Origin of the sequence: Stenotrophomonas geniculata ATCC 19374 = JCM 13324 (genome assembly GCF_001431625.1) — a bacterium.
In the GTDB taxonomy this organism is placed as follows: domain Bacteria; phylum Pseudomonadota; class Gammaproteobacteria; order Xanthomonadales; family Xanthomonadaceae; genus Stenotrophomonas; species Stenotrophomonas geniculata.
Genome location: NZ_LLXT01000158.1, coordinates 1 through 41,067, shown reverse-complemented (window position 1 = coordinate 41,067; position 41,067 = coordinate 1). Strand labels below are relative to the sequence as shown.

At 66.7% G+C, this 41,067-nt stretch carries 38 protein-coding genes and 1 pseudogene; 28 read left to right on the top strand and 11 right to left on the bottom strand.

Going from position 1 to position 41,067, the window contains the following annotated elements; all coding sequences use genetic code 11:
• Positions 1 to 319 precede the first annotated feature (319 nt).
• Entirely contained in the window at positions 320 to 1,414 is a 1,095-nt protein-coding gene (locus ARC63_RS21400) for a helix-turn-helix domain-containing protein (protein ID WP_231298678.1), read from the top strand.
• A gap of 35 nt (positions 1,415 to 1,449) precedes the next feature.
• On the opposite strand, the gene ARC63_RS21395 is transcribed toward ARC63_RS21400, so the two are convergent.
• Positions 1,450 to 1,932 (bottom strand): YajQ family cyclic di-GMP-binding protein, encoded by a 483-nt coding sequence (locus ARC63_RS21395; RefSeq protein WP_010481366.1) that lies wholly within the window; start codon positions 1,930 to 1,932, stop codon positions 1,450 to 1,452.
• Between the two features lie 90 nt (positions 1,933 to 2,022).
• On the opposite strand from ARC63_RS21395, the gene ARC63_RS21390 reads away from it, so the two are divergent.
• From ARC63_RS21390 to ARC63_RS21380, 3 genes are all read left to right on the top strand, one after another.
• Positions 2,023 to 2,919, top strand: coding sequence for a DMT family transporter (locus ARC63_RS21390; protein ID WP_010481368.1), 897 nt, complete (start codon positions 2,023 to 2,025; stop codon positions 2,917 to 2,919).
• A 185-nt stretch (positions 2,920 to 3,104) separates the two neighbouring features.
• On the top strand, positions 3,105 to 4,112 hold the full coding sequence (locus ARC63_RS21385) for a methionine ABC transporter ATP-binding protein (RefSeq protein WP_010481369.1): 1,008 nt from the start codon (positions 3,105 to 3,107) through the stop codon (positions 4,110 to 4,112).
• Complete coding sequence (locus tag ARC63_RS21380; protein ID WP_005411104.1) at positions 4,109 to 4,798, top strand: methionine ABC transporter permease; 690 nt, start codon at positions 4,109 to 4,111, stop codon at positions 4,796 to 4,798. The genes ARC63_RS21385 and ARC63_RS21380 overlap by 4 nt, the downstream gene beginning before the upstream one ends.
• A gap of 70 nt (positions 4,799 to 4,868) precedes the next feature.
• Here the strand turns inward: ARC63_RS21380 and ARC63_RS21375 are convergent, their stop codons facing one another.
• A complete protein-coding gene (locus ARC63_RS21375) occupies positions 4,869 to 5,471 on the bottom strand; it encodes a lipocalin family protein (protein WP_010481371.1) in 603 nt (200 codons plus the stop codon).
• A 127-nt stretch (positions 5,472 to 5,598) separates the two neighbouring features.
• On the opposite strand from ARC63_RS21375, the gene ARC63_RS21370 reads away from it, so the two are divergent.
• Both ARC63_RS21370 and ARC63_RS21365 read left to right on the top strand, forming a co-directional pair.
• The gene (locus tag ARC63_RS21370) at positions 5,599 to 5,925 is read left to right on the top strand and encodes a hypothetical protein (RefSeq protein WP_010481372.1); all 327 of its coding nucleotides are present in this window, start codon (positions 5,599 to 5,601) and stop codon (positions 5,923 to 5,925) included.
• Between the two features lie 69 nt (positions 5,926 to 5,994).
• A complete protein-coding gene (locus ARC63_RS21365) occupies positions 5,995 to 8,091 on the top strand; it encodes a prolyl oligopeptidase family serine peptidase (RefSeq protein ID WP_010481373.1) in 2,097 nt (698 codons plus the stop codon).
• 110 nt (positions 8,092 to 8,201) lie between these two features.
• Here ARC63_RS21365 and ARC63_RS21360 read toward each other — a convergent pair whose 3' ends face one another.
• Positions 8,202 to 9,389: a pyridoxal phosphate-dependent aminotransferase gene (locus ARC63_RS21360; RefSeq protein WP_057504335.1), complete on the bottom strand. Its 1,188-nt coding sequence runs from the start codon at positions 9,387 to 9,389 to the stop codon at positions 8,202 to 8,204.
• 143 nt (positions 9,390 to 9,532) lie between these two features.
• On the opposite strand from ARC63_RS21360, the gene ARC63_RS21355 reads away from it, so the two are divergent.
• The 9 genes from ARC63_RS21355 (at position 9,533) to hslU (ending at position 17,236) form a co-directional block, all read left to right on the top strand.
• Positions 9,533 to 11,644: a S9 family peptidase gene (locus ARC63_RS21355; RefSeq protein ID WP_057504334.1), complete on the top strand. Its 2,112-nt coding sequence runs from the start codon at positions 9,533 to 9,535 to the stop codon at positions 11,642 to 11,644.
• 54 nt (positions 11,645 to 11,698) lie between these two features.
• The gene (locus ARC63_RS21350) at positions 11,699 to 12,124 is read left to right on the top strand and encodes a YbaN family protein (RefSeq protein WP_043401030.1); all 426 of its coding nucleotides are present in this window, start codon (positions 11,699 to 11,701) and stop codon (positions 12,122 to 12,124) included.
• A gap of 82 nt (positions 12,125 to 12,206) precedes the next feature.
• A complete protein-coding gene (gene lptM / locus ARC63_RS21345; protein ID WP_019337667.1) occupies positions 12,207 to 12,479 on the top strand; it encodes an LPS translocon maturation chaperone LptM in 273 nt (90 codons plus the stop codon).
• Entirely contained in the window at positions 12,472 to 13,323 is an 852-nt protein-coding gene (gene dapF, locus ARC63_RS21340) for a diaminopimelate epimerase (protein ID WP_043401027.1), read from the top strand. The genes lptM and dapF overlap by 8 nt, the downstream gene beginning before the upstream one ends.
• Positions 13,320 to 13,994 carry a DUF484 family protein gene (locus ARC63_RS21335; protein ID WP_057504333.1) on the top strand — a complete coding sequence of 225 codons (675 nt, stop codon included), beginning with the start codon at positions 13,320 to 13,322 and terminating at the stop codon, positions 13,992 to 13,994. The genes dapF and ARC63_RS21335 overlap by 4 nt, the downstream gene beginning before the upstream one ends.
• Before the next feature lie 13 nt (positions 13,995 to 14,007).
• Positions 14,008 to 14,898: a tyrosine recombinase XerC gene (gene xerC / locus ARC63_RS21330; RefSeq protein ID WP_049435918.1), complete on the top strand. Its 891-nt coding sequence runs from the start codon at positions 14,008 to 14,010 to the stop codon at positions 14,896 to 14,898.
• 77 nt (positions 14,899 to 14,975) lie between these two features.
• Complete coding sequence (locus tag ARC63_RS21325) at positions 14,976 to 15,176, top strand: DUF3079 domain-containing protein (protein ID WP_010481389.1); 201 nt, start codon at positions 14,976 to 14,978, stop codon at positions 15,174 to 15,176.
• A 74-nt stretch (positions 15,177 to 15,250) separates the two neighbouring features.
• Positions 15,251 to 15,802: an ATP-dependent protease subunit HslV gene (gene hslV / locus ARC63_RS21320; protein ID WP_005411093.1), complete on the top strand. Its 552-nt coding sequence runs from the start codon at positions 15,251 to 15,253 to the stop codon at positions 15,800 to 15,802.
• 60 nt (positions 15,803 to 15,862) lie between these two features.
• Positions 15,863 to 17,236: an ATP-dependent protease ATPase subunit HslU gene (gene hslU, locus ARC63_RS21315; protein WP_010481393.1), complete on the top strand. Its 1,374-nt coding sequence runs from the start codon at positions 15,863 to 15,865 to the stop codon at positions 17,234 to 17,236.
• A gap of 54 nt (positions 17,237 to 17,290) precedes the next feature.
• Here the strand turns inward: hslU and ARC63_RS21310 are convergent, their stop codons facing one another.
• Positions 17,291 to 18,283: a Gfo/Idh/MocA family protein gene (locus ARC63_RS21310; protein ID WP_019337672.1), complete on the bottom strand. Its 993-nt coding sequence runs from the start codon at positions 18,281 to 18,283 to the stop codon at positions 17,291 to 17,293.
• Positions 18,284 to 18,328: 45 nt separating this feature from the next.
• Positions 18,329 to 18,988, bottom strand: a complete 660-nt coding sequence (gene smeT, locus ARC63_RS21305) for an efflux transporter SmeDEF transcriptional repressor SmeT (RefSeq protein WP_019337673.1) — start codon at positions 18,986 to 18,988, stop codon at positions 18,329 to 18,331.
• A gap of 208 nt (positions 18,989 to 19,196) precedes the next feature.
• On the opposite strand from smeT, the gene smeD reads away from it, so the two are divergent.
• The 3 genes from smeD (at position 19,197) to smeF (ending at position 24,999) form a co-directional block, all read left to right on the top strand.
• Positions 19,197 to 20,381: a multidrug efflux RND transporter periplasmic adaptor subunit SmeD gene (smeD, locus tag ARC63_RS21300; RefSeq protein WP_057504332.1), complete on the top strand. Its 1,185-nt coding sequence runs from the start codon at positions 19,197 to 19,199 to the stop codon at positions 20,379 to 20,381.
• A gap of 12 nt (positions 20,382 to 20,393) precedes the next feature.
• Complete coding sequence (gene smeE / locus ARC63_RS21295) at positions 20,394 to 23,516, top strand: multidrug efflux RND transporter permease subunit SmeE (protein WP_057504331.1); 3,123 nt, start codon at positions 20,394 to 20,396, stop codon at positions 23,514 to 23,516.
• A 97-nt stretch (positions 23,517 to 23,613) separates the two neighbouring features.
• Positions 23,614 to 24,999: a multidrug efflux RND transporter outer membrane subunit SmeF gene (smeF, locus tag ARC63_RS21290; protein WP_057504330.1), complete on the top strand. Its 1,386-nt coding sequence runs from the start codon at positions 23,614 to 23,616 to the stop codon at positions 24,997 to 24,999.
• Between the two features lie 108 nt (positions 25,000 to 25,107).
• On the opposite strand, the pseudogene ARC63_RS23965 reads toward smeF, so the two are convergent.
• From ARC63_RS23965 to ARC63_RS21265, 5 genes and pseudogenes are all read right to left on the bottom strand, one after another.
• Positions 25,108 to 25,559 (bottom strand): annotated as a pseudogene (locus tag ARC63_RS23965) (REP-associated tyrosine transposase).
• A 107-nt stretch (positions 25,560 to 25,666) separates the two neighbouring features.
• A complete protein-coding gene (locus tag ARC63_RS21280) occupies positions 25,667 to 26,089 on the bottom strand; it encodes a low affinity iron permease family protein (protein WP_010481401.1) in 423 nt (140 codons plus the stop codon).
• Between the two features lie 67 nt (positions 26,090 to 26,156).
• The gene (locus ARC63_RS21275) at positions 26,157 to 26,492 is read right to left on the bottom strand and encodes a hypothetical protein (protein WP_005411085.1); all 336 of its coding nucleotides are present in this window, start codon (positions 26,490 to 26,492) and stop codon (positions 26,157 to 26,159) included.
• 75 nt (positions 26,493 to 26,567) lie between these two features.
• Complete coding sequence (locus ARC63_RS21270) at positions 26,568 to 26,828, bottom strand: hypothetical protein (RefSeq protein ID WP_057504329.1); 261 nt, start codon at positions 26,826 to 26,828, stop codon at positions 26,568 to 26,570.
• Positions 26,829 to 27,026: 198 nt separating this feature from the next.
• Positions 27,027 to 27,479, bottom strand: coding sequence for a nucleoside deaminase (locus tag ARC63_RS21265; RefSeq protein WP_005411083.1), 453 nt, complete (start codon positions 27,477 to 27,479; stop codon positions 27,027 to 27,029).
• An 80-nt stretch (positions 27,480 to 27,559) separates the two neighbouring features.
• Between ARC63_RS21265 and ubiE the strand changes: the two genes are divergently transcribed.
• From ubiE to ARC63_RS21245, 4 genes are all read left to right on the top strand, one after another.
• On the top strand, positions 27,560 to 28,321 hold the full coding sequence (ubiE, locus tag ARC63_RS21260; protein ID WP_005411082.1) for a bifunctional demethylmenaquinone methyltransferase/2-methoxy-6-polyprenyl-1,4-benzoquinol methylase UbiE: 762 nt from the start codon (positions 27,560 to 27,562) through the stop codon (positions 28,319 to 28,321).
• Between the two features lie 246 nt (positions 28,322 to 28,567).
• Positions 28,568 to 30,496, top strand: coding sequence for a M1 family metallopeptidase (locus ARC63_RS21255; RefSeq protein WP_010481409.1), 1,929 nt, complete (start codon positions 28,568 to 28,570; stop codon positions 30,494 to 30,496).
• 127 nt (positions 30,497 to 30,623) lie between these two features.
• Positions 30,624 to 31,355 carry a hypothetical protein gene (locus tag ARC63_RS21250; protein ID WP_019337678.1) on the top strand — a complete coding sequence of 244 codons (732 nt, stop codon included), beginning with the start codon at positions 30,624 to 30,626 and terminating at the stop codon, positions 31,353 to 31,355.
• On the top strand, positions 31,355 to 31,978 hold the full coding sequence (locus tag ARC63_RS21245; RefSeq protein WP_010481411.1) for an HAD family hydrolase: 624 nt from the start codon (positions 31,355 to 31,357) through the stop codon (positions 31,976 to 31,978). The genes ARC63_RS21250 and ARC63_RS21245 overlap by 1 nt, the downstream gene beginning before the upstream one ends.
• A 186-nt stretch (positions 31,979 to 32,164) precedes the next feature.
• Here ARC63_RS21245 and ARC63_RS21240 read toward each other — a convergent pair whose 3' ends face one another.
• A complete protein-coding gene (locus ARC63_RS21240; protein WP_010481412.1) occupies positions 32,165 to 33,103 on the bottom strand; it encodes a carbohydrate kinase family protein in 939 nt (312 codons plus the stop codon).
• Between the two features lie 283 nt (positions 33,104 to 33,386).
• Here ARC63_RS21240 and ARC63_RS21235 point away from each other — a divergent pair, with 283 nt between their 5' ends.
• The 6 genes from ARC63_RS21235 (at position 33,387) to rodA (ARC63_RS21210) (ending at position 40,518) form a co-directional block, all read left to right on the top strand.
• Positions 33,387 to 34,433, top strand: a complete 1,047-nt coding sequence (locus ARC63_RS21235) for a rod shape-determining protein (protein ID WP_005419402.1) — start codon at positions 33,387 to 33,389, stop codon at positions 34,431 to 34,433.
• Positions 34,434 to 34,554: 121 nt separating this feature from the next.
• Positions 34,555 to 35,688: a rod shape-determining protein MreC gene (mreC, locus tag ARC63_RS21230; protein ID WP_053443534.1), complete on the top strand. Its 1,134-nt coding sequence runs from the start codon at positions 34,555 to 34,557 to the stop codon at positions 35,686 to 35,688.
• On the top strand, positions 35,685 to 36,170 hold the full coding sequence (gene mreD / locus ARC63_RS21225) for a rod shape-determining protein MreD (RefSeq protein WP_010481414.1): 486 nt from the start codon (positions 35,685 to 35,687) through the stop codon (positions 36,168 to 36,170). Before mreC ends, mreD begins: the two co-directional genes overlap by 4 nt.
• A 3-nt stretch (positions 36,171 to 36,173) precedes the next feature.
• On the top strand, positions 36,174 to 38,252 hold the full coding sequence (gene mrdA / locus ARC63_RS21220) for a penicillin-binding protein 2 (protein WP_010481416.1): 2,079 nt from the start codon (positions 36,174 to 36,176) through the stop codon (positions 38,250 to 38,252).
• The gene (gene rodA, locus ARC63_RS21215) at positions 38,249 to 39,361 is read left to right on the top strand and encodes a rod shape-determining protein RodA (RefSeq protein WP_053443533.1); all 1,113 of its coding nucleotides are present in this window, start codon (positions 38,249 to 38,251) and stop codon (positions 39,359 to 39,361) included. Before mrdA ends, rodA (ARC63_RS21215) begins: the two co-directional genes overlap by 4 nt.
• Before the next feature lie 62 nt (positions 39,362 to 39,423).
• Positions 39,424 to 40,518: a rod shape-determining protein RodA gene (gene rodA / locus ARC63_RS21210; protein ID WP_231298677.1), complete on the top strand. Its 1,095-nt coding sequence runs from the start codon at positions 39,424 to 39,426 to the stop codon at positions 40,516 to 40,518.
• Positions 40,519 to 41,067: the final 549 nt, after the last annotated feature.

The following is a 41,067-nucleotide window of genomic DNA, read 5'->3' as shown; positions in this document are numbered from 1 at the left end:
TTTGGGGGACCGCCGTAAACCCACCATGGGGGGCTGGGTCGCCGCTTCCTGGTGTGCGCAACCCGGCGCACACGGCAAGACGGGGGTGGGGCGCCCGCCCCACCCCCCCCGAGCCATGCCTCGGCCCCATGCGGCTGACACCCCCGCAACCGGACCCACCCCGCCTTCGACAGGTTCCCGCCGCTGTTGGTCGGCACGGGGTCGGATCCGTTTTCCAAAGGAAAACGCCTCTGACCCCGTGTTTGAACCGTTGGCGGAAACATTCCGTTGTCGGAACGTAACGTGGCGTTGCCGCTGGCGGGTGTACGCTGCGTCCATGATGGCCACGACAGTCGGGCAACAGCAGTTGGTGGCGGCACGTGCCGCTTTTGCCGAGGGCGATGCGGGTTCACTGGGCGTGTTGCCGCTCCCACTGCAGCAGTCATGGCTGCGTTCACGCGCGGCAGGCCTGTTGCCCGGGCAGGAGCCGGACTACCGTCCGTTGCTCGGCGATGGCCGGCATCTTTCCGATCCCGGCGACCGCCGGCTGGCGCGCTGCGTGCGGCCGGAGCTGGAACAGTTGTGGGCCGCCTTTGGTGGGCGTGGCTGGACGATGTTCTGCGCCAATCGCGAAGGCGTGGTGATCGCGCAACAGGCCCATGGCCTGGAAGATGCGCCCCTGCTGCGACCGATCCAGGTCGGTCGGCGACTGGGGGAGACGGAGATCGGTACTACCGCCCCGGCGGTGAGCCTGGCTGACGATGTGCCGGCGCTGGTACGCGGCAACGAGCACTACCTGCAGCGCTTTGCGCCGGTGTTCTGCCTCAGCGAGCCGCTGCATGATCTTGAGGGGCAGGTATGCGGGGTGATCGATATCACCGGCCTGGGTGAGCGCGATCCCTCGTTGCTGCAGGGCTACTTCCGGCAGGCCGCGCTGGCCAGCGAGAACCGGTTGTTCCACGCGCTTGCCGACGTGCACCTGCTGGCGCTGCAGCATGATCCGCGCTGGCTGGCGTCGCCATTGCAGGGGCTGCTGGCGGTGCAGGAGGATGGCCAGCTGCGCGCGGCCAACCGTGTTGCGCGGCGCCTGCTGGGCCTGCCGCGTCGGGGGCCATTGCCGTTGTTGAACCTGGAAAGCGTGTTTGCCGGCGCCAGTGCCGCGCAGCGGCGGCGCCTGCTGCAACCCGGGGCGCCGCATCGGGTGCGGGTAGGCGAGGGCAGTGCGGTTTACCTGCAGCACCTGCAGGCGCCGCGCAAGGTCGCTGGCCGCAGCGCGCAAAGCCCTCCAGCGGCGACGATGAATACACCGCTGCTGCGTGATCAGCAGCGTGAAGCGGCGCGCCGTGCGGCGCAGGCGGCGGACGGCAATCTGAGCCTGGCCGCTCGCCAGCTGGGCATCTCGCGCACTACGCTGTACAAGCTGCTGCGCGGTTGACGTTGCAGTCCGCCGGGCCATGCCCGGCGGGCAGATCAATCGCGGAAATTGTTGAACTGCAGCGGCAGCTCGAACTTGCCTGCCTTGAGTACGGCAATGGCGTCCTGCAGGTCGTCGCGCTTCTTGCCCTGCACGCGCAGCTTGTCGCCGTTGATCTGGCTTTCGACCTTCAGCTTGGCTTCCTTCAGCGCGGCAGCGATCTTCTTGGCGATCTTCTGCTCGATGCCCTGCTTGACGGTGATCTTCTGCCGGGCCTGGGCCAGGTTGGTCTCGATGTCGCCGAACTCCAGGCTGAGCACATCGATACCGCGCGCGGCCAGGCGGGCACGCAGGATGTCGTTCATCTGCTTGAGCTGGAACTCGGTCGGCGCAGTCTGGTTGATGACATCGCCATCGCGCTCGAACTTGGCGTCCACGCCCTTGAAGTCGAAGCGGGTGGCCAGTTCGCGGTTGGCCTGGTCGATGGCGTTGGTCAGCTCGTGGGTGTCGACTTCGGACACGACGTCGAAGGAAGGCATGGGCGGGCTCCGCGGAATTCAGTGGCTGCCATTCTATCGCGGCGCCCATGCCCGGCGCCCGGCGGGGCGCGCGGTCGGCGATAATGGGCCATGAACGTGCAACGCTCCCCTTCGCGCGCGGTGGCCTGGATGGTCGCGGCGGTCGCCTGTTTCTCGCTGATGGACGCTGGCATGAAGCAGCTGTCGGCCAGCTATCCCACGCTGGAAGTGACTTTCCTGCGTGGTGCGGCCTCGTTGCCGTTCGTGCTGGTGTGGGTGCTGGTCAGCGCCGGCCCGCGCTCGCTGATCCCGCGCCGCTGGGGCCTGCACCTGCTGCGTGGCGGGCTGGGCATGGCGATGATCGGCTGCTTCGTGTTCGCCCTGCGCGACCTGCCGCTGTCCACCGCCTACACCATCTATTTCGTCGCCCCGTTGTTGATCGCTGCACTCTCGGTGCCGCTGCTCGGTGAACGGGTCGGGCCGCGGCGCTGGGTTGCCATCGGCATCGGCCTGGTGGGCGTGCTGGTGGTGCTGCGGCCGGGCGTGGATGGCTTCATCTCGGTACCGGGGCTGATGGTGCTTGCTGCGGCCACCGCCTATGCCGTGGCAGCGATCACGGTCAGCCTGCTGACCCGCACCGATACCTCGCAGTCGATGGTGGTCTGGTTCCTGGTGATCATGGCCATCGGTGCCGGGCTGCTGTCCATTCCCGGTTGGGTGCCGCTGCAGCTGGCACATGCCCCGCTGATCGCCGGCATGGGACTGGCCGGGGCACTGGGCCAGATCGCCCTGACCAAGGCCTTCCAGCTGGGCGAGGCCTCGATGATCGCGCCGCTGGAGTACAGCGGGCTGGTCTGGGTGATTGGCTGGGACCTGGCCTTCTGGGGCCAGCTGCCTGATGGCTATACCTGGGTGGGCGCGGCGATCATCGTGGCTTCGGGGCTGTACCTGCTGCACCGCGAGCGGGTGAACCGGCAGGAGCCGCCGAAGCCGCTGGATCACCCCTGAGCCGGTTGGGCCAGGATCCGACCCCGGGGTCGGGTCCCCGCAGGGGCCCTAACCCCAGCCAATGCGTCGGCGCGGGCGACTTAGAACCAAAAGGAATAACATTCTGGCCCATGGCGCGGGCGCGCGACCGCCTGCGCTGGTAGGCTGCACGCCCCCTTCCGTCACCCAGCCGGTGAGCCACGCCCGTGATCGAGTTCCAGCGCCTGCACAAATCCTATGCCGTTGCCGGCCGCGAAGTCAGCGCGCTGCAACCGTTGGACCTGACCATCGAGGCCGGTGAGGTCTTCGGCATCATCGGCCATTCCGGCGCCGGCAAGTCGACCCTGATCCGCATGATCAACCGCCTGGAAGAGCCCAGCGGTGGTCGCCTGCTGATCGGTGGCGAGGATGTCACCGCACTGGATGCGGACGGCCTGCGCGCACTGCGCCGGCGCATCGGCATGATCTTCCAGCACTTCAACCTGCTGTCCTCGCGCACGGTGGCCGGCAATGTCGCCTTCCCGCTGGAGCTGGCCGGCACGCCGAAGGCGGAGATCGACGCGCGCGTGGCCGAGTTGCTGCAGACCGTGGGCCTGGAGGCGCACGCGCAGAAGTACCCGGCGCAGCTGTCCGGTGGCCAGAAGCAGCGCGTCGGCATCGCCCGCGCGCTGGCGACCCGCCCGCAGATCCTGCTGTGCGATGAGGCGACCAGTGCGCTCGACCCGCAGACCACGGCCTCGGTGCTGTCGCTGCTGTCGAAGATCAATCGCGAGCTGGGCCTGACCATCGTGCTGATCACCCACGAGATGGATGTGATCCGCCGTGTGTGCGACCGCGTGGCCGTGCTCGACGCCGGCCAGATGGTCGAGACCGGGCCGGTCACCCGCGTGTTCCTGCACCCGCAGCACCCGACCACGCGCCGTTTCGTCAGTGAATCGGAGCATGTGGACGAGGGCGCGCTGCACCGCGATTTCGACGTGGTCGGCGGCCGCATCGTGCGCCTGACCTTCCTCGGCGGCGACACCTACGAACCCCTGCTTGGCAGCGTCGCGCGCCAGACCGGGGTCGACTACAACATCCTGTCCGGCCGTATCGACCGGATCAAGGACACCCCGTATGGCCAGCTGGTGGTCGCCCTGGTGGGCGGCGACCAGTCCGCCGCGCAGGCCGCGTTCGTGGCCGCCGGCGTGCATGTTGAGGAGCTGCGTCGATGATCATCGCTACTGCCGGCGGCTTCTTCCGTCACCTGGATGCGGGCAAGTGGGCCGACATCGGCCAGGCCACCATCGACACCCTGCTGATGCTGCTCGGTTCGCTGCCGCTTACCCTGGCCATCGGCCTGCCCCTGGGCGTGCTGCTGTATCTGTTCGGCGCGCCGCAGATGAAGCGCCGGCCGTTCGCCTATGGCGTGCTGGCGCTGGTGGTGAACCTGCTGCGCTCGGTGCCTTTCATCATCCTGATGATCGTGCTGATTCCGGTCACGCTGTTCCTGATGGGGACGTCGCTGGGTGTACGCGGTGCGATCGTGCCGCTGGTGATCGGTGCTGCACCGTTCTATGCGCGCCTGGTCGAGACCGCGCTGCGTGAAGTCGACCGGGGCGTGATCGAGGCGACCCAGGCGATGGGTGCCACCACCTGGCAGCTGGTCACCCGCGTGCTGCTGCCCGAAGCGCGCCCCGGCCTGATTGCCGGTGCGACGGTCACCACGGTAGCGCTGATTGGTTTCACCGCGATGGGCGGTGCGATCGGCTCCGGTGGCCTTGGCGACCTGGCCTTCCGCGACGGCTACCAGCGCTCGCACACCGATGTGGCCCTGGTCACCGTGGTCCTGCTGCTGATCCTGGTGCAGCTGCTGCAGATGCTCGGCGACCGCCTGGTCGCGCACTACAGCCGCAGATAACAGAATGCCGGGCGGCGCCCGGCATCTCGTTCGGGTAGTGCCGGCCGCTGGCCGGCAATCCCACGTGCGATCAACGCACGTTCGGCACTTCGTAGCCCAGCTTCCCGACCTGTTCCGGGTGCTGCGGTACGCGCTTGAGCTTGTCGGTGTTCACGCCGTACTCGTCGCGCAGGCGTTCGGCCAGCTCCTTGTACAGCGCCTTGTCCATGTCCGGCGTGCGCGAGAAGATCCAGGCCATCTCACGGCCGGGGTAGCCGATCAGCGCCCACGAGTAATCCGGCGCCACTTCCAGCACCCGCGAATGGGTCGGCACGACGCGGTAGAACCAGGTGCGCCAGCCGTGGTTGCCGCTGTCCGGGTCGACGCTGGCGCGGGCACGCACTTCCTGCAGCGGTTCGCCGAAGCCATCACGGTAGCGGTAGGTGATGCCGACCTTGTGCGCGTCGCGCAGCTCGTACTCGTTGACGCTGGCGACATGGCCACGTTCGATGAAGTTCGGCACGCGGCCGATCACATACCAGGTGCCCATGAAGCGCTTCAGGTCGATCGGTGCGTCCAGGGCAGCTGCACCAGAGGCACTGGTACGGGGCGACGGCGGCTCACTGGCGGCCACGGCGGGGCCGGCCAGGGAAAGGGCCAGCAGCGCGGCGCAGAGCGGGCGGATCGAAGTCATGCGGGAGCGGGCTCCAGTGGGCTTGCACGCGCATGGTCGACTGTGTGCACGCGATCCGTCAATGGTGTCGCAACCTGTGAGAAGGGCCTTGCCCAAACTGTGTTGCATTGTCCACCGGAGAAGCCCCATGTACGCACGTTCCGTTCGCCGCCCTGCAACTGAACGCGTCATCATTGAACGCGCCGATCCACGCCTGCTGCGCAGCGTGCAGCAGGTGGCGCTGGCCGGCCTGGCACTGGTGCTGGTCTGGCCAGCCGCGCGCGGCAGCAACGCCTGGCTGGGCTGGCTGCCGATGTGGCTGGTGGGCATGCCGCTGGTGGCCTGGTGGGCGTTGCTGCGCTTCCCGCTGCCTGGACTGTCGTGGCTGCGGCTGGCCCGGCGTACCGGTGGACAGGCCCGTCGCCGGACCGGCGGCACGACCCGTGGCCGGCGCAGCCCCGCGGCCACGGCCTGACCTTCGACACGGGGGAGACCGCGACATTCCGTGCTAGCGTTCCAAGGCTTATGACTGCCTGGAGCTGCAATGTCACGACTCGCTTCCGCCTGCCTGCTGGCCGGCATGATGACCGCTGCCTCGGTGGGGACCGCCGTGGCCGCTGAAGACACCGACCGTTACGCTTGGCTCGAAGACGTCACCGGCGACAAGCCGCTGACCTGGGTCAAGGAACAGAACGCCAAGTCCGAGGCGCGCCTGGCGCAGACCCCGGCCTTCAAGCAGATGGAGACCAGCATCCGCGAGGTGCTCGACTCCGATGCCAAGATTCCCGGCGTGCAGAAGATCGGCGACTACTACTACAACTTCTGGAAGGACCAGCAGCACGAGCGTGGCCTGTGGCGCCGCACCACCCTGGCCGAGTACCGCAAGGCCTCGCCGCAGTGGGAAACCGTGCTTGACCTGGATGCGTTGAACAAGGCCGAAGGCGAGAACTGGGTCTGGCACGGTGCTGACTGCCTGCGTCCGGACTACAGCCGCTGCCTCATCGCGCTGTCGCGCGGTGGCGCCGACGCCGATGTCACCCGCGAATTCGACCTGTCCAACAAGAGCTGGATCAAGGACGGCTTCTTCCGTCCGGAGTCGAAGGGCGGCCTCAGCTGGATCGATCGCGATACGGTGTTCGTCTACACCGACTTCGGTGCCGGTTCGATGACCACCTCCGGCTACCCGCGCGTGGCCAAGCTGTGGAAGCGCGGCACGCCGATGGCCTCGGCCACGGCCGTGTACGAAGGCAAGCCGGAAGACATGTACATCGCGGCGATGCACGATGACACCCCGGGCTTCGAGCGCAACCTGGTCAGCCGCACCCTGGCCTTCTACAACAACGAGATCTACCTGCGCGGCGACGACGGCACGCTGACCAAGATTGATGCGCCGAACTCGGCCGAGAAGGGCCTGCACAAGCAGTGGCTGACCCTGGAGTTGCGCGACCCGTGGACCGTGGGCGGCAAGACCTATGCCTCCGGTTCGCTGCTGGCCACCAAGCTGGATGACTTCCTGGCGGGCAAGCGCGACTTCGAGGTGCTGTTCACCCCGACCGCGACCACCTCGCTGGCCAGCGCCACCTGGACCAAGAGCCATCTGGTGCTGAACGTGCTGGATGACGTCAAGAACCGCCTGTCGGTGCTGACCCCGGGCGCCGATGGTTGGCAGACCAGCCGCTTCGTCGGCGCGCCGGCCTTTGGCACGCTGGGCGTGGCCGCGGTGGACAGCAACGACAGCGACGCGGTGTGGCTGACCGCTACCGACTACCTGACCCCGACCACGCTGGCACTGGCCGAGATCGGCCAGGCGCCGGAAACGCTGAAGACCATGCCGGCCTTCTTTGATGCCAAGGGCAAGGTGATCGAGCAGCACTTCGCCACCAGCAAGGACGGCACCCGCGTGCCGTACTTCGTGGTGCACGACAAGGCGATGAAGCTGGATGGCTCCAACCCGACCCTGCTGTACGGCTACGGTGGTTTCGAGATCTCACTGACCCCGAACTACTCCGGTGGCATGGGCCGCGCCTGGCTGGAGAAGGGCGGCGTGTACGTGGTCGCCAACATCCGTGGTGGTGGCGAGTACGGCCCGCGCTGGCACCAGGCAGCGCTGAAGCAGAACCGTCACAAGGCCTATGAAGACATGGCCGCGGTGGCGCGCGATCTGGTCAAGCGCAAGATCACCAGCGCCAAGCACCTGGGCGTGCAGGGCGGCAGCAACGGTGGCCTGCTGACCGGCAACATGCTGACCCAGTACCCGGAACTGTTCGGTGCGGTGGTGGTGCAGGTGCCGCTGCTGGACATGAAGCGCTACAGCCATCTGCTGGCCGGTGCCTCGTGGATGGCCGAGTACGGCAACCCGGATACCAGCGACTGGGAGTTCATCAAGACCTTCTCGCCGTACCACCTGTTCAACGCGAAGAAGAACTACCCGCCGGTGCTGTTCACCACCTCCACCCGCGATGATCGCGTGCATCCGGGCCACGCCCGCAAGATGGCGGCGAAGATGATCGACGCCGGCAAGGACGTGACCTACTACGAGAACATCGAAGGTGGCCACGGCGGTGCAGCCAACAACGCGCAGGCCGCACACATGTCGGCGCTGGCCTACAGCTTCCTGTGGGAACGCCTCGGCGGTAAGTGACGGAATGAAAAACGCCGCCTTCGGGCGGCGTTTTTCGTTGGGTCCGCGTATCCACGTGGCGTGGAGCCAGTAGATCCACGCCATGCGTGGATGCTGTTCGCGCAGGGCGATCAGGTGCCCCAGCTCTTCAACCCACGCGCGATCCGCGCCACCGCCTCCTGCAACCGCGGCACTTCCTGCGTATAGGCCAACCGCACATGCTGGTTGGCGCGATGGAAGCCGAAATCCAGCCCGGGGGTGAATGCCACGTGCTCGGTTTCCAGGAAGTGCGCGCAGAACGCCTGCGCGTCGTCGGTGAATGCGCTCACATCGGCGTACAGGTAGAACGCACCCTGCGGCTCGACTTCGATGCGGAAGCCCAGTTCGCGCAGTGCAGGCAGCAGGAAATCGCGGCGCTGGCGGAACGCCTCGCGGCGTTGCTCGAAGATCGCCATCGATTCCTCGCTGAAACAGGCGAGGGCGGCATGCTGAGCGATGCTCGACGCGCTGATGTACAGGTTCTGTGCCAGCTTCTCCAGATCGGGCACGGCCGCCGGCGGTGCCACCAGCCAGCCCAGCCGCCAGCCGGTCATGCCGAAGTACTTGGAAAAACTGTTCAGCACGAACGCGCTGTCATCCACCTGCAGCACGCTGGGCGCATCCAGGCCGTAGGTCAGGCCGTGATAGATCTCGTCCACCACCAGGTGGCCGCCCCGCGCGTGCAGGGTCTGCGACAGGGCTGACAGTTCGTCGGCGGAAAGCACGGTGCCGGTCGGGTTGGCCGGCGAGGCGACCAGCGCGCCGACGCTGTCGGCGTTCCAGTGTTGTTCCACCAGCGATGGAGTCAGCTGGTAGGCGGTTTCCGGCCCGACCGGCACCAGCTGCGCACCGCCTTCCACCAGGCGCAGGAAGTGGCGGTTGCACGGATAACCGGGGTCGGCCAGCAGCCAGTGGCGACCAGGATCGACCAGCAGGCTGCTGGCCAGCAGCAGCGCACCGGAGCCGCCGGGGGTGACCAGGATGCGTTCGGGATCGATGTCCAGCCCGTAGTGGCTGCGATAGAAACCACTGATGGCCTGGCGCAGGGCCGGCAGGCCACGTGCGGCGGTGTAGCGGGTATGGCCGGCGGCCAATGCGGCCTGGCCGGCACGCACGACCGGTTCGGCCGTGGTGAAGTCCGGTTCGCCGATTTCCAGGTGGATCACATCGTGGCCGGCCTGTTCCAGCGCCTGTGCGCGGGCCAGCAGCGACATCACGTGGAACGGAGCGATTTCATGGCTGCGCCGGCTGTAGCCCGGCGTGTGGGGCAGGGTACTCATCTGCCCATGGTACGCCGGTCGGCATGACCCATGACGATCCGCAGGGTTGCCGCATTGCAGGGATTGGGGTCAGATCCCTTTTCGGGAAAAGGGATCTGACCCCGCCGAAGACCATTGCATTGATGCGCCTGGAGCCTTATCTCATGAAATCCACTCTCTGCCTGTTGCTTGCGAGCCTGATGACCACGACCGCTACCGCCGCCACGCCGCCCGTTCCGCCGGATGCCGCCAAGCACCCGCATGTGGTCAAGGCGCCGTTCGGCGCGACCCGCAACGATGACTATTACTGGCTGCGCGACGACAAGCGCGAGAACAAGGACATGCTGGCCTACCTGCAGGCCGAGAATGCCTACGCTGACCAGCTGCTGGCACCGCTGAAGCCGCTGGAAGACACCCTGTACAAGGAGATCGTCGGCCGCATCAAGCAGGACGATTCCAGCGTGCCGGCGCGCGAGCGCGGCTACTGGTACTACAGCCGTTTCGAGACCGGCCAGGACTACCCCATCCACGCGCGCCGCAAGGGCAGCATGGACGCGGCCGAAGAGATCCTGCTGGACGTCAACACGATGGCCGCTGGCAAGGGCTACTTCAGCGTCGGCTCGATGGAGGTCAGCCAGGACAACCAGCTGCTGGCCTGGGCCGATGATGATGTGGGCCGCCGCCAGTACACGATCCGCTTCAAGGACCTGGCCACCGGCAAGGTGTTGCCCGATGTGATCACCGGCAGCTCCGGCGACTTGGTCTGGGCCGACGACAACCGCACCGTGCTGTATGTCGAGAACGATCCGGAAACACTGCTGACCGTGCGCGTGAAGAAGCACGTGCTGGGTACCCCGGCCAGCGCCGACACCGTCGTCTACGAAGAGAAGGACGACAGCTTCTACATGGGCATCGGCCGCACCCGCGACGATCGCTTCATCACCATCGGCGTGCACAGCACCGTGTCCTCGGAAGAGCGCTATGCACCCGCCAGCGACCCGACCACCTTCACCGTACTGGCCCCGCGCCAGCGCGATGTCGAGTACGACGCCGATCACTACGACGGCCGCTGGGTGATCCGTACCAACGATGGTGCGAAGAACTTCAAGCTGGTCACCGCACCGACCGATGCGACCTCGCGCGTGCAGTGGAAGGACTGGATCGCGCATGACGATGCGGTGTTCATCGAAGGCTTCGAACTGTTCGACGGCTACACCGCCATCGCCGAACGTTCCGAAGGCCTGGAACGCATCCGCCTGCTGTTCAAGGACGGTCGCAGCGACTACGTGAAGGCCGACGAGCCGGCGTACTCGATGGGCCTGGGCGACAACACCGAGGCCGATACGCCGTGGCTGCGCTACGTCTACACCTCGATGACCACCCCGACCACGGTGTTCGAACTGAACACCGCCACCGGCGAGCGCCGCCAGCTGAAGGTGCAGCCGGTGATCGGCTATGACGCCTCGAAGTACGAAACCGATCGCGTCTGGATCACCGCGCGCGATGGCGTGAAGGTGCCGGTGTCGCTGGTCTACCGCAAGGGCTACCAGAAGGATGGCAAGGGCGCGCTGTTCCAGTACGCCTATGGCAGCTACGGCATGTCGATGGACCCGTACTTCAACCAGACCGCGGTGAGCCTGCTCGACCGCGGCGTGGTGTATGCCATCGCCCACATCCGCGGTGGCCAGGAAATGGGCCGCGACTGGTACGAGAACGGCAAGCTGCTGCACAAGCAGAACACCTTCAACGACTTCATCGACGTCACCCGAGGGCTGGTGGCACAGGGCTGGGCGGCGAAGGATCGCGTCGCCGCATCCGGCGGCAGTGCCGGTGGCCTGCTGATGGGCGCGGTGGCCAACCAGGCCCCGCAGGATTACCGGGTGATGGTGGCGCAGGTGCCGTTCGTCGATGTGGTCACCACCATGCTCGACCCGACCATTCCGCTGACCACCAACGAGTACGACGAGTGGGGCAACCCGGAACAGAAGCCGTACTACGACTACATGCTGTCCTACTCGCCCTATGACAACGTGAAGCAGCAGGCCTATCCGGCGCTGTTCGTGGGCACCGGCCTGTGGGATTCGCAGGTGCAGTACTGGGAACCGGCGAAGTGGGTAGCCAAGCTGCGTGACGACAACACTGGCCCCTACCCGATCCTGTTCCGCACCAACATGGAAGCCGGCCACGGCGGCAAGTCGGGGCGCTTCCAGCGTTACCGCGAGCTGTCCGAGTCGTATGCGTTCGTGCTGCAGCAGTTGGGCATCGCCCAGCCGTGATGGCGACAGGGTGCCGGGCACTGCCTGGCACCCTGAACCGGTATCCTTGCGGCCATGAGCGCGCCAGATCCTTCCGCCCCTCGCAACGCCACCGCGCCACCGCGCGTGGTGCGTTTCCGCTGGGCGTGGTGGCTGCTGGCGTACGTCAGCCTCGGTACCGGCATCGTCGGGATCTTCGTGCCGGGCCTGCCGACCACCGTATTCATCCTGATCTCGGCGTGGGCCGCCTCGCGCGGCTCCGAGCGCCTGCACAGCTGGCTGCTGCAGCATCCACGCTTTGGCCCGGCCATCGCCAACTGGCAGGCGCATGGTGCAGTCAGCCGCTACGGCAAGTGGATGGCCACGATCACCATGGCGGTATGCGCCGGCATCATGCTGTGGTGCGTGCCGATCGCCTGGGTGAAGTGGTTCTCGATCGGCAGCATGACCGTGGTGGCGATCTGGCTGTGGACCCGGCCGCTGCCGCCGCCCGCGGATTGAACCCCTGCGGTGGTGCCGGCCGCTGGCCGGCAACCCGATCCCCTGCACCAACCGCTCAGCCGCCAGTGGCTATACTCGGGGCATGAAGACCCCCCATCGAAACGCCATCCTGATTCCGCTGGCAGCGGCTTCGCTGCTGTTCCTCGCCGCCTGCGGCAACAAGGGCCCGCTGGTACTGCCGCAGAAGCCGGTGCCGGTGGAAGAAACCGTCGAACCGGTTGCCGAGCCCGCGACCGAAGCGACCCCGACCGAGACCCAGGGCAGCGGCACGCCGGCCACGACCGTGGACCCGGCTGCACCGACCACCCAACCGGCGCCTGCGCCTGCGAAGAAGGTGGGCGGCGGGAATGAGTAAGGCCGGTTCCAAGGCGCTGCGCTTCAGCAAGATGCATGGCGCGGGCAATGATTTCGTAGTGATCGACCTGCGTGACGGCACTGCGCCGCCCACGCCTGAACTGGCCGCGCGCCTGGCCGACCGCCACACCGGCGTCGGCTGCGATCAGATCCTGACCATCGAAGCACCGCGCGCGGAAGGCTCGGTGGCGTCCTACCGCATCTGGAATGCCGACGGTTCCAACTCCGAGCAGTGCGGCAACGGCGCGCGCTGCATCGCGGCCTGGCTGGTGCGCGAGGGCAGTGCGCAGGGCGGTGCATTCGTCATCGACAGCCCGTTGGCCAGCCACGAAGTGAAGATGCTGGGCGAGGGCCAGTTCGCGGTGACCATGGGGGTGCCTGCGTTCGAGCCGGCCAACGTGCCGCTGATGGGCTTCGCCCACGCGCGCGAGGAATACCTGCTGCCGCTGCAGGGCGAGAGCGTCCGCTTTGCTGCGGTATCGATGGGCAATCCGCATGCGGTGATTGAAGTGGGCCTGATCGATGCCGCACCGGTCGAGCGCGTTGGTTCGCTGCTGCAGCAGCATGCGTCTTTCCCGCGCTCGGTGAACGTGGGCTTCGTACAGGTGATGGGCCCGGCGCATGCGCGTCTGCGTGTGAATGAGCGCGGCGTCGGTGAAACCCTGGCCTGTGGCAGCGGTGCCTGTGCCGCTGCGGTGACCCTGATGCAGCGTGGCCGCCTGCAGCGTGACGCGCGCATCAGCCTGCCCGGTGGTGACCTGCGCATCCAGTGGCCAGGCGATGGCCAGCCGGTGGTGATGGCCGGCCCGACCGCATTCGTCTTCGAAGGGGAGTGGATCGCATGACCGAAACCGTCGACAAGCTCGGGGCCCATGAAGTCGCTGCCTGGTTGCGGCGTCATCCGGGCTTCCTCAAGCAGTTCCCGGACCTGGCCCTGACCCTGGTGGTGCCGCGTGATGACGGTCCGACCGCGTCGCTGGCCAGCTACCAGCTGGAAGTGCTGCGCGAGAAGAACCGCGAGCTGGCACGACGGTTGGCCGATCTGGGCGCAACCGCCCAGATCAATGAACGCCTGGCAGTGCGCACGCATCAGCTGACCCTGGCGCTGATGAAGCAGGACAACGCCGCCGATACCCTGCGTGCTATGGCTGCCTCGCTGCAGGAAGATTTCGCCGGCGACCTGGTACGGCTGGTGGTGCACAGGCCGGTGGCCGGGCTGGAGCAGGCCGACTGGCTGCAGGTGATCGCCGCCGATGATCCGCAGCTGGGCCCGTTCCGCGACTGCCTGAAGGATGGCGAGCCGATCTGCGGCCGCCTGCAGCCGGAAAAGAATGCCGTGCTGTATGGCGTGCGCAGCGAGGAAGTGCAGACCACCGCACTGCTGCCGCTACCGGGCATGGGCCTGATTGCGGTCGGAAGCCACGACCCGAACCGCTTCTATCCGGGCATGGGCACGCTGTTCCTGCGCATGATGGGCGATGCGCTGGTCACCGGCCTGAAGCGCTTCCCGGGCTGAGCAGGACACGACGATGAGCGCGGTACAGGCCTTCCTGCAGCACCTGCAGGTGGAACGGCGGATGTCGGCGCATACGCTTGATGCCTACCGCCGCGACCTGGATGCGCTGTCGGTCTGGGCCGAGCCACGTGGTGTAGCGGTGGAGGCGCTTGATGCTGACGCGGTGCGCCAGTTCGTCGCCGACGAGCATCGCCGCGGCCTGTCGGCCAAGAGCCTGCAGCGCCGCTTGTCGGCCTGCCGCAGCTTCTATGCCTGGCTGCTCAAGCACGGGCGCATCGAGGTCAGTCCGGCGGCGACGCTGAAGGCGCCGCGTGCGCCGCGCCGGTTGCCGCAGGTGCTTGACGCCGACGAAGCCGTGCAGCTGGTCGAGCTGGAACCGGAAGGCGAGCTGGGCCGCCGTGATCGCGCGCTGCTGGAACTGTTCTATTCCTCCGGCCTGCGCCTGAGCGAAGTCTGCGCGCTGACCTGGCGCGATCTGGATTTCGACAGCGGCCTGGTCAGCGTGCTGGGCAAGGGCAATCGCCAGCGGCGGGTGCCGTTCGGCAGGCCTGCGCGCGAAGCACTGCAGGCGTGGCGCGCGGAAAGTGGCGGTGGACCGGCCTCGCCGGTATTTCCCGGCCGCAACGGGCCGATCAGCCAACGCGCGGTGCAGATCCGCATCCGCCAGCTGGCGCAGCGCCAGGGCCTGTTCAAGCACGTGCACCCGCACATGCTGCGGCACAGCTTCGCCAGCCATATCCTGGAATCATCCGGTGACCTGCGTGGCGTGCAGGAGCTGCTCGGCCATGCCGACATCGCTACCACCCAGATCTACACCCACCTCGACTTCCAGCATCTGGCCAAGGTCTACGACGCCGCGCATCCGCGCGCCAAGCGCCGCAACAAGGGCGACACGGCTGAATAGCCCGCCCTTGATCTGGATCAGGGCAGGGCGGGCGCTACCGGCGCATCGTGGCCGCAGGCCACGAAGAACCCGCCACCATGGCGAAGCCCATTCCGCTGCATCCCAGGCATCCCGAGCGCATCTGCTGGGGCTGCGACCGCTACTGCGCAGCTGACGCACTGGCCTGCGGCAATGGTTCCGGCCGCACCCAGCATCCCATCGAGACGCAGGGCGAAGACTGGTATATCGCCTGGGGCATCGAGCCCAATCCGGATCGGCCTTCGCAAGCCAAGCGCTGAACGGCAGCCATCCGCACAGGCTTGATCGCACCCGGCGCTGTCCCCATGTCCCGGGAACAGCTATCGGAGGCCGCATGGACCCCAGTCAGAATCCCAACGTTTTCCACGCCACCACCATCGTCTGCGTCCGTCGCGGCGAGCACGTGGCCATTGCCGGCGACGGCCAGGTCACGCTGGGCCACACCGTGATGAAGGGCAATGCGCGCAAGGTGCGCCGCCTCGGTCGTGACGGCCAGGTGCTGGCCGGCTTCGCCGGTGCCGCCGCCGATGCCTTCACCCTGTTCGAGCTGTTCGAGGCCAAGCTGGAAAAGCACGGCCAGCTGCAGCGCGCTGCGGTCGAACTGGCCAAGGATTGGCGCACCGAGCGCCGCCTGGGCAAGCTCGAGGCCCTGCTGGCAGTGGCCGACAAGGAAACCTCGCTGATCATCAGCGGCACCGGCGATGTGATCGAACCGGAGGACGGCATCATCGCCATCGGTTCCGGCGGTTCCTATGCGCTGTCGGCCGCGCGCGCGCTGATGGCGCACACCGAACTGGATGCGCGCACCATCGCCAGCGAAGCCATTGGCATTGCCGGCGACATCTGCATCTACACCAACCGCAACGTGGTGGTCGAGGAGCTGTAACGCCTCCCGATCCGCCGGGCATGGCCCGGCGCTACCGACAACGAATCCGTGAGCACATCCATGTCGAAGATCGAAGTTTCCTCCGCCACCATGACCCCGCGCGAGATCGTGCAGGAACTGGACCGGCATATCGTGGGCCAGCACGACGCCAAGCGCGCCGTGGCCATCGCCCTGCGCAACCGCTGGCGCCGCATGCAGCTGGTGCCGGAGCTGCGCAATGAAGTGATGCCGAAGAACATCCTGATGATCGGCCCGACCGGCGTCGGCAAGACCGAAATCGCGCGCCGCCTGGCCACGCTGGCCAACGCGCCGTTCGTGAAGGTCGAAGCGACCCGCTTCACCGAAGTCGGCTACGTCGGCAAGGATGTCGAGCAGATCATCCGTGACCTGGCCGATACCGCAGTGAAGCTGTACCGCGAACAGGCCAAGGTGCGCGTGCGTACCCAGGCCGAAGAACGCGCAGAGGACCGCATCCTCGATGCGCTGCTGCCGCGCCGCAGCGGTGGCATCGGCTTCGATCCGGAAGTCGCCCGCAACGAACCGTCGGCGCAGGACAACGAGACCCGCATCAAGTTCCGCAAGATGCTTCGCAACGGTGAGCTGGACGAGCGCGAGATCGAGCTCGACCTGGCCGCCAATGTCAGCATGGACATCATGACCCCACCGGGCATGGAGGAAATGGGCCAGCAGCTGAAGTCGATGTTCGCCAACCTCGGCGGCGGCGCCAAGGCGCATAAGCGCACGCTGACCATCAAGGCCGCGCGTCCGCTGCTGGTGGAAGAAGAGGCCGGCAAGCTGGTCAACGAAGACGATATCCGCACCGCGGCGATCGAGGCCTGTGAGCAGCACGGCATCGTCTTCATCGACGAGATCGACAAGGTCGCCAAGCGTGGTGACAACGTGGGCGGTGGCGACGTGTCCCGCGAAGGCGTGCAGCGCGACCTGCTGCCGCTGGTGGAAGGCTCCAACGTGTCCACCAAGTACGGCACCATCAAAACCGACCACATCCTGTTCATCGCCTCCGGTGCGTTCCACCTGGCCAAGCCCAGCGATCTGATTCCGGAGCTGCAGGGTCGCTTCCCGATCCGCGTTGAACTGGGGGCGCTGAGCAAGAACGATTTCGTGCGCATCCTGACCGAGCCGAAGGCCGCGCTGACCAAGCAGTACGAAGCGCTGCTGGCCACCGAGGGCGTCAAGGTCAGCTTCACTGCCGACGCCATTGATCGTCTGGCCGAGATCGCCTTCCAGGTGAACGAGCGCCAGGAGAACATCGGTGCCCGCCGCCTGCATACCGTGCTGGAGCGCCTGCTGGATTCGCTCAGCTACGAGGCACCGGACCGCGACGGCGAAACCCTGGCCATCGACCGTGCTTATGTCGATGCACACCTGGGCGAGCTGGTGCAGGATCCGGACCTGAGCCGCTACATCCTGTAATGCCCGGCTCCGCAAAGCTATGGGGCCGCCGAAAGGCGGCCTTTTTGTTGGCGGTCAGTGCGGGTGCCGGGCGCGGTAGGCCTGCAGTACCTGGTCGATCACCGCACTGGTGCGCGCAGCGCTGATGCCGGTCGACGGTGAACAGCCGTTGCCACGCAGTTCGTCCACGAGGGAGGCGATCAACGGCTGCTGGACCGCTGGCGGGTTCGGGATATCGAACGCCTGCACGCCCGCTTCGGTCTCCAGAACCACCGGAACGTCCTCGAAGGTGGCAAAGCGCAGCTGCCCGCGGTCGCCGGTGATCTCGATCTCATCCTGGCGGCGGAAGGCGCAGAAGCTCCACTGCGCGATGCCATGCGCGCCCATTCCGGTGCGGAAGCACATCGAGACGCTGTCCTCGGCGGCGTAGGCGCCGGTCAACGAACTGGCCAGGCCACGCACATCGCTCAGCGGCCCCAGGAGATGGTCGAGCAGGTCCAGGGTATGCGAGCCCAGATCGACGAACAGCCCGCCGCCGGCGATCGCCGGATGGGTCCGCCAGAAGTCCGGCGAGGCGGCATTCGCCGAATGCGGCCGGTGCAGGGTGGCGCGCACACTGCGCGGCGTACCTATCGCGCCGCTGTCCAGCAGCTGTTTCACCTGTGCGAAGCGGGGCAGGGCGCGGCGGTAATAGGCCACGAACACCGGCACGCCGCGGCGTGCGCTGGCCTCCAGTACGCGTTCGCATTCGGCGTGATCCATGGCCATCGGCTTTTCGATGTAGACCGGCTTGCCCGCGGCGATCGCCTGCAGCGCGTACTGCATGTGCGTCGAGGGGGGCGTTGCGACGTACACCGCGTTCACTTCCGGATCGGCGATGAGCGCATCAGCGTCCGCGTACCAACGGGGAATGGCATGGCGCCTCGCGTAATCCTCGGCCAACGCCGCATTGCGGCGCATGACCGCTGCAACCCGTGATCCGGGTGCGCTGGCCAGGGCCGGGCCGCTCTTCTTCTCGGTGACACTGCCGCAGCCGATGAAGCCCCACACCACATTGTCCAGGATCATGGGTCTGTCCTCAGATGGGTACGGCGGTGGTGGCAGCAGCGCCGCTCACGCGTCCGGCAACGGCTCGGGCACCGTTCCGGGCACGAACACGCCATCCTTCACGTAGGCGGCCAGGGTCATGTCCAGCGCGAGCATGCCGTCGCGCTTGAGGTCCATCAGTTCCGGTTCGACCATCGCGCCGTGCAGCACGCCCAGTACGGTGGCGTGCAGCATGCGCGCGGCGATCTTCGGGTCCGCTCCTTCGCGCAGCTGGCCCAGGTCCCGGGCCCGGCGAAGCGCACGCTCCATCCGGTCCAGCGCATCGCGGAATCCGGCCTGCTGCATTTCGGTCAGCACCTTGGTGTCGGCCGAGGCATCGCTGCGCAGCATGATCTCCATGGTCTTGCGCAGGCGCTCATCCTCGGACAGCTCGATGAACGAGTGGATCATCACCGCGCGCAGGTCGTGTACCGGCGTGTCGCGCTGCTCGGTGGAGGTGCGTTCCAGTTCCTGCATGAAGGGCAGGTGCACCCGTTCAACGATCGCGGCCAGTACCTCGCTCTTGTTCTTGAAGTGCCAGTACACCGCGCCACGGGTATAGCCGGCGCGGGCGCCGATCATCTCCAGCGTGGTACGGGCCACGCCGTGTTCATGGAAACAGGCTTCGGCGGCGTCAAGGATGCCTTCCCGGGTTGCCTGGGTGTCCTCTTTGGTCTTGCGGGCCATGGATGGGTACGAGTGCGGGTGAAACGTGGCTGAATTGTACCTGTTTACAAACAAACACGCATGTATGTATATTTCCGTCCCATCATTCCCGCCGTGTGCGTGGCAGGCCGTTGCCGGCTGCTTCTCCCCGCCGGTGAGCGTTGCCTGCTGGCGCTTTCGGCCTGTATCAGCGCGTTTTGAGATTCCTTCCCCTGAGAGCCTTTCCGTCATGTTGCTGAGCCGAATCCGACCCATCGCGCTGTCGCTGGCCATCGCCGCGACCGTGGCTGCCTGCGGCGGCCAACCCCAGGCCCCCGAACAGGGCCCCGGTGACGTCACCGTGGTCACGCTGAAGTCCGAGACCGTGGGCCTGACCCGCGAACTGCCGGGCCGTACCAATGCCTTCCTGGTCGCCGAAGTGCGCCCGCAGGTCAATGGCATCGTCGCCAAGCGCCTGTTCACGGAAGGTGGCATGGTCAAGGCCGGCGAGCCGCTGTACCAGCTCGACGACGCCAGCTACCGCGCCCAGGCCAACAATGCCCGTGCCCAGCTGGCCCGCGCAGAAGCCACCGCCAATGCCGCCCGCCTGAGCGCCAAGCGCATCACCGAGCTGGCCAAGGTCGACGCGGTCAGCCAGCAGGATCTGGAAAACGCCGTGGCCGCGCAGAAGCAGGCCGAGGCCGACGTCGGCGCCGCCAAGGCATCGCTGGATGCGGCCAACGTCACCCTCGGCTACGCCCGTATCACCGCGCCGATCAGCGGCCGCATCGGCAAGTCCAGCGTCACCCAGGGTGCGCTGGTCAACGCCGGCCAGGCCAATGCGCTGGCCACCGTGCAGCAGCTGGATCCGATCTATGTCGACCTGACCCAGTCCTCGGCCGAGCTGCTGCAGCTGCGCCGCGAACTGGCCGCCGGCCGCCTGCAGGACAACCAGACGCTGCCGGTCAGCATCCTGATGGAAGACGGCAGCACCTTCGAGCACAAGGGCACGCTGGAGTTCTCCGAAGTCAGCGTCGATCCGGCCACCGGCAGCTTCGGCCTTCGCGTGAAGGTGGACAACCCGGACGGCCTGCTGATGCCGGGCATGTACGTGCGCGCAGTGATCGGCGGCGGCGTGCGCAGCGATGCGGTGCTGGTACCGATGGCCGGCATCGCCCGCGATCCGAAGGGTGACACCACGGCGATGGTGGTCGACAAGGACAACAAGGTCGAAGTGCGCCCGGTCAAGGTCAGCCGCACGGTTGGCGACAAGTGGCTGGTCGAGGACGGTCTGAAGGCCGGCGACAAGGTCATCGTCGAAGGCCTGCAGAAGATCGGCCCCGGCATGCCGGTCAAGGCCACCGAGAAGGGCGCTGCTCCGGCCAAGCCGGCAGCGGCCGCCCAGCCTGCCGCTCCGGCCGGCGACGCGAAGTAAGCGGAGAACCCCATGGCACGCTTTTTCATCGATCGACCCATCTTTGCATGGGTGATCGCCATCATCATCATGCTCGCCGGCGGCCTGGCCCTGTTCAAGCTGCCGGTCTCGATGTACCCCAACGTCGCACCGCCGGCGGTGGAAATCAGCGCCACCTACCCGGGTGCATCGGCCAAGGTGGTCGAGGACTCGGTGACGCAGATCATCGAGCAGAACATGAAGGGCCTTGATGGCCTGATCTACTTTTCCTCCAACAGCTCGTCCAACGGCCAGGCCACCATCACCCTGACCTTCGAGAGCGGCACCAACCCGGACATCGCCCAGGTGCAGGTGCAGAACAAGCTGCAGCTGGCCATGCCGCTGCTGCCGCAGGAAGTGCAGCGGCAGGGCATCAACGTGGCCAAGTCCAGCTCGGGCTTCCTGAACGTCATCGCGTTCGTGTCCGAGGACGGCAGCATGGACGCCAACGACATCGCCGACTACGTCGGTTCCAATGTCGTCGACCGCCTGAGCCGCGTGCCGGGCGTGGGCAACATCCAGGTGTTCGGTGGCAAGTACGCCATGCGCATCTGGCTGGACCCGAACAAGCTGCATACCTATGGCCTGTCGGTCGCCGAAGTGACCGCAGCGATCAAGGCACAGAACGCCCAGGTCGCCATCGGCCAGCTCGGCGGTGCGCCGTCGATCAAGGGCCAGCAGCTCAACGCCACCATCAACGCGCAGTCGCGCCTGCAGACCCCGGAACAGTTCCGCAACATCATCGTGCGCGGTGCGCAGGACGGTGCCGAGCTGCGCCTGGGTGATGTCGCCCGCGTCGAGCTGGGTGCGGAATCGTACGACTTCGTCACCCGCTACAACGGCCAGCCGGCCAGCGGCCTGGCGGTCACCCTGGCCACCGGCGCCAACGCGCTGGATACCGCCGCCGGCGTGGATGCCGCGCTGGAGGACATGAAGAGCTTCTTCCCGGCCGGGCTGAAAGCCGAGATCCCGTACGACACCACGCCGTTCGTGCGTGTGTCGATCAAGGGCGTCGTGCAGACCCTGATCGAAGCGATCGTGCTGGTGTTCGTGGTGATGTACCTGTTCCTGCAGAACTTCCGCGCCACCCTGATCCCGACCATCGCCGTGCCGGTGGTGCTGCTGGGTACCTTCGGCGTGCTGGCGATGCTGGGCTTCTCGGTGAACATGCTGACCATGTTCGCGATGGTGCTGGCGATCGGCCTGCTGGTGGACGATGCCATCGTGGTGGTGGAAAACGTCGAGCGCATCATGTCCGAAGAGGGACTGTCGCCGCTCGAGGCCACCCGCAAGTCGATGGGCCAGATCACCGGCGCACTGGTCGGCATCGGCCTGGTGCTGTCGGCAGTGTTCGTGCCGATGGCCTTCATGAGCGGTTCCACCGGCGTGATCTACCGCCAGTTCTCGGCCACGATCGTCTCGGCGATGGCATTGTCGGTACTGGTCGCGATCGTGCTGACCCCGGCGTTGTGCGCGACCATGCTCAAGCCGCTGAAGAAGGGCGAGCACCATGTTGCCCATCGCGGCCTGGCCGGTCGTTTATTCAACGGCTTCAACCGCGGTTTCGACCGCACCAGCGAAAGCTACCAGCGTGGCGTGCGCGGCATCATCCATCGTCCGTGGCGCTTCATGGGCATCGTTGCGGCGCTGTTCGTGCTGATGGGCGTGCTGTTCGTGCGCCTGCCCAGTTCGTTCCTGCCCAACGAAGACCAGGGCGTGCTGATGGCGCTGGTGCAGGCGCCGGTGGGTGCCACCCAGGAACGTACGCTGGAATCGATCGCGGCACTGGAAAACCACTTCCTGCAGAACGAGAAGGATGCGGTGGACTCGGTGTTCTCGGTGCAGGGCTTCAGCTTCGCCGGCATGGGCCAGAACGCGGGCATGGCGTTCGTCAAGCTGAAGGACTGGAGCGAGCGTGACGCCAACAATGGCGTGATGCCGATCACCGGTCGCGCGATGGCGGCCCTGGGCCAGATCAAGGATGCCTTCATCTTCGCCTTCCCGCCGCCGGCCATCCCGGAGCTGGGTACCGCTTCGGGCTACACCTTCTTCCTGAAGGACAACAGCGGCCAGGGCCACGAGGCACTGGTGGCCGCGCGCAACCAGCTGCTCGGCCTCGCCGCCGGCAGCAAGAAACTGGCCAACGTGCGCCCGAACGGCCAGGAAGACACGCCGCAGTTCCGCATCGACATCGATGCGGCCAAGGCGACCTCGCTGGGGCTGTCGATCGACCAGATCAACGGCACCCTGGCCGCCGCGTGGGGCAGTTCGTACATCGATGACTTCGTCGATCGCGGCCGCGTCAAGCGCGTGTTCGTGCAGGCTGACCAGCCGTTCCGCATGGTCCCGGAAGACTTCGACCTCTGGTCCGTGAAGAACGACAAGGGCGAGATGGTGCCGTTCAGCGCGTTCGCCACCAAGCACTGGGACTACGGCTCGCCGCGCCTGGAGCGCTACAACGGCGTGTCGGCAATGGAAATCCAGGGCGAACCGGCCCCGGGTGTGGCCTCCGGTGACGCCATGGCCGAGATCGAACAGTTGGCCAAGCAGCTGCCGGCGGGCTTCGGCATCGAGTGGACGGCGATGTCCTACCAGGAACGCCAGGCCGGCTCGCAGACGCCGCTGCTGTACACGCTGTCGCTGATGATCGTGTTCCTGTGCCTGGCCGCGATGTACGAAAGCTGGAGCGTGCCGACCGCGGTGCTGCTGGCGGCCCCGCTGGGTATCCTCGGCGCCGTGCTGGCCAACACCTTCAAGGGCCTGGAGCGCGACATCTACTTCCAGGTGGCGATGCTGACCACGGTGGGCCTGACCAGCAAGAACGCGATCCTGATCGTCGAGTTCGCCAAGGAGAACCTGGAGAAGGGCGCCAGCCTGATCGAGTCGATCATGCATGCCGTGCGCGACCGCTTGCGTCCGATCGTGATGACCTCGCTGGCCTTCGGCATGGGCGTGGTACCGCTGGCGGTCTCCACCGGTGCCGGTTCCGGCGCCAAGCAGGCGATCGGTACCGGCGTGCTCGGCGGCATGATCGTCGGCACCGTGCTCGGAGTGTTCTTCGTGCCGCTGTTCTTCGTGGTGGTGCAGCGCGTGTTCAAGCGCAAGACCGCCGAGTGATGAAATCCGGTAGCGCCGGGCCATGCCCGGCGGATGCCTCACCGCGTAGCCGCCGGGCATGGCCCGGCGCTACCACCGTGACCCCCAAGGTGTCGCCATGAAATTCTCTTCTCTTGCTGTATCCTTGGCCGGCGTGCTCGCGCTGGCCGGCTGCTCCACTCTGGTGCCGAAGAACACCGCTGTCGCTCCGGCGATTCCGGCGCAGTGGCCGGCCGAAGCCGCGCAGGGCCAGGTGGCCGATGTCGCCGCCGTCGGCTGGCGCGACTTCTTCACCGATCCACGCCTGCAGCAGGTGATCGAGCAGTCGCTGCAGAACAACCGCGACCTGCGCGTGGCCGTGCTCAATGTAGAGCGCGCGCGCGGCCAGTACCGCGTACAACGCGCCGACCGCGTGCCCGGCGTGGCTGTCACCGGCCAGATGGATCGCCGAGGCACCGACGCCGGCGTCACCGAGCAGTTCACCGCTGGTGTCGGCGTGGCCGAGTTCGAGCTGGATCTGTTCGGCCGCGTGCGCAATCTCAGTGAAGCGGCGTTGCAGCAGTACTTCGCCGTGGCCGCCAACCGCCGCAACGCGCAGCTGAGCCTGGTGGCCGAGACCGCGACTGCGTGGCTGACCTATGGTGCCGATGCGCAGCAGCTGAAGATCGCCGAGGCCACGCTGAAGACCTACGAGGATTCGCTGCGCCTGGCCGAGGCCCGCCACGAACGTGGTGGCAGTTCGGCGCTGGAGCTGACCCAGACCCGTACCCTGGTCGAGACCGCACGTACGGATGCTGCACGCCTGCGTGGCCAGCTGGCCCAGGACCGCAATGCGCTGGCGCTGCTGGCCGGTGGCCAGCTGGATCCGGCACTGCTGCCGGACAGCATCGAACCGCAGCTGCTTGCACTGGCCCCGCCGCCGGCCGGCCTGCCCAGCGACGTGCTGCTGCAGCGCCCGGACATCATGGCCGCCGAACACCAGCTGCTGGCCGCAAACGCCAACATCGGTGCGGCACGCGCAGCGTTCTTCCCGAGCATCTCGCTGACCGGCAGCATCGGCAGTGGTTCGAACGAACTGTCCAACCTGTTCGATAGTGGCACCCGTGTATGGAGTTTCCTGCCGAAGATCACCCTGCCGATCTTCCAGGGCGGCAAGCTGCGCGCCAACCTGGCCATCGCCAACGCAGATCGTGATATCGCTCTGGCGCAGTACGAGAAGTCGATCCAGGTGGGCTTCCGCGAAACCGCCGATGCGCTGGCATTGAATGTCAGCCTGGACGAGCAGGTGAGTTCACAGCAGCGCCTGGTGGACGCGGCCGAACAGGCCAACCGCCTGTCGCAGGCCCGCTACGACGCGGGGCTGGACAGCTTCGTCACCCTGCTTGATGCGCGGCGTACCGCCTACAACGCGCAGCAGACCCAGCTGCAGGCCCAGTTGGCGCAACAGGCCAACCGCATCACCCTGTACAAGGTGCTGGGTGGCGGCTGGCACGAGCGCAGCTGAGCAGCAATTCGATACCGGTAGCGCCGGGCCACGCCCGGCGGCCTTTCGTTCCTGCATGCCTGACGTCTGGGCGGACCGCACTTCGTGCTCGCCGGGCATGGCCAGGCGCTACCGCATGGGCCAACGGCACCATGCAAACGGATATTCATCGAGATGCAGGGTCAATCCTGCTCGGATGGGGTTGCCCAGGATGTACAACGCATGGCGCCTCAAGGCTTCCTCGCTGCGTACCGCGTGATCGAAATAGCTCGGCTGCCACAAAGGCGTCTGTATGCCGAACTGCTGCCCCAGCAACCGGCTGCTGCGGGATTTCACCGTTCCCATCATGCGCCCAGTGATCCGTCGCGCAGCTGCATCAGCCAATGCAGATGGTCAGGCATGACGACCCAAGCAAAGGACCGACTGAGGCCCATGCGTTCAACATACCTCAATGCATCCACAAGACACGTTGCACAACGTGGATCTTCAAAGACCGGGCGCCGGTGGCGTACGACCGTGGTGAGGACGTAGTAGCCCCCGATATGGGAGTGGCGGCCACGTTCCAGATGACGGCTGGACATGGCGCCAGTCTGCACTGATGGGATGTCCGCCGTTATCAGCCGAGGGCGATGGCCCGTGTGGGATTCTTCCGGGTATCGCGCTCGCCGGGCATGGCCCGGCGCTACCGTCAGATCGCTTCATCATCGCGCGGGGCCGCGCGGCAGGCGCGCACGCGCAGCAGCGCGTCACCGGCCTCGCGGGCCATGCGCTCGTATTCGGCGCGGATCTCTTCCAGCCGCGCTTCGTCCAGTTCTTCCAGATCCAACAGTTCGTTGTTCGCTTCGGCTGTCGCCCGGATCAGCTCGTCCAGCTTGATCTGCATCGCGGCGGTATCCGCGTTCTGCGTGTGCTGGATCAGGAACACCATCAGGAAGGTGATGATGGTGGTGCCGGTGTTGATCACCAGCTGCCAGGTGTCGTTGAAACCGAACACCGGGCCACTGATGCCCCAGATCACCACGATCGCTACTGCGGCCAGGAAGGTCCACGGCGAGCCGGTGGCGGCCGCGGCCTTCTTGGCGATCGTATTGAACAGGTTGCGTGCTTTCATCGTCGTCGTCCCACTCAGGTGACGAGGATGATCGGCAGTGGCCCGTGCAGGCGCCGTGCAGCGGCAGTCAGGCCCGCATGCGCTGCAGGCGCGGTGCCTGCAGGCTGCGCACCGGACTGCTCTGGTAGACGTGCTGCCAGCAACGGTCGACGAACTCGCGGGCCTGTGCTTCGCTCAGTCGCGGCATGATCTGCAGGGCGTACTGGGTCTGGAACATCTCGTCACGTTCGGCCTCGCTGGCGCGCGGCTGGGTGATCAGCGAATCGCAGGCAAACTTGATCCACGGCACGTATGAGCCGAACGAGTTGTGCGGCAGTGCGCCTTCGGCATGTTGGCGGCGCCAGTGATCCAGCTCGGCGTCAACGTTGATGACCGGAGGGATGGTGGGGACTTCAGCGTGCATGACAATCCAGTTCGGTTGAGTGGAAAGGGAGTGGGGGTTCATCGGAGTGTGGCGTATGTGGCGGTGCATGCCGCGTCAGCGCGATGTGGAGCTGGCGTTGGCATGTCCGATCAACTGCGCACGCTCGACTGCACCGAGATCTTCGGCGATGTCGGCCATCGCATTGCACAGGCGCTCATGGTCGAGCGGGTGGCCGCGCACCAGCTCCAGCTGCAGGCCCTGGTAGGCGGTCCAGAACAGTGCGCCACGCTGGTGCAGTGCGTACTGCTGCTGCAGGCGCTTGCGGATGGCTTCGAGGATCGGGTCAGGCGTAGGTCGTACGGCGTGCGCGCACATGGCTGGCTCCGCCGGGGAAAGAAGTCCCGGTAACCCCACCCTAGGCGCGGCAGCCGGGCGGGGTGTTATCGCTGCGTGTGCACGTTGCGCAGCTGACTGTGCACGGGTTCACGGCAATGGCCGCAAACGCTGCCGGCACTAGGGCGTGCCGGCACTGAAGCGTTCATTAAACGGGTTCAACAGGACACTGCGTGGTGATCATTCACCGATGTCTTCGTTCCAGATCTCCGGGTGCTGCGCAATGAAGCCGCCCAGCAGGTCCACGCATTCCTGGCTGTCCAGGTCGATCACGTTGACGCCGTTTTCCCGCAACCAGTCGATGCCGCCCTGGAAGGTGCGCGATTCGCCCACCACCACGGTGCCGATGTTGAACTGGCGCACCAGGCCCGAGCAGTACCAGCACGGTGCCAGGGTGGTGACCATGATCGTGTCCTGGTAACGGCGCTGGCGGCCGGCCTTGCGGAACGCATCGGTTTCGCCGTGCACCGACGGGTCGCCCTCCTGCACGCGGCGGTTATGGCCGCAGCCGAGCAGGCGGCCGTCGTTGTGGTACAGCGCCGCGCCGATCGGCACGCCGCCTTCGGCCAGGCCCTGGCGGGCTTCGGCGATGGCGGTCTGCAGCAGGGCCTGGTAGTCGGGCGTGGTGATCATGCGGGGCTCCGGTAAGTCGTGGCCCGCCATGATACGGGCAGGGGGTGCCGCTGGCCCCCGGCGGTGCGATAATCGGGGCCATGAGCGAATCCCCCTACAAAGCCGGTACCACCCATTTCGGGTTCCGCGACGTCGCCGCCAAGGACAAGCAGAAGCTGGTCGGCCAGGTGTTCACCTCGGTCGCGCGCAACTACGACCTGATGAACGACCTGATGAGCCTGGGCGTGCACCGGGCGTGGAAGCGCTACTACGTGGCGACCGCGCAGGTGAAGCCGGGCGACCGCGTGCTCGATCTGGCCGGCGGCACCGGCGACATCGCCGCCCTGCTGAAGGAACGCGTCGGCGCCGAGGGCTCGGTGGTGCTGGGCGACATCAACGCCGGCATGCTGTCGGTCGGCCGCGACCGCCTGACCAACCGCGGCCTGGTGCTTGGCCTGGACTACGTGCAGTGCAACGCCGAAGCCCTGCCGTTCCCGGACAACAGCTTCGACCTGGTCACCATCGCCTTCGGCCTGCGCAACGTGACCGACAAGGACGCCGGCCTGCGCGAGATGTACCGCGTGCTAAAGGTGGGCGGCCAGGCCCGCGTGCTGGAGTTCTCCGAAGTCACCGCGGACTGGTTCAAGCCGATCTACGACTTCCACTCGTTCAAGATCCTGCCCAAGCTGGGCAAGTTGTTCGCCAATGATTCGGACAGCTACCAGTACCTGGCCGAGAGCATCCGCAAGCACCCGCCGCAGGATGAACTGAAGGCGATGATGGGGCAGGCCGGTTTCGAGCGCTGCCACTACAAGAACCTGACCGGCGGCATCGTTTCGATCCACTCCGGCTACAAGCTGTAAGCCTTGCCCTGGTGGGTGCCAACCCTGGTTGGCACTCGGCCGCTGCGGTCATCCGCTCTGGTAGGTGCCGACCTTGGTCGGCACGGGTCTGCCACATGCGATGAAAGATCCGTGCCAACCAAGGTTGGCACCTACCCGGGGCGCAGCCGCAGGATCGGCCTTGGCCGCATTACCCCGCACCGCGCAACGCCTGCCGGGCCGGAGGGAGGTACCATTGGGGTTTGATCCCCGTAACGGTCCCGATTCATGCGTAATCCGCTGATGCTCCTTCCGCTGGCCGTGGCCCTGGCCGCCGGCTGCTCCCAGGAGGCGGCCGCGCCCGCCGCCGCCCCGACTGCCACAAAGGCCCCTGCCGCCCCCGTGAACGCCGAGAACCGCAGCCACGACGAAAGCTCGTACGCCGAGCCGGACAAGGTCGCCATCAAGGACATCGCACTGGATCTGAAGCTGGACTTCGACCAGAAGCAGATCGGCGGCACCGCCACCTACACCCTGGAATGGAAGCAGAAGGACGCCAAGCAGCTGGTGCTCGACACCCGCGAGCTGACCGTGTCCAAGGTTGAGGCCGTTGCCGCCGATGGCGCGCGCAGCCCGCTGAAGTTCGAGCTGGCCGCCGCTGACAAGGTGTTCGGCAGCAAGCTGACCATCGAGGCTCCGGAACAGCCGGCCAAGGTGGAAGTGACCTATCACACCGCGCCGACCGCCTCGGGCCTGCAGTGGCTGGCACCGTCGATGACCGAGGGCAAGAAGCTGCCCTTCATGTTCAGCCAGTCGCAGGCGATCCACGCCCGTTCCTGGGTGCCGCTGCAGGACACCCCGAGCGTTCGCTTCACCTACAGCGCGCACGTGGTCTCGCGCCCGGACGTGATGGTGCTGATGAGCGCCGACAACGATCCGAAGGCCGCGCGTGACGGTGACTACACCTTCAAGATGCCGCAGCCGATTCCGTCCTACCTGCTGGCCATCGCCGCCGGCGACCTGGTGTTCGAGCCGATCTCCGGCCGCTCCGGCGTCTGGGCCGAGCCGACCATGGTCAACAAGGCCGCCAAGGAATTCGAAGACACCGAGAAGATGATCGGTGCCGCCGAGAAGCTGTACGGCGAATACCGCTGGGGCCGCTACGACATGCTGGTGCTGCCGCCGTCGTTCCCGTTCGGCGGCATGGAAAACCCGCGCCTGACCTTCGCCACCCCGACCGTGATCGTCGGCGACAAGTCGTTGGTCTCGCTGGTCGCCCACGAACTGGCGCACAGCTGGTCGGGCAACCTGGTGACCAACGCCAGCTGGAAGGACATCTGGCTCAATGAAGGCTTCACCACCTACGTCCAGGGCCGCATCACCGAAGCCCTGTACGGCAAGGAAATGGCCGAGATGGAGAAGCAGATCGACCAGACCGACCTGCTGGCCGAAGTGAAGGACATGAGCCCGGCTGACCAGGCACTGGCGCTGCCGCCGCTGAACGAGCGTGATCCCGACGAAGCGCTCAGCCAGGTCGCCTACGTCAAGGGTGCGTGGTTCCTGGAATTCCTGGAGCAGCGCTTCGGCCGCGAGACCTTCGATCCGTTCCTGCGCGGCTGGTTCGATGACCACGCCTTCCAGAGCGCGAACACCGACCAGTTCGTCGCGTACATGAAGAAGAACCTGCTGCCGAAGAATCCCTCGGCCGTGACCGAGGCCGAACTGAAGGCGTGGCTGGACGAGCCGGGCATTCCGGCGTTCGCTGCCAAGGCGCAGTCGCGCAACTTCAGCAGCGTCGATACCGCGCGCATCGCCTTCGCCAGCGCCGGCACCGTGCCGAGCAGCCAGGTCATCGCCGACTGGAGCACGCAGGAATGGGTGCGCTTCATCGACGGCCTGGGTGCGACCCAGCCGCTGGACAAGCTGGCCACGCTGGACAAGGCCTTCCACTTCACTGGCACCCCGAATGGCGAGATCGCCATGCGCTGGTACCCGCTGGCGATCCGCAGCGGCTACGAGCAGGCCAATGAAGGCGCGGCGGCATTCATCGAGCGCGTCGGCCGTCGCAAGCTGATCCTGCCGATCTACGCCGAACTGGTGAAGACCCCGAAGGGGCTGGAGCTGGCCAAGCAGGCCTTCGAAAAGGCCAAGCCGGGCTACCACCCGATCACCACCGCCTCGGTCCAGGACATGCTGGCCAAGGCTGAAGCCAAGTAAGCGGTAGTGCCGGCCGCTGGCCGGCAACCGGTCACTGCTTCACCACCAACGGCGGGGAAACCCGCCGTTGGTGTATCCGCTTTTCGCTGCCGATAGAATCGGGATGCACCCGCAAAGGACCTCCGCCATGAAACGACTGATCCTGCTCACCGCCTGCACCCTGGCGCTGGCCGCCTGCAGCAACCCCGAGGAAGAACGCAAGGCGCAGGAAGCCGCCGCAGCCGCCGTGCAGGCGCAGAAGGAGGCCAAGGCCGAAGACGTGGCCAAGCAGTACGACATGGCCGTGGCCGCGCAGGACTGGGAGCGCGCGCGCCTGCATGGTGCCTCGCTGCTGGACCAGTACAAGGACACCGCGGCCGCCGAGCGCATCGCCGCAGGCTTCGACGAGGTCAAGGCCAAGGGCGATGCCGCGCGCGACCTGCGCCGCATGCAGGCGCTGTGGCAGTACAACCAGATCCCGGTGGGCAACAAGGGCAACCAGGTTTCGGCGCAGATCTACAGCAAGGAACGGGTGGACGTGGATGGAAGCGGCGCCAAGCCGGTGCAGCTGGTGTTCCGCGATCATCCGGAGTGGAAGCGGCATGCGTATCTGGTGCTGCAGGCCGGCGATTTCCGTTGCCCGCAGTGCACGGTGAAAGTAACCGTGGACGACGGCAAGCCGATTTCCATGGCGGCGTGGCGTCCGAAGACCGATGAAGCCATTGCCCTGTTCATCACCGACCAGAAGGCGCTGTGGAAGCTGGCGCGCAAGGGCAAGTCGATCAGCATCGAGTTCCCGGTCAAGGCCGGTGGCACCCGCACCGCTGTGTTCGAAACCGGTGGCGTCGACGCCAGCCGCATGCCGCAGTGGTGGCAGTGATGGTTGCGGCGGGCAGCGCAGTGCACGCGTTGTCCGCGATCCGGCACTGGGTGTTCGACATGGATGGCACGCTGACCGTCGCCGTGCATGATTTTGCCGCGATCCGCCGCGCGCTGGAGATCGCGGCCGAGGAAGACATCCTTGACCATATTGCGGCGTTGCCGGACGCACCGGCGCAGGCCAAGCGCGAGTGGCTGCTGGATCATGAGCGCGCGCTGGCCGAGGACGCACTGCCGGCACCGGGTGCGCTGAAGCTGCTGCGCGCGTTGTCGGCGGCAGGCTGCCGGCTCGGCATCCTGACCCGCAATGATCATGCGCTGGCGAAGCTGACGTTGGACGCGATCGGGGTCGGGGCGTTGTTCGACGATGCCGACATCATCGGCCGCGATGAAGCGGTGCCCAAACCCTCACCGGATGGCCTGCAGCAGCATCTGCGGCGTTGGGGGATCGGGGCTGCGGAGGCGGTGATGGTCGGTGACCACGCCTACGACCTGGAGTGCGGCCGTGCGGCCGGCGCCCATACCGTGCTGGTCAACCTGCCGGAAAACCCATGGCCGGGCCGTGCCGACTGGCATTTCGCTGATTGCCGCGCCTTGCTGGCTGCCTGGCAGGGCGCTTGCTGATGTAGAGCCGAGCCCACGCTCGGCTGCTCTCCTCCGGTCAGATCGCGCTGGCGCGTGCAAGCCGAGCATGGCTCGGCTCTACAGAGAGCAGGCCACGTGTTGGTCGGAGGTTCCGGTAGTGCCGGCCGCTGGCCGGCAATGTCGACCAAGGTCGACACCTACCGATCAGATGTGCGGGCAGTTCGGTTACGCGCTCAGCGCGTAACCGAACTGCTGCTTGAACTGCTCGTTGAACTCATCGAAGGTGAAGCGCTGGTTCTGCGTGCCCGGGTGCTCGACCTTCAGCGCGCCCATCAGGTTGCCCATGCGGCCGATGGTCAGCCAGTCGTAGCCCTTCTGGATGCCGTAGATCAGGCCGGCGCGGAAGGCGTCGCCACAGCCGGTCGGGTCGACCACGCGGCGCTCATGCGCCGGCGGAATGTCGTAGCTCTTTTCCGGGGTGTGGATGACCGCGCCCTTCGGGCCGCGGGTGGTGATGTAGGCCTTGACCCGGCTGACGATCTCTTTCTCGTCCCAGCCAGTGCGTTCCTGCAGCAGGTTCGACTCGTAGTCGTTGACCACCACGTAGTCGGCCTGCTCGATGAACTCGCGCAGTTCCGGGCCGTTGAACAGCGGCATGGCCTGGCCCGGGTCGAAGATGAACGGGATGCCGTCTTCGTGGAATTCCTGCGCGTTCTGGATCATGCCTTCGCGGCCGTCCGGGCCGACCAGGCCCAGGGTCACGCCCGGTACGCCACGCACGTGGTTTTCGTAGGAACGCATCATCGCGCCCGGGTGGAAGGCGGTGATCTGGTTGTTGTCGTGATCGGTGGTGATGAACGCCTGCGGGGTGAACAGCTCATCGATCACGCGCACGCGCGACAGGTCGATGCCCAGGCCTTCGAAGTACTCACGGTACGGGCCAAAGTCCGAACCCACGGTGCCCATCGGGATCGGCTGGCCGCCCAGCAGGTGCAGGTTGTAGGCGATGTTGCCGGCGCAGCCGCCGAACTCGCGGCGCATGCGCGGGACCAGGAAGGACACGTTCAGGATGTGCACCTTGTCCGGCAGGATGTGATTCTTGAACTGGTCCGGGAACACCATGATGGTGTCGAAGGCAAGAGAACCACAGATCAGAGCGGACATCGATGTAAGCCTATGCGGTGAATTTTGGGGTGGGCCGGCCCGGTTCGGCGGGCAAGCAAACGGCGCCCTTGGGCGCCCGACGGCGCAAAGGTTACCCGCTGGTGCCGCTCAGGGCCAGAACCGGGTGAGACCCGATCAGGCCGAAAGCCTGTGAAGACGCGGGTTCAGCTAGTTTTTTCCTTGCTCGGCGGCAGGCGGGTTGCTAGGCTTGTCGGCCTCGATTTCTGCCCATTTTTTCGCCATCCCGCGGCGGGCACGACACCCCTCAGGACTCCTTCCTCAGATGTTCAAGAAACTCCGTGGCATGTTCTCCAACGACCTGTCCATCGACCTGGGCACGGCCAACACCCTCATCTACGTGCGCGGGCAGGGGATCGTGCTGAACGAGCCATCGGTCGTGGCCGTGCGTCAGGACCGTGCCATCGGTGGCACCCGCTCGGTGGCAGCCGTAGGCGCCGAAGCCAAGCAGATGCTGGGCCGTACCCCGGGCCACATCACCACCATCCGCCCGATGAAGGACGGCGTCATCGCCGACTTCACCTATACCGAGGCGATGCTCAAGCACTTCATCAAAAAGGTGCACAAATCGCGCGTGCTGCGCCCGAGCCCGCGCGTGCTGGTCTGCGTGCCGGCCGGCTCGACCCAGGTCGAGCGCCGCGCGATCAAGGAATCGGCCGAGGAAGCCGGTGCCCGTGACGTGTTCCTGATCGAAGAACCGATGGCGGCCGCGATCGGCGCCGGCATGCCGGTCACTGAAGCGCGTGGCTCGATGGTCATCGACATCGGCGGCGGCACCACCGAAGTGGCGGTGATCTCGCTCAACGGCATCGTCTACTCGGCGTCGGTCCGCATCGGTGGCGACCGCTTCGACGAGTCGATCACCAACTACGTGCGCCGCAACCACGGCATGCTGATCGGTGAAGCCACCGCTGAGCGCATCAAGGTCGAGCTGGGCTGTGCCTACCCGCAGGCGGAAGTGATCGAGATGGAAATCTCCGGCCGCAACCTCGCCGAGGGCGTGCCGAAGATGATCAAGATCAGCTCCAACGAGGTGCTTGAAGCCCTGCACGAGCCGCTGTCGGGCATCGTCAGCGCGGTCAAGCTGGCGCTGGAACAGACCCCGCCGGAACTGTGTGCCGACGTTGCCGAGCGCGGCATCGTGCTGACCGGTGGCGGCGCCCTGCTGCGTGACCTGGACCGCCTGATTTCCGAGGAAACCGGCCTGCACGTGCAGGTGGCGGACGATCCGCTGACCTGCGTGGCCCGCGGCGGTGGCCGTGCGCTGGAGCTGGTCGACATGCACGGCAACGAGTTCTTTGCGCCGGAATAAGCCGTCCCGGCTGCCTGCGCCCGCAGCGCCCCTCCGGGGTGCGGCCCACCACGAGGGTGGGCCGGCACCGGCGGGGCGCCCGCGTGTTCCCCTTCCGCCTTCTGCCAATTGAATCGTTGCCGTGCCGCCCTACGCCGGACCTCCCGTTGCTTCCCGATCCGGTGATGCCGCCAGCCCGCTGCGTCTGCTGGCTTATCTGGCACTGGCCATCACTCTGATCGTGCTTGACGACCAGGCCGGCTGGCTCGCGCACCTGCGCGGGCAGGCCAACAGCCTGGTGCAGCCGGTATGGGCACTGGCTGGCCTGCCGGGCAAGCTCGGCAACCAGGTCAAGGACTCGGCGGCCAGCCATGGCCAGCTGGTCAACGAGAACCGTGAACTGCGCAACCAGCTGTTGCTGGCCAACGCGCGCCTGACCCGCCTGCAGACCGCCGCGCTGGACAACGCCCAGCTGCGCGAACTGCTGAACGTGGCCGAGCGCAGTGGCCTGGACGTGCAGCTGGCGCCGATCCTGGATATCGACCTGGACCCGGTGAAGCAGCGCCTGGTGCTCGACGCCGGCAGCCGCGAAGGCGTGCACGTCGGCCAGGCGGTGATCGATGCCGGCGGCCTGATGGGCCAGGTGATCAGCGTCACCGGCGGTACCTCCACCGTGCTGCTGCTGACCGACCCCGACCATGCCGTGCCGGTGACCGTGGCCCGCAACGGCGTGCGACTGATCGTCTACGGCCGCGGCGACAAGCTGGAACTGCGCGACATCCCGCTCAGCGCCGGCGTGGAAGTGGGCGATGAGATCGTTACCTCCGGCCTCGGCGGTCGTTTCCCGGCCGGCTTCCCGGTCGGCACCATCACCGGCCTGCGCCCGGACGACACCCATGCCTTCCTGGTGGGCGAACTGAAGCCGGCCGCGCAGCTGGACCGCGGCCGCGACGTGCTTCTGCTGCGCCCCGGCGCGGCGATCCGTATTCCGCCGAACCTGCGCCTGCAGATGGAGCAGGGCGCTCCCGGTGGTCCGGCCGATGCCACAGCGCTGCCGACCGGCACCGCGCCAGCAGCGACGCAGCCCAGCCCGGGAGTGCCGGCCGCTGGCCGGCAACCGTCCTCGTCATCGACGAGGCCGCCTGCCCCCGCATCCTCCCTTGACCCCGCGCCTTCGGCGCGCCCACCTCAACAAGAGGGGGGCTCTCCCCCAGCTGGATCCACGGGAGTGCCGGCCGCTGGCCGGCAACCGACCACGCCGGAGGCCCAGCGATGAGCCGCCTGCGCGACAACCCGTGGGTGCTGCCGGCCAGCCTGGTGGTGGCGCTGCTGCTGGGCCTGCTGCCGTTGCCTGCGCTGCTGCAGCCACTGCGCCCGTACTGGCTGGCGCTGGTGCTGGCGTATTGGGTGATCGAGACACCCGAGCGGGTCGGCCTGGGCATCGCTTTCGCCAGCGGCGTCATCGCCGACCTGCTGTACGGCGGCGTACTCGGCGAACAGGCGCTGCGGCTGGTGATGCTGGCCTTCATCCTGCAGCGTTTCCGCGCCCGCATCCGTTTCTTCCCGATGTCGCAGCAGATGCTGGCCATCGGCGGCCTGCTGTTCAACGATCGCATCGTCAGCGCCCTGGTGCACATCCTGGTGGGTGAACCCACCCTGCCGTGGTCGTACTGGTGGGCGCCGCTGCTGGGCATGGGCCTGTGGCCGCTGGTGTTCGTGCTGCTGGATGCGGTGCGCTTCGGCAAGCGCGGGCGCTGAGCCATGATCCCGCGCCGCCAGGTCAAGAATCCGCACGCCGAAGCCGAACAGTTCCGCCGCCGCGCGGCGCTGGGTTTCCTGGGCGTGCTGGTCTGCCTGCTGGGACTGGGCGGCTGGTACTTCAAGCTGCAGGTGCTGGACCACGACGTCTACGCCACGCGCTCGGAAGCCAACCGCATCAAGCCGCGGCCGGTAGTGCCCGGGCGCGGCATGATCTACGACCGCAACGGTCGCCTGCTGGCCGAGAACGTGCCGGCGTTCCGCCTGGACGTGACCCCGGACAAGGTCAAGGACATGGACGCCACCCTGGAAGGGCTGGCGAAGATCATCAGCATCAGCCCGGAAGAGCTGGAAGCGTTCAACAAGTCGCGCAAGGCGCGCCGCAAGTTCCTGCCGGTCACGCTGAAGCTGCGCATGAGCGACGAGGAGATGGCGCGCTTCGCCGTCGACCGCTGGCGCTTCCCCGGCGTCGAGCTGGAGCCCTACCTGACCCGGCGCTACCCGTATGGCGACCTGTTCGCGCACATCATCGGCTACGTCGGCCGTGTCGACGACAAGGATCTGGAGATCCTCGGCGAAGGCAATGCCGCGCTGACCCACATCGGCAAGTCCGGCCTGGAGCGCTATTACGAGCAGCAGCTGCGCGGCAAGGTCGGCTACGAGCAGGTCGAGACCAACGTGCAGGGCCGTGCCATCCGCACCATCGGCCGCGTTGCCGCGCAGTCCGGCGCCGACCTGCGGCTGTCGATCGACGCCGACCTGCAGCGCGCCATGGTGGCCGCGTTCGGCGACCAGGAAGGCTCGGCCGTGGCGATGGACCCGCGTACCGGCGAAGTGCTGGCGATGGTCAGCCTGCCGTCGTACGACCCCAACCTGTTCGTCAACGGTATCTCGCATGCCGATTTCAAGGCGCTGAACGACAACCCGTCGCGGCCGCAGTTCAACCGCCTGGTACTCGGTGGCGTCGCGCCCGGTTCCACGCTCAAGCCGCTGATCGGCCTGGCCGGCCTGGATTCGGGGGTACGCCGCCCGGAAGACAAGGTGTTGTCCACCGGCATGTTCTATCTGCCCGGCACCTCGCGTGGCTGGGGTGACTCGCACCGCGGTGGGCATGGCTGGACCGACCTGCGTAAATCCATCGCGCAGTCGGTCAACACCTATTACTACAAGCTGGCGCTGGACCTGGGCATCGAGCGCTTCGACCACTACATGGAGTACTACGGCTTCGGCCAGCCGACCGGTATCGACCTGACCGGCGAGATCGGCGGCATCCTGCCGTCGCCGGCCTACAAGCGGAAGAGCCGCAAGGAGGCCTGGTATCCGGGCGATACAGTCAACATCAGCATCGGCCAGGGTGACTGGAAGGTCACCCCACTGCAGCTGGCGCGGGGTGTCAGTGGGCTGGCCAACGGGCAGCTGCGCACGCCCCATCTGGTGATCCAGCAGCGTGCGGGGTTCGACCATGACTGGATGGCGACCGACCCGGGCGAAAGCAAACCGGTCAGCCCGAACCCGAACAATCTGCAGGCGGTGCGCGAAGGCATGATGGCCACCATGCTGCCTGGCGGCAGCGCGGCCCGCATGGCCGCCGGCGCGCCGTATACGATGGCCGGCAAGACCGGTACCGCGCAGGTCGTCAGCCGCAAGGGCACGGCCGCGGTGAATCCGAAGAGCCTGCCGATGCACCTGCGCCACCGCGCGCTGTTCGTCGGTTTCGCGCCGGTCGACCAGCCGGTGATCGCGCTGGCGATCGCGGTGGAGGGCGGCGGCTACGGCGGTGCGGCGGCTGCGCCGATCGCACGCAAGGTGTTCGACGCCTATCTGCTGGGCAAGATGCCTGAAGGCATGCAGCCGCTGGACAGCGAGCGCGGCACCACCGCCATCGGTGCCACCGCGTTCGACAACGAAGATGTGGGTGCGCGCCAGGCCGGTGACCTTGCTGCGGCACAGCTGGGCGAGCACCCGGTGCTGGTCGGCGTGCCCGCGCCGGAACCGGCACCCGCACCGCCGCAGCCGGGGGCGCCGGCTGCGGCCGCGCTGCCGGCCACGCCACGCCCGACCACCGTGGAGCCCGCACGATGAGAGTGTTTCTGCGTTGGGCCGGCGACATGCTGCGTCGCTTCTTCAGCACGCTGGACTGGGTGTTGTGCCTGACCCTGGGCGCGCTGATGGTGATCGGTCTGGCCACGCTGAAGAGTGCCGGTGGCGACGGCCTGGTGATGGCACAGGGCGCGCGCTTCGCAGTGGGCATGGCCGCGTTGTGGGGCATCTCGCGGGTACCGATCCTGCGGATCCGCTCGGCCACGCCGATGATCTACGCAATCTCGATGATCCCGCTGCTGGCGGTGTTTGTGCTGGGTACCGGCAAATACGGCCGGCAGTGGCTGGACCTGAAATTCTTCTACCTGCAGCCGGCCGAGCTGCTGAAGGTCAGCCTGCCGATGATGGTGGCCTGGTACCTGCACAAGATGCCGTTGCCACCGCGCTTCAACACCGTGCTCGTGGCCCTGGTCATCATCGGCGTACCAACCGGCCTGGTGATGCTGCAGCCGGACTTCGGCACCGGTGTGCTGATCGCCGCCAGCGGCGTGTTCGTGCTGCTGCTGGCAGGCCTGCCGTGGTGGTGGGTCGGCCTGGGTGTGGGCGGCGTGGCCGCGGTTGCGCCGGTGGCCTGGTTCTGGCTGCTGCGGCCGTACCAGAAGGACCGCATCATGATGTTCCTGGACCCGGAGATGGATGCGCTGGGGGCCGGCTGGAACATCATCCAGTCGAAGATCGCGATCGGTTCCGGCGGCTTCGATGGCAAGGGCTGGGGCGAAGGCTCGCAGTCGCACTTGAACTTCATTCCCGAGCAGACCACCGACTTCGCGTTCTCGGTGCTGAGTGAGGAATTCGGCTGGATCGGCGTGGCCACCGTGCTGGCGCTGTACCTTGTGGTGATCGGGCGTTGCCTGTGGATTGCCAGCCAGTCGCGCGATTCGTACTCGCGCCTGCTGGCCGGCGCTACCGGCCTGGCGTTCTTCGTCTATGTACTGGTGAACGGCGGGATGATTTCCGGCCTGCTGCCGGTGGTGGGCGTGCCGATGCCGCTGATCAGCTACGGCGGTACCTCGGCGGTGTCACTGCTGGCCGGCTTCGGGTTGGTGATGGCCGTGCGCAGTCACAACCCGGTGCACGGCGGCTACGGGTAACACCGGCTGCGCAGGACCACCATGACAGCTTCACGCAAGCGCCCGTTGCTACCGTGGCGCGCGTGGAATGGAAACGACTGCTTGGCGGCTGCCGTGAGGCGGTGCGCACGATCGACCTGCCGTTGCTGGTCGCGTTGTTGATCCTGATGGGCGCGGGCCTGGCGGTGCTGCACAGCGTGTCCGGGCCAGTGACCGGGCAGGCGGCGCGCTTTGCCGGTGGCCTGTTGGCGATGTGGCTGCTGTCGCGTGTTTCGCTGCTGCGCCTGCGCGCGTGGACACCGGCGTTGTATGCGCTGTCGATGCTGCCGCTGATGGCGGTGTATGTGATCGGCACCGGCAAGTACGGGCAGCGCTGGCTCAACCTGGGCGTCTTCTACCTGCAGCCGTCGGAGCTGCTCAAGCTCAGCCTGCCGTTGATGATGGCCTGGTACCTGCACCGGCAGCCGTTGCCGCCCTCGCCACGCACGGTGCTGACGGCCGCAGTGTTGATCGGCGTTCCTGCCGTGCTGATCCTGATGCAGCCGAACCTCGGCACCGCCACCTTGGTCACTGCCAGCGGGGTGTTCGCGTTGCTGCTGGCCGGCCTGCACTGGGGCTGGGTGGCAACGGGCGCGGCGGGGCTGGCGGTGGCCGCACCGCTGGCGTGGTTCGGGCTGTTGCGGCAGTACCAGAAGGATCGCGTACTGACCTTCCTCGACCCGGCGGCAGATCCGCTCGGCACCGGCTGGAACATCCTGCAGTCACGCATCGCGATCGGTTCCGGTGGCTGGCAGGGGCGTGGCTGGGGGCAGGGCACGCAGGCCACGCTGGATTTCCTGCCCGAGTACACCACCGACTTCGCGTTCTCGGTGCTGGCCGAGGAATTCGGCTGGATCGGTGTGGCGACGCTGTTCGCGCTGTACCTGTTCGTGGTCGGACGCTGCCTGTGGATCGCAGTGCACGCACGCGACACGCATGCAAGGTTGCTGGCCGGCAGCCTGGGGTTGGCGTTCTTCGTCTATGTACTGGTCAATGGTGGAATGATTTCCGGCCTGCTGCCGGTGGTGGGCATCCCGATGCCGTTGATCAGCTATGGCGGGACATCGGCGGTCTCGTTGCTGGCCGGCATCGGACTGGTGATGGCGGTGCGTGGGCACCGGCCCGTGCACGGGGGATAGGGTTTCCAGCCAACGGCGCAGCCCCTCGTGGATGACCGCGCAAAGCAGTTCATGGGTGGGGCCGGGTAGATGGGCCGCGCAGGGGACGCTGCAAGTACATTCATGTAAGCTCGGTCGCCGCATCCATGCGGCTCACGCCCCTGCGCAGCCCATCTACCCGGCCACGGACAGGTTCCGTGCGCGTCTCCCACGGAGAAGAAAAAGAAGATCAAAAGCAAAGGCGGCCTGGCGGGTCGCTTCATTGCCTTGTGTAGAGCCGATCCATGCTCGGCTCACGAGCAAGCGCAGCGTCGCGATCCGCTTTTGATCTTCTTTTTCTTCTCCGTGGGGGGCAGACCTCCGAAATGTGTCAGAGGCCGGTCGGGTTGGGTACGCGGGGGTGTCAGCCGCATGGGCCCGAGGCATGCCTCGAGCGGGTTGGGCAGGACGCCCAACCCCGGTCTTGCCGTGTGCGCAGGACAGCGCACACGAGCAAGCGGCTGCCAAGCCTTATCTGATGGAAATCTGGCAGCGTAGGTGCCGAGAGCCGGCGTGGGCCGCCGTGTAAGC

Bases quoted from the DNA above. Each gene is read 5' to 3' on its own strand.
- smeD (WP_057504332.1), top strand. From the start codon at position 19,197: ATGTTGCTGAGCCGAATCCGACCCATCGCGCTGTCGCTGGCCATCGCC.
- mreD (WP_010481414.1), top strand. From the start codon at position 35,685: ATGAGCCGCCTGCGCGACAACCCGTGGGTGCTGCCGGCCAGCCTGGTG.
- ARC63_RS21325 (WP_010481389.1), top strand. From the start codon at position 14,976: ATGGCGAAGCCCATTCCGCTGCATCCCAGGCATCCCGAGCGCATCTGC.
- rodA (WP_053443533.1), top strand. From the start codon at position 38,249: ATGAGAGTGTTTCTGCGTTGGGCCGGCGACATGCTGCGTCGCTTCTTC.
- hslU (WP_010481393.1), top strand. From the start codon at position 15,863: ATGTCGAAGATCGAAGTTTCCTCCGCCACCATGACCCCGCGCGAGATC.
- ARC63_RS21360 (WP_057504335.1), bottom strand. From the start codon at position 9,389: ATGAGTACCCTGCCCCACACGCCGGGCTACAGCCGGCGCAGCCATGAA.
- ARC63_RS21265 (WP_005411083.1), bottom strand. From the start codon at position 27,479: ATGATCACCACGCCCGACTACCAGGCCCTGCTGCAGACCGCCATCGCC.
- ARC63_RS21270 (WP_057504329.1), bottom strand. From the start codon at position 26,828: ATGTGCGCGCACGCCGTACGACCTACGCCTGACCCGATCCTCGAAGCC.
- smeF (WP_057504330.1), top strand. From the start codon at position 23,614: ATGAAATTCTCTTCTCTTGCTGTATCCTTGGCCGGCGTGCTCGCGCTG.
- mrdA (WP_010481416.1), top strand. From the start codon at position 36,174: ATGATCCCGCGCCGCCAGGTCAAGAATCCGCACGCCGAAGCCGAACAG.
- ARC63_RS21390 (WP_010481368.1), top strand. From the start codon at position 2,023: ATGAACGTGCAACGCTCCCCTTCGCGCGCGGTGGCCTGGATGGTCGCG.
- ARC63_RS21395 (WP_010481366.1), bottom strand. From the start codon at position 1,932: ATGCCTTCCTTCGACGTCGTGTCCGAAGTCGACACCCACGAGCTGACC.
- ARC63_RS21355 (WP_057504334.1), top strand. From the start codon at position 9,533: ATGAAATCCACTCTCTGCCTGTTGCTTGCGAGCCTGATGACCACGACC.
- lptM (WP_019337667.1), top strand. From the start codon at position 12,207: ATGAAGACCCCCCATCGAAACGCCATCCTGATTCCGCTGGCAGCGGCT.
- ARC63_RS21280 (WP_010481401.1), bottom strand. From the start codon at position 26,089: ATGAAAGCACGCAACCTGTTCAATACGATCGCCAAGAAGGCCGCGGCC.
- ARC63_RS21400 (WP_231298678.1), top strand. From the start codon at position 320: ATGGCCACGACAGTCGGGCAACAGCAGTTGGTGGCGGCACGTGCCGCT.
- hslV (WP_005411093.1), top strand. From the start codon at position 15,251: ATGGACCCCAGTCAGAATCCCAACGTTTTCCACGCCACCACCATCGTC.
- ARC63_RS21380 (WP_005411104.1), top strand. From the start codon at position 4,109: ATGATCATCGCTACTGCCGGCGGCTTCTTCCGTCACCTGGATGCGGGC.
- ARC63_RS21310 (WP_019337672.1), bottom strand. From the start codon at position 18,283: ATGATCCTGGACAATGTGGTGTGGGGCTTCATCGGCTGCGGCAGTGTC.
- ARC63_RS21275 (WP_005411085.1), bottom strand. From the start codon at position 26,492: ATGCACGCTGAAGTCCCCACCATCCCTCCGGTCATCAACGTTGACGCC.
- ARC63_RS21350 (WP_043401030.1), top strand. From the start codon at position 11,699: ATGAGCGCGCCAGATCCTTCCGCCCCTCGCAACGCCACCGCGCCACCG.
- ARC63_RS21370 (WP_010481372.1), top strand. From the start codon at position 5,599: ATGTACGCACGTTCCGTTCGCCGCCCTGCAACTGAACGCGTCATCATT.
- ARC63_RS21250 (WP_019337678.1), top strand. From the start codon at position 30,624: ATGAAACGACTGATCCTGCTCACCGCCTGCACCCTGGCGCTGGCCGCC.
- ARC63_RS21335 (WP_057504333.1), top strand. From the start codon at position 13,320: ATGACCGAAACCGTCGACAAGCTCGGGGCCCATGAAGTCGCTGCCTGG.
- ARC63_RS21375 (WP_010481371.1), bottom strand. From the start codon at position 5,471: ATGACTTCGATCCGCCCGCTCTGCGCCGCGCTGCTGGCCCTTTCCCTG.
- dapF (WP_043401027.1), top strand. From the start codon at position 12,472: ATGAGTAAGGCCGGTTCCAAGGCGCTGCGCTTCAGCAAGATGCATGGC.
- smeE (WP_057504331.1), top strand. From the start codon at position 20,394: ATGGCACGCTTTTTCATCGATCGACCCATCTTTGCATGGGTGATCGCC.
- ubiE (WP_005411082.1), top strand. From the start codon at position 27,560: ATGAGCGAATCCCCCTACAAAGCCGGTACCACCCATTTCGGGTTCCGC.
- ARC63_RS21255 (WP_010481409.1), top strand. From the start codon at position 28,568: ATGCGTAATCCGCTGATGCTCCTTCCGCTGGCCGTGGCCCTGGCCGCC.
- ARC63_RS21365 (WP_010481373.1), top strand. From the start codon at position 5,995: ATGTCACGACTCGCTTCCGCCTGCCTGCTGGCCGGCATGATGACCGCT.
- ARC63_RS21245 (WP_010481411.1), top strand. From the start codon at position 31,355: ATGGTTGCGGCGGGCAGCGCAGTGCACGCGTTGTCCGCGATCCGGCAC.
- ARC63_RS21240 (WP_010481412.1), bottom strand. From the start codon at position 33,103: ATGTCCGCTCTGATCTGTGGTTCTCTTGCCTTCGACACCATCATGGTG.
- smeT (WP_019337673.1), bottom strand. From the start codon at position 18,988: ATGGCCCGCAAGACCAAAGAGGACACCCAGGCAACCCGGGAAGGCATC.
- xerC (WP_049435918.1), top strand. From the start codon at position 14,008: ATGAGCGCGGTACAGGCCTTCCTGCAGCACCTGCAGGTGGAACGGCGG.
- ARC63_RS21235 (WP_005419402.1), top strand. From the start codon at position 33,387: ATGTTCAAGAAACTCCGTGGCATGTTCTCCAACGACCTGTCCATCGAC.